The sequence below is a fragment of the Mycobacterium sp. 050128 genome, from assembly GCF_036409155.1.
Lineage (GTDB): Bacteria > Actinomycetota > Actinomycetes > Mycobacteriales > Mycobacteriaceae > Mycobacterium.
Genome location: NZ_JAZGLW010000001.1, coordinates 3426165 through 3483835, shown reverse-complemented (window position 1 = coordinate 3483835; position 57671 = coordinate 3426165). Strand labels below are relative to the sequence as shown.

General features: G+C 66.1%; 45 protein-coding genes, 3 tRNA genes and 3 pseudogenes (2 of these 51 cut by a window edge). 14 read left to right on the top strand and 37 right to left on the bottom strand.

Annotation, left to right across the window (positions count from 1 at the left end; genetic code table 11):
* From folC to SKC41_RS16660, 13 genes and pseudogenes are all read right to left on the bottom strand, one after another.
* Positions 1-1279: pseudogene (gene folC / locus SKC41_RS16720) on the bottom strand (bifunctional tetrahydrofolate synthase/dihydrofolate synthase) (it extends 166 nt beyond the left edge of the window).
* Between the two features lie 27 nt (positions 1280-1306).
* The gene (locus SKC41_RS16715) at positions 1307-3964 is read right to left on the bottom strand and encodes a valine--tRNA ligase (protein WP_330978583.1); all 2658 of its coding nucleotides are present in this window, start codon (positions 3962-3964) and stop codon (positions 1307-1309) included.
* An 84-nt stretch (positions 3965-4048) separates the two neighbouring features.
* The gene (locus SKC41_RS16710) at positions 4049-4678 is read right to left on the bottom strand and encodes a LysM peptidoglycan-binding domain-containing protein (protein ID WP_330978582.1); all 630 of its coding nucleotides are present in this window, start codon (positions 4676-4678) and stop codon (positions 4049-4051) included.
* A gap of 402 nt (positions 4679-5080) precedes the next feature.
* Positions 5081-6337 carry a saccharopine dehydrogenase family protein gene (locus SKC41_RS16705; RefSeq protein ID WP_330978581.1) on the bottom strand — a complete coding sequence of 419 codons (1257 nt, stop codon included), beginning with the start codon at positions 6335-6337 and terminating at the stop codon, positions 5081-5083.
* 111 nt (positions 6338-6448) lie between these two features.
* The gene (locus SKC41_RS16700) at positions 6449-6985 is read right to left on the bottom strand and encodes a transglycosylase family protein (protein ID WP_330978580.1); all 537 of its coding nucleotides are present in this window, start codon (positions 6983-6985) and stop codon (positions 6449-6451) included.
* Between the two features lie 1106 nt (positions 6986-8091).
* On the bottom strand, positions 8092-8676 hold the full coding sequence (gene mobA, locus SKC41_RS16695) for a molybdenum cofactor guanylyltransferase (RefSeq protein WP_330978931.1): 585 nt from the start codon (positions 8674-8676) through the stop codon (positions 8092-8094).
* 24 nt (positions 8677-8700) lie between these two features.
* Complete coding sequence (locus SKC41_RS16690) at positions 8701-9804, bottom strand: 2-oxoacid:ferredoxin oxidoreductase subunit beta (RefSeq protein WP_330978579.1); 1104 nt, start codon at positions 9802-9804, stop codon at positions 8701-8703.
* 72 nt (positions 9805-9876) lie between these two features.
* Positions 9877-11820, bottom strand: a complete 1944-nt coding sequence (locus SKC41_RS16685; protein WP_330978578.1) for a 2-oxoacid:acceptor oxidoreductase subunit alpha — start codon at positions 11818-11820, stop codon at positions 9877-9879.
* A 345-nt stretch (positions 11821-12165) separates the two neighbouring features.
* The gene (gene clpX / locus SKC41_RS16680) at positions 12166-13446 is read right to left on the bottom strand and encodes an ATP-dependent Clp protease ATP-binding subunit ClpX (protein ID WP_085220749.1); all 1281 of its coding nucleotides are present in this window, start codon (positions 13444-13446) and stop codon (positions 12166-12168) included.
* A gap of 434 nt (positions 13447-13880) precedes the next feature.
* On the bottom strand, positions 13881-14525 hold the full coding sequence (locus tag SKC41_RS16675) for an ATP-dependent Clp protease proteolytic subunit (RefSeq protein ID WP_330978577.1): 645 nt from the start codon (positions 14523-14525) through the stop codon (positions 13881-13883).
* Positions 14522-15112: an ATP-dependent Clp protease proteolytic subunit gene (locus SKC41_RS16670; RefSeq protein ID WP_330978930.1), complete on the bottom strand. Its 591-nt coding sequence runs from the start codon at positions 15110-15112 to the stop codon at positions 14522-14524. Before SKC41_RS16670 ends, SKC41_RS16675 begins: the two co-directional genes overlap by 4 nt.
* Positions 15113-15238: 126 nt before the next feature.
* Positions 15239-16630, bottom strand: coding sequence for a trigger factor (gene tig / locus SKC41_RS16665; RefSeq protein ID WP_330978576.1), 1392 nt, complete (start codon positions 16628-16630; stop codon positions 15239-15241).
* Positions 16631-16670: 40 nt separating this feature from the next.
* Positions 16671-16747 (bottom strand) — tRNA-Pro (locus SKC41_RS16660).
* 134 nt (positions 16748-16881) lie between these two features.
* On the opposite strand from SKC41_RS16660, the gene SKC41_RS16655 reads away from it, so the two are divergent.
* Positions 16882-16952 (top strand) — tRNA-Gly (locus SKC41_RS16655).
* Positions 16953-16983: 31 nt separating this feature from the next.
* Entirely contained in the window at positions 16984-18174 is a 1191-nt protein-coding gene (locus tag SKC41_RS16650; RefSeq protein ID WP_330978575.1) for a serine hydrolase domain-containing protein, read from the top strand.
* A gap of 49 nt (positions 18175-18223) precedes the next feature.
* On the opposite strand, the gene SKC41_RS16645 is transcribed toward SKC41_RS16650, so the two are convergent.
* The 3 genes from SKC41_RS16645 to SKC41_RS16635 all read right to left on the bottom strand — a co-directional run bounded on the left by SKC41_RS16645 (position 18224) and on the right by SKC41_RS16635 (position 20257).
* Positions 18224-19024 carry an Fpg/Nei family DNA glycosylase gene (locus tag SKC41_RS16645; protein WP_330978574.1) on the bottom strand — a complete coding sequence of 267 codons (801 nt, stop codon included), beginning with the start codon at positions 19022-19024 and terminating at the stop codon, positions 18224-18226.
* A 1-nt stretch (position 19025) separates the two neighbouring features.
* A complete protein-coding gene (locus SKC41_RS16640; RefSeq protein WP_330978573.1) occupies positions 19026-19505 on the bottom strand; it encodes a ribose-5-phosphate isomerase in 480 nt (159 codons plus the stop codon).
* Positions 19506-19633: 128 nt separating this feature from the next.
* The gene (locus SKC41_RS16635; RefSeq protein WP_330978572.1) at positions 19634-20257 is read right to left on the bottom strand and encodes a DsbA family protein; all 624 of its coding nucleotides are present in this window, start codon (positions 20255-20257) and stop codon (positions 19634-19636) included.
* A 120-nt stretch (positions 20258-20377) separates the two neighbouring features.
* Between SKC41_RS16635 and pepN the strand changes: the two genes are divergently transcribed.
* A complete protein-coding gene (gene pepN / locus SKC41_RS16630; protein WP_330978571.1) occupies positions 20378-22972 on the top strand; it encodes an aminopeptidase N in 2595 nt (864 codons plus the stop codon).
* A 147-nt stretch (positions 22973-23119) separates the two neighbouring features.
* Here the strand turns inward: pepN and SKC41_RS16625 are convergent, their stop codons facing one another.
* The 3 genes from SKC41_RS16625 to SKC41_RS16615 form a co-directional block, all read right to left on the bottom strand.
* Complete coding sequence (locus SKC41_RS16625; protein WP_330978570.1) at positions 23120-23587, bottom strand: DUF5130 domain-containing protein; 468 nt, start codon at positions 23585-23587, stop codon at positions 23120-23122.
* The gene (gene ctaJ, locus SKC41_RS16620; protein WP_330978929.1) at positions 23574-23798 is read right to left on the bottom strand and encodes an aa3-type cytochrome oxidase subunit CtaJ; all 225 of its coding nucleotides are present in this window, start codon (positions 23796-23798) and stop codon (positions 23574-23576) included. Before ctaJ ends, SKC41_RS16625 begins: the two co-directional genes overlap by 14 nt.
* A gap of 67 nt (positions 23799-23865) precedes the next feature.
* Positions 23866-24537, bottom strand: a complete 672-nt coding sequence (locus SKC41_RS16615) for an HNH endonuclease (RefSeq protein WP_330978569.1) — start codon at positions 24535-24537, stop codon at positions 23866-23868.
* Between the two features lie 142 nt (positions 24538-24679).
* On the opposite strand from SKC41_RS16615, the gene SKC41_RS16610 reads away from it, so the two are divergent.
* From SKC41_RS16610 to SKC41_RS16600, 3 genes are all read left to right on the top strand, one after another.
* Positions 24680-25075 carry a globin gene (locus tag SKC41_RS16610; protein WP_330978568.1) on the top strand — a complete coding sequence of 132 codons (396 nt, stop codon included), beginning with the start codon at positions 24680-24682 and terminating at the stop codon, positions 25073-25075.
* 25 nt (positions 25076-25100) lie between these two features.
* The gene (locus SKC41_RS16605; protein WP_330978567.1) at positions 25101-26666 is read left to right on the top strand and encodes a glycoside hydrolase family 13 protein; all 1566 of its coding nucleotides are present in this window, start codon (positions 25101-25103) and stop codon (positions 26664-26666) included.
* 75 nt (positions 26667-26741) lie between these two features.
* Complete coding sequence (locus SKC41_RS16600) at positions 26742-27758, top strand: pyridine nucleotide-disulfide oxidoreductase (RefSeq protein WP_330978928.1); 1017 nt, start codon at positions 26742-26744, stop codon at positions 27756-27758.
* A gap of 8 nt (positions 27759-27766) precedes the next feature.
* Here the strand turns inward: SKC41_RS16600 and SKC41_RS16595 are convergent, their stop codons facing one another.
* The 5 genes from SKC41_RS16595 to SKC41_RS16575 all read right to left on the bottom strand — a co-directional run bounded on the left by SKC41_RS16595 (position 27767) and on the right by SKC41_RS16575 (position 36002).
* Entirely contained in the window at positions 27767-28393 is a 627-nt protein-coding gene (locus tag SKC41_RS16595; RefSeq protein ID WP_330978927.1) for a hypothetical protein, read from the bottom strand.
* Between the two features lie 32 nt (positions 28394-28425).
* Positions 28426-28839 (bottom strand): acyl-CoA thioesterase, encoded by a 414-nt coding sequence (locus SKC41_RS16590; RefSeq protein WP_330978566.1) that lies wholly within the window; start codon positions 28837-28839, stop codon positions 28426-28428.
* Positions 28836-33662: an NAD-glutamate dehydrogenase gene (locus SKC41_RS16585; protein ID WP_330978565.1), complete on the bottom strand. Its 4827-nt coding sequence runs from the start codon at positions 33660-33662 to the stop codon at positions 28836-28838. Before SKC41_RS16585 ends, SKC41_RS16590 begins: the two co-directional genes overlap by 4 nt.
* 103 nt (positions 33663-33765) lie before the next feature.
* Positions 33766-35442 (bottom strand): energy-dependent translational throttle protein EttA, encoded by a 1677-nt coding sequence (gene ettA / locus SKC41_RS16580; protein ID WP_330978564.1) that lies wholly within the window; start codon positions 35440-35442, stop codon positions 33766-33768.
* A gap of 86 nt (positions 35443-35528) precedes the next feature.
* The gene (locus SKC41_RS16575) at positions 35529-36002 is read right to left on the bottom strand and encodes a single-stranded DNA-binding protein (protein ID WP_330978563.1); all 474 of its coding nucleotides are present in this window, start codon (positions 36000-36002) and stop codon (positions 35529-35531) included.
* Between the two features lie 215 nt (positions 36003-36217).
* Here SKC41_RS16575 and SKC41_RS16570 point away from each other — a divergent pair.
* Positions 36218-36358 (top strand): annotated as a pseudogene (locus SKC41_RS16570) (hypothetical protein); the annotation flags it as partial.
* Between the two features lie 35 nt (positions 36359-36393).
* On the opposite strand, the gene SKC41_RS16565 reads toward SKC41_RS16570, so the two are convergent.
* The 5 genes from SKC41_RS16565 to SKC41_RS16545 form a co-directional block, all read right to left on the bottom strand.
* Complete coding sequence (locus SKC41_RS16565; protein WP_330978562.1) at positions 36394-38421, bottom strand: cytochrome c oxidase assembly protein; 2028 nt, start codon at positions 38419-38421, stop codon at positions 36394-36396.
* A 37-nt stretch (positions 38422-38458) separates the two neighbouring features.
* Positions 38459-40813, bottom strand: coding sequence for a glycerol-3-phosphate 1-O-acyltransferase (locus SKC41_RS16560; protein ID WP_330978561.1), 2355 nt, complete (start codon positions 40811-40813; stop codon positions 38459-38461).
* Positions 40810-42585, bottom strand: a complete 1776-nt coding sequence (locus SKC41_RS16555) for an HAD-IB family hydrolase/lysophospholipid acyltransferase family protein (protein ID WP_330978560.1) — start codon at positions 42583-42585, stop codon at positions 40810-40812. Before SKC41_RS16555 ends, SKC41_RS16560 begins: the two co-directional genes overlap by 4 nt.
* On the bottom strand, positions 42582-44051 hold the full coding sequence (locus SKC41_RS16550; protein ID WP_330978559.1) for a wax ester/triacylglycerol synthase family O-acyltransferase: 1470 nt from the start codon (positions 44049-44051) through the stop codon (positions 42582-42584). The genes SKC41_RS16555 and SKC41_RS16550 overlap by 4 nt, the downstream gene beginning before the upstream one ends.
* 183 nt (positions 44052-44234) lie before the next feature.
* Entirely contained in the window at positions 44235-45482 is a 1248-nt protein-coding gene (locus tag SKC41_RS16545) for an alpha/beta hydrolase (protein ID WP_330978926.1), read from the bottom strand.
* A gap of 185 nt (positions 45483-45667) precedes the next feature.
* Here SKC41_RS16545 and SKC41_RS16540 point away from each other — a divergent pair.
* From SKC41_RS16540 to SKC41_RS16515, 6 genes and pseudogenes are all read left to right on the top strand, one after another.
* Positions 45668-45741: transfer RNA gene (locus SKC41_RS16540), tRNA-Arg, on the top strand.
* Positions 45742-45900: 159 nt separating this feature from the next.
* The gene (locus SKC41_RS16535) at positions 45901-46188 is read left to right on the top strand and encodes a hypothetical protein (RefSeq protein WP_330978558.1); all 288 of its coding nucleotides are present in this window, start codon (positions 45901-45903) and stop codon (positions 46186-46188) included.
* 344 nt (positions 46189-46532) lie between these two features.
* A pseudogene (locus SKC41_RS16530) lies at positions 46533-47132 on the top strand (PPE family protein); the annotation flags it as partial.
* A gap of 1503 nt (positions 47133-48635) precedes the next feature.
* The gene (locus SKC41_RS16525; protein ID WP_330978557.1) at positions 48636-49274 is read left to right on the top strand and encodes a hypothetical protein; all 639 of its coding nucleotides are present in this window, start codon (positions 48636-48638) and stop codon (positions 49272-49274) included.
* 64 nt (positions 49275-49338) lie between these two features.
* Entirely contained in the window at positions 49339-50031 is a 693-nt protein-coding gene (locus SKC41_RS16520; RefSeq protein ID WP_330978556.1) for a cutinase family protein, read from the top strand.
* Between the two features lie 57 nt (positions 50032-50088).
* Positions 50089-51204: an LmeA family phospholipid-binding protein gene (locus SKC41_RS16515; RefSeq protein WP_330978555.1), complete on the top strand. Its 1116-nt coding sequence runs from the start codon at positions 50089-50091 to the stop codon at positions 51202-51204.
* A gap of 41 nt (positions 51205-51245) precedes the next feature.
* Here SKC41_RS16515 and SKC41_RS16510 read toward each other — a convergent pair whose 3' ends face one another.
* Together SKC41_RS16510 and SKC41_RS16505 are read right to left on the bottom strand one after the other, a co-directional pair.
* The gene (locus tag SKC41_RS16510) at positions 51246-51515 is read right to left on the bottom strand and encodes a YdeI/OmpD-associated family protein (RefSeq protein ID WP_330978554.1); all 270 of its coding nucleotides are present in this window, start codon (positions 51513-51515) and stop codon (positions 51246-51248) included.
* Positions 51516-51534: 19 nt separating this feature from the next.
* Positions 51535-51774 carry a hypothetical protein gene (locus tag SKC41_RS16505; RefSeq protein WP_330978553.1) on the bottom strand — a complete coding sequence of 80 codons (240 nt, stop codon included), beginning with the start codon at positions 51772-51774 and terminating at the stop codon, positions 51535-51537.
* Positions 51775-51916: 142 nt separating this feature from the next.
* Here SKC41_RS16505 and SKC41_RS16500 point away from each other — a divergent pair, with 142 nt between their 5' ends.
* Complete coding sequence (locus SKC41_RS16500) at positions 51917-52687, top strand: enoyl-CoA hydratase (RefSeq protein WP_330978552.1); 771 nt, start codon at positions 51917-51919, stop codon at positions 52685-52687.
* A gap of 3 nt (positions 52688-52690) precedes the next feature.
* On the opposite strand, the gene SKC41_RS16495 is transcribed toward SKC41_RS16500, so the two are convergent.
* The 6 genes from SKC41_RS16495 to SKC41_RS16470 form a co-directional block, all read right to left on the bottom strand.
* A complete protein-coding gene (locus SKC41_RS16495) occupies positions 52691-53590 on the bottom strand; it encodes a bile acid:sodium symporter family protein (RefSeq protein ID WP_330978551.1) in 900 nt (299 codons plus the stop codon).
* 170 nt (positions 53591-53760) lie between these two features.
* The gene (locus tag SKC41_RS16490) at positions 53761-54186 is read right to left on the bottom strand and encodes a hypothetical protein (RefSeq protein WP_330978550.1); all 426 of its coding nucleotides are present in this window, start codon (positions 54184-54186) and stop codon (positions 53761-53763) included.
* Between the two features lie 327 nt (positions 54187-54513).
* Positions 54514-55329 (bottom strand): HpcH/HpaI aldolase/citrate lyase family protein, encoded by an 816-nt coding sequence (locus tag SKC41_RS16485; RefSeq protein ID WP_330978549.1) that lies wholly within the window; start codon positions 55327-55329, stop codon positions 54514-54516.
* On the bottom strand, positions 55326-55835 hold the full coding sequence (locus SKC41_RS16480) for a MaoC family dehydratase (protein ID WP_330978548.1): 510 nt from the start codon (positions 55833-55835) through the stop codon (positions 55326-55328). The genes SKC41_RS16485 and SKC41_RS16480 overlap by 4 nt, the downstream gene beginning before the upstream one ends.
* Positions 55832-56998, bottom strand: a complete 1167-nt coding sequence (locus tag SKC41_RS16475) for an acyl-CoA dehydrogenase family protein (RefSeq protein ID WP_330978547.1) — start codon at positions 56996-56998, stop codon at positions 55832-55834. The genes SKC41_RS16480 and SKC41_RS16475 overlap by 4 nt, the downstream gene beginning before the upstream one ends.
* Positions 56999-57004: 6 nt before the next feature.
* Positions 57005-57671, bottom strand: partial view of an acetyl/propionyl/methylcrotonyl-CoA carboxylase subunit alpha gene (locus SKC41_RS16470; protein WP_330978546.1) — the end only. Its footprint extends 1319 nt past the window's final position; 667 of the gene's 1986 nt are visible here — the last part of the coding sequence; its start codon lies beyond the right edge, outside the window; it ends in the stop codon at positions 57005-57007.

Below are 57671 nucleotides of genomic sequence, written 5' to 3'. Positions count from 1 at the left end.
AGCACCCGGTCGGGCCCGAATCGCTGCTGGGCGGCCAGCGACAGCGCCTCGACATCCAGTGCCCGCGGCGACCCGTTGTGGGTCACGACGACGGAATCGAACGCCGGCTCCAGCGCGGCCAGGATGCCGTCGACGTCCTTGTCGGCCATCACGCTGAGGACCCCGACCAGGTAGCGAAAGTCGAATTCGCTGTCCAGCGTCTGCGCGAGCGCGGCCGCGCCGGCGGGATTGTGCGCGGCGTCGATGAAAACCGTTGGCGCGCTGCGCATGCGTTCCAGCCGGCCCGGGCTGGTGACGGCCGCGAAACCGGCCCGCACCGCCTCGACGTCGAGCTGACGTTGCGCACCAGCGCCGAAGAAGGCCTCGACCGCCGCCAGCGCCACCACCGCGTTGTGCGCCTGGTGCTCGCCGTGCAGCGGCAGGTACATGTCGGAGTACACCCCGCCGAGGCCCTGCAGCTCCAGCACCTGGCCGCCGATTGCGATCTGACGGCCCAGCACCGCGAACTCCGAATCCTCACGCGCGACAGCTGCGTCGGCCGGAACAGACTGCGCCAGAATCACTTCCATCGCCTCCGGCACTTGGCGCGCGATGACCGCGACGGTGTCGGGCGCGCCTTCCGGGGCTCTGGTGATGATGCCCGCCTTCTCGCCGGCGATCCCCGCGATGTCCTCACCGAGGTATTCGACGTGGTCGATACCGATCGGAGTGATGACCGCGACGGGCGCGTTGATCACGTTGGTGGCATCCCAGCGACCGCCCATGCCGACCTCGACGACGGCGACCTCGACAGGCGTATCGGCGAAGGCCGCGAATGCCATCGCGGTCAACACCTCGAACTTGCTCATACGGGGGCCCTGCCCCCCGAAAACACCAGCCTGCGACTGCGCGTCGATCATCTGCACGAACGGCTCGATCTCCCGGTAGGTCGCCACGTATTGCGCTGGGCTGATTGGCTTTCCGTCGATCGCGATGCGTTCGATCGCCGACTGCAGGTGCGGGCTGGTGGTGCGGCCGGTGCGCCGGTGCAGCGCGGTCAGCAGTGCGTCGATGATACGCACCACCGACGTTTTACCGTTGGTGCCCGCGACGTGGATCGATGGGTAGCCGAGCTGCGGCGAGCCGAGCAGATCCATCAGGGCGCTGATACGGGTCAGACTCGGTTCGATTTTCGTCTCGGGCCAACGCTGGTCCAGCAGATGCTCGACCTGCAACATCGACGCGATCTCGTCGGGTGTCGGAGCCTCATCCGGCACCGGAGCAGAGCTGGTGGCCCCAGGTTCGTCGAGCCAGTCGGGCTCGTCTGTCATTGCATCCCGGCCAGCCTGGTGTTGATGCGCTCGGTTTCCTCCTGGGCGAGGCGTTGACGATCGCGGATCTTGGTGACGACCTGTTCCGGTGCCTTGGCCAGGAAGTCCTGGTTATCCAATTTGGCTGCGGTGGAAGCCAATTCCTTCTGCGCTGCGGCCAAGTCCTTCTCCAGGCGGCGGCGCTCGGCGGCGACGTCGATGGTGCTCGACGTGTCGAGTTCGACGACGACGGTGCCGGCGTTCAACCGAACTTCCACGGATGCCGACGGGTTGAACTCGGGGCCCGGCGCGGTGAGCCACGCCAGCGAGGTCACCGCGGACACCTGAGTGCTCAGATCGCTGTCCTCGACACCGGCCAGCCGGGCCGGCACTTTCTGCCGGTCCGCCAGACCCTGGTCGCTGCGGAACCGGCGAACCTCGGTAACCAGCCGCTGCATATCGCTGACACGCTGCACCGCAACAGGATCCAGGCTGATGCCGGACGGCTTCGGCCACTCGGCGATGACCAGGGACTCCTCTCCCGTCAACGCCTGCCACAGCTCCTCGGTAACAAACGGGATGACCGGGTGCAGCAACCGCAGCAGCGTGTCGAGGCCCGCGGCCAGCACCGCGGTGGTGTGGGTGAGCCCGTCGGCGAGCTGCACCTTCGCCACTTCGACATACCAGTCACAGAATTCGTCCCACGCGAAGTGATAGAGCGCCTCGCAGGCCCTGCTGAACTCGTAGCTGTCGAACGCCGAATCCACTTCGGCGCGAACCACTTCCAACCGCCCCAGGATCCACCGGTCGGCATCGGTCAGCTCGCCGACCGGCGGCAGTGTCTTTTCAGGGCGCCATGCCACGCCGTTGAGTAACGCGAAGCGGGTGGCGTTGAACAGCTTGGTGACGAAGTTGCGTGACGCCCGGACGGCATCCTCGCCGACGGACAGGTCGCCGCCGGGACTGGCGCCACGGGCGAGGGTGAACCGCAGCGCGTCGGCCCCGAACATCTCCAGCCAGTCCAGCGGGTCGATCACGTTGCCCTTGGACTTGCTCATTTTGCGGCCGAACTCGTCGCGGATCAGCCCGTGCAGGAAGACGTCGGTGAACGGTACCTGCGGGCCGCGGGCGCCGCCGAGGGTGATCGCGTCGTCGCCGCCGACGAAGGTGCCGAACATCATCATCCGCGCCACCCAGAAGAACAGGATGTCGTATCCGGTCACCAAAACACTTGTCGGATAGAACTTTTCCAGCTCGGGAGTCTGCGACGGCCAACCCAGGGTGGAGAACGGCCACAGCGCCGACGAGAACCAGGTGTCCAGCACGTCGGGGTCTTGCTCCCAGCCCTGTGGCGGGGTCTCGTCCGGTCCGACGCACACCTTTTCGCCGTCGGGTCCGTACCAGATCGGGATGCGGTGACCCCACCACAGCTGTCGCGAGATGCACCAATCGTGCATGTCGTCTACCCAGGCGAACCAGCGCGGCTCCAGGCTGGCCGGGTGAATCACGGTGTCCCCGTTTCGCACCGCGTCGCCGGCGGCCTTGGCCAGCGATTCCACCCTGACCCACCACTGCAGCGACAGCCGGGGCTCGATCGGTTCGCCACTGCGCTCCGAGTGCCCCACGCTGTGCAGGTAGGGCCGCTTCTCCGCGACCACCCGGCCCTGCGCCGCCAGCGCCTCACGAACCGCGACACGAGCTTCGAAGCGGTCCATGCCGTCGAATTGTGTTCCGGTTTCTACGATCCGGCCCTTGGTGTCGAGGATCGAGATCATCGGCAACTCGTGGCGCAGCCCGATCTCGAAGTCGTTCGGGTCGTGTGCGGGCGTGACTTTGACTGCGCCGGTACCGAATTCGGGGTCCACGTGCTCGTCGGCGACGATGATCAGCTGCCGATCGATGAACGGGTGCGGCAGCGTGGTGCCGACCAGGTGGCGGTAGCGCTCGTCGTCGGGATGCACCGCGACCGCCGTGTCGCCGAGCATCGTCTCGACCCGAGTGGTGGCGACCACGATGTGCGGTTGCGAGTCGTCGAGCGAGCCATACCGGAACGACACCAGTTCGCCCTCGACGTCGAGGTAGTTGACCTCGAGATCCGAGATCGCCGTTTCCAGCACCGGCGACCAGTTGACCAGTCGCTCGGCCTGATAGATAAGCCCCGCGTCGTAGAGCCGCTTGAAGATCGTGCGCACCGCGCGGGACAGGCCCTCGTCCATCGTGAACCGGTCGCGGTCCCAATCGACCCCGTCACCGAGGCGCCGCATCTGGCCGCCGATGGCGCCGCCGGACTCGTGCTTCCAATCCCAGACCTTGTCGACGAACAGCTCGCGACCGAAGTCCTCTTTGGTTTTGCCGTCGACCGCGAGCTGCTTTTCCACCACGCTCTGTGTCGCGATGCCGGCGTGATCCATCCCCGGCTGCCACAACACCTCGTATCCCTGCATGCGCTTGCGGCGGGTCAGGGCGTCCATCATCGTGTGTTCCAGCGCGTGGCCCATGTGCAGGCTGCCCGTGACGTTCGGCGGCGGCAGCACAATCGAGTACCCGGGCCTGGAACTAGTCGGGTCCGCCTTGAAGTAACCGGCTTCCACCCACTTCTGGTAGATCGCCGTCTCCTGCGCGCCGGGGTCCCACGACTTGGGCAGGTCGGCGGCGGAGCGGGGGCTGGCGGTCACCGGTCAATTCTAGGAACCGCGACGGGCGCGCGTGTAAGCGCCCGAACACGCGTGTGCTCGGTCACTCTCGGCGCCGCCGCCCGATCAGGGAATCGTGAGCACCTGGCCGGGGTGGATCAGGTCTGGGTCGGTGACGCCGCTCGCGTCCGCGATCACCTGATATTTGCTGCCGTCACCGTAAAACCGCTTCGCGATGGCCCACATCGTGTCGCCGGAGACGACGGTGTACGTGCGCGGCGTGGGCTCGGGAGCGGCGTCCGGCGCGGGGTCCGGGGTGCCGCCGACGGGCCCGGACATCGGCTCCGGGGCGGCCTCGGCGACGGGTGCGGTGTCGGGCATCACATCCGCGGGCTCGGCGGCCGGCGCCGGAGGTGGCGGACCGTCGGTCTCGGTGTGACTGGACCATGCCGGTCCGTCCGCGGCGTAGAGCACCAGGTTGCAGTCGTCCTGAAGCACGAGCCGGACGTCCTTCTTGCCCTTGGTGTCGGTGTGCCAAACCGGCTTGTCCGACGTGTAGAGCACGAAATTGCCGTCCCGCTGCACCTCGGCGCGCTGCACGTCTTGGCCGTTGGTCGCCGTCGCCCACAGCGCTTCGCCGCGCGCGGCCAGCACGAGGTTGCCGTCGTCTTGCAGCGTCAGGGTGTAGGCCCCATTGTTGGAGGCGAGCGATTGCCCCCGCTGCAACTGTTGTCCTTCAGTAAGCGTGTCTGACATGGCTTTTCCCTCTCGTCATCTAGTCCGGCGTAATGGCGCCGGACGCGTCTGCCGGTGCCCGGTGAGTGGGCGCGCACTGAAAATCGGTCGGAGCTGGCATACCTCCCTCGACGCAATCGAAACCATCAGAAATCGAGGACAAGCCTCCAAACGTGATGTGGCGCTTAGCTACTTCGTGCCGCCGAGCAGGCCACCGAGGATGTCGCCGAGTCCGCCGCCCTTGCCGCGTCGACTTCGCCTTCGTCGGCGCCGAGCCTGCTTGCTAGGTCGGCTGTGGGAATCTGCGCGTAGATCATCGAGACCGGCCATCGGGATCTCCACCTCGATGCACGGATGTTCAGGCAAGTCGTCTACGACATTAGTCCGATACAGTGCCGATCGAAAGCCGTTGTGACAGCAGGTTTAATCCAGCCGCTCGGTCCGCAGCGACACGCCGGCAGCGGGCAGCCGGGTCAGCAAAACGTCACCCATCGCGGCCGCCGGAGTGAGCACACCGCGCAGGTCCGTGAGCTTGTCCCGGTCCAGCGCGAGGGCCAGGCCGCACTCCCCCAGCAACACCGCCGTCGCCTTGTAGCCGGGGTCTCCCCGCTGCTCCATTCGCGCCACATAGCGCGCACCACTAATTGTGGTGGTGTACGTCTCGAGCCGGTAGAAGCCGCGGTCGCGCGCTTTTGCACTCGGACCGGTGCCGGGTTTGGGTGTGATGCGGTCCACCAGCGCGCCCGGCAGCAGCCGGAAGTAGCGACTGCCCAGTCCAAACGAGGCGTTGCCGATCCCGGCCATGATGGCCGACGCCACCGGCGCCAGCGGCGACGAGCCCAGGCTCATGTGTTCGGTGTAGCGGAAGCGCCGGCCGTATGCCCAATCCAGTAATGCGTTGCTACGACGCACGATTCGGGTGTTGATCGCCGACATCAGAAATCCGGCTGTCCAGACTCCGGTCAGCTCCGGCGCGATGTAGCGACCGCGCCGCCAGGGCAGATCGGGCTGCCGACCGAGTTCGGGTTCGGCGCCCCGATCAGTGCTCAGCGTGTACGGGTCGACGAGCAGGCTGCGGACACCCGAGTCGCTGGACGCGGCTCGCAGCACGCCCATGAGCGACGCGACCGTCCCGCCGGAGAACCCACCCATCAATGCGCGCATCACGAAGTTGGTGTCGCCAAGCTCGCCGGTGCCGTCGTCTTGTGCCGTCCGGTACAGCGCGTACACCGTCAGATCCGAAGGGACGGAATCGAATCCGCAGCAATGCACGATGCGGGCACCGTTGTCGGCGGCTTGCTTGTGATACAGGTCGATGGCCTCGCGGATGAACATCGGCTCGCCGGTCAGATCCGCGTAGTCGGTACCCGCCGCGGCGCAAGCGGCCACCAACGGCATTCCGTATCGGGCGTAGGGCCCGACCGTGGTGACGACGACCTGGGTGCGGGCGGCCATCTCGTCCAGGGTCGCGGGCGACGCCGCGTCGGCGTTCAGCACCGGCCAGGACTGCGCGGCCTCCCCGAGGCTGTCGCGGACGGCGCGCAAGCGATCCGCCGACCTGCCGGCCAGGGCGATGCGCGCACCGGCTCCGGCGCGTGCCAGGTATTCGGCAGTGAGCTTCCCGACGAAGCCGGTCGCCCCGTACAACACGATGTCGAATTCACGCCCCGATGCGGTCATCGTCGCGACGGTACCGGATCGACATCGGCTGCTCCGTGGCCGTGCGTACCCGCCGCTTGCTCAACAGAAAATGCCGGGCACAACGGCCCGGCATTTTCTGTCATCTTGAGGTCAGCCGCGACGGCCGCAGACCGGCCACGCGCCGATCCCCTGCGAGTGCAGGACGTTCTCGGCCACCCGGATCTGCTCTTCGCGGCTCGCGCCGGCCGGGGAACCCGACCCGCCGTTGGCACGCCAGGTGCTCGAGGTGAACTGCAGGCCACCGGCGAAGCCGTTGCCGGTGCTGATCCCCCAGTTGCCACCCGACTCGCACTGCGCGATGGCATCCCAGTTCACGCTGTACGCCTTGATCGGCGCCGGAGCGTCCGGTGCCGGAGGCGGCGGGGCGTCAAAGCCCACCGGGGCGGGCGGCGGCGGAGGAGCGTCCGGCGCCGGAGGCGGCGGGACGTTCGGGTCGAAGCCCACGGGGGCGGGCGGTGGGGCGTCCGGTGCCGGAGGCGGCGGAACGTCGAAGCCCACCGGCGCGGCGGGCGCCGGGGCGTCAGGAGCCGGCGGCGGGGGCACATCCGCGCTCGCGCTGGCGGACGGAAGCGTCACCAGCGAACCTGTGATGGCGGCGAGGATGAGCGTCTTACGGACGTTGTTCAAAGCGTTCCTTTCGCGAGCGCGCGCGCCAAAGCAAACCCACGGATGGGTTTAGGTGGTTCGTGATGTGGAAATAGGTGCTCTGGACCGTGCCGTCTCGTTTCGGCACGACAGCGAGGGCATGATCTGCCCAGCAGGCGCAAAGCTGCCGGCTGCCGGGCGGCGATGGCCGTCCGCAGCCCCGCTCACACACGGGTATGTGGATTAAATTTTGTTTAACCCCTTTCGGGCTAAAAGGCACCGTATGGGACCGCGCAGCATTCGTCATATCCGACACGCCGATATCTCGGAACAATAACGAGCAGATTACGAAGTGATCCGAGAATTATTGTTGCAGGTCAGCCGCGCCTTTTCTTTGCAAACGCCCAGGTCAAGATCATGGCGTAATCGTGACTCGAATCACGCACATTTTGTGAGCTGGGCCACGCATTTGCCAGACGGCTGAGCCGCTAGCCGGTTCGCTCGCCAGACCATCCGATCGAGGGCGATGGCGTGGCGCCACAACAATGATCTTGATCGGTTCAGCTCGAGTCGAAGTACCCCCAAATATGTGTCTCTAGCAGCCCAAACATGCTCTTCCACAACGCCGTTCGTCGACGCAGGAGCAGGGCGCCGGAGCGACGGACGTAAGGATCGCGTAAACGCGTCTCGACAATCGTTTCAGCCGAGTTACGAAGTGCATCAAGGCTTTAACGAGACATACGCATGGAGGAGCCGCAGCCCCAGCCGATGTGACGCGCCCTGGCGCCAGGGACCAGACCGTACGGTGCGCACCGCCCCGCATTTGCACAAAAGCAATTTGCTGGAGAATTTCACATGGCTACTTCCCCGGCCCGCATCACCGCGCCGGCGGCGACCGGCCTCCTCGACGCGCCAAGCAGTCCTCGAAAACTGCTGTGCCGCAATGTGATCCGCTCCACCTGGCGCGCCCCGATCCCGGTCAACACGGCAATAACTCCACAAACCGGACGATATTTGCCGGCATTCGAATCACAACGAGGATGAACAAACGATTAACTGACCGAGCATTTAAGCGATGCGTTTATCTCGATAAATTGAGATAAAACCGAACAATTAATCTCACGAATGGCGAAACACGCCGGGCCCTATCAGGCGCCAGGGAGCACCAGGGCGCGGAACTCGGCGTCGGTGTTGACGTTCGTCAACGCACGCGAATCCGGCAGCACGATCTGCTGGGCGTCCGACGCGTCGATCAGGGCGCTCATCCTGCGCTCACCGGCGGCCACCAGCGCATCGATGCGGTCGGCCAGAGCGGTGCGGTACACAGCGGCCAGGAAGTGACTGCGGCCGTCCCACGGCACGATCACTTCGGCGTCGGTCTTGCTGGCCAACGCCATCAGGTCGTCGATCAATTCCGGTGTCAGCAGCGGCATGTCGACCGCGCAGACGAAAGCGAATTGGGCACCGGCCTCCGCGGCGGCGCGCAGTCCTCGCCCGGTCGCAGCCAGCGGCCCCAGTCCCTGAATCTCGTCACGGATGACGTGCGCCGCCGCTAGCCTGGGCAACGGTTGGCCCGGGGCGGCGACGACGAATGCCGGCTCGCAACGCTGCGCCACGACACCGACGACATACTCGGCCATCGTGGCGGCTCCGCCGGGACCCGGCAGGGTGGCCTTGTCGCGGCCCATGCGCCGCGATTCGCCTCCGGCGAGTACCACTGCGGCCAATGACATTGCATCGGACACGAGCGCAGCCCCTTAGTCGACGGTCCAGGTGTCACGCCCGCGCAGCAGAGACTGCAGCGCGGCCGCGTCGTACGGAGTTGCGGCTCGGGCCGCGGCGACCTGAGCACGGGCCGCGTCGTCGTAGGTGGGCCGGGAGACATCCCGGAAGATGCCCAGCACGGTGTGATCGAGGTTCTGATCCGACAGCCGCGATAGCGCGAACGCGTAGGCCGGGTCGTCGGTGTGGGCGTCGTGCTTGACGATCTCCTCGACGGCCACGTCGGCGGTCTTGGCGGCTTCGAGGCTGAAGCCCGACTTCACCACGCAGTATTCGCCGTTGGCGCCGAACACAATTGGCTCACCGTGACGCACGTTGATCACCCGGTCCTCGGCACCCTCTTTGCGCAGCGCGTCGAACGAACCGTCGTTGAAGATCGGGCAGTCCTGCAGGATCTCGACCACTGAGGCACCGCGGTGCTCGGCGGCACCGCGCAACACCTCGGTCAGCCCGGCGCGGTCGGAGTCCAGCGCGCGACCGACGAACGTCGCCTCGGCGCCCAGCGCCAGCGACACCGGGTTGAACGGATGATCCAGGGAACCCATCGGCGTCGACTTGGTGATCTTGCCGACCTCGGACGTCGGCGAGTACTGGCCCTTGGTCAGCCCGTAGATCCGGTTGTTGAACAGCAGGATCGTGATGTTGACATTGCGGCGCAGCGCGTGGATCAGGTGGTTGCCGCCGATCGACAGCGCGTCGCCGTCGCCGGTGACCACCCAGACCGACAGGTCCTCGCGAGAAAGCGCCAGGCCGGTCGCGATCGCCGGCGCGCGGCCGTGGATCGAGTGGAACCCGTAGGTCTCAAGGTAGTAGGGAAAGCGGCTGGAGCAGCCGATTCCGCTGATGAACACGATGTTTTCGCGGCGCAGGCCGAGGTCCGGCAGGAAGTTGCGGATCGTGTTGAGGATGACGTAGTCACCGCAGCCCGGGCACCAGCGGACCTCTTGGTCACTGGTGAAGTCCTTGCCCTTCTGCGGCTGGTCTTCAGCAGACAAAGTGGGCACACCGTCGTTCTTCTTCAACCTCGGAGTCAAGCCCAGGTCCGTGCCCGCCAGGTCGCCGCTGATCGCGTTAGTCACGAGCGCCGCTCCTCCTCATCGCTTCGTCCCCCGCAAGCGGGCGGTGCCCCCACTGCATCGTCGCGTCGCGCGTCATGCGTTAGCTCCCACCGTTGCTGCCGCCATTCTGGCGACCATCGCTTTGTCTTGCTCGATCTCGGCCAGTGATCCTGCCAGTGCTCCGCGGATGACCCGTACGACCTCGTCGGCGAGGAAGGCAACGCCGTGCACCTTGGTGACCGACTGCACGTCGACCAGGTACTTGGCGCGCAGCAGCATCGCCAGCTGACCCAGGTTCATCTCCGGTGCCACCACCCTCGGGTACCGACGCAGCACGTCGCCGAGGTTGGCGGGGAACGGATTGAGATAACGCAGGTGGGCGTGGGCGACCTTGATGCCCTTGCGCCGCGCGCGCCGGCAGGCTTCACCGATCGGACCGTACGAGCTGCCCCAGCCGATCAGCAACAGCTCGGCGTCACCGGTCGGGTCGTCGACCTCCAGGTCGGGCACCGAGATGCCGTCGATCTTGGCCTGGCGCAGCCGAACCATCAGGTCGTGGTTGACCGGCTCGTAAGAGATTGCGCCCGAACCGTTTGCGGCCTCCAGGCCGCCGATCCGGTGTTCCAGACCCGGCGTGCCCGGAACGGCGAACTGGCGGGCCAGCGTCTCCGGGTCCCGCGCGTAAGGCTGGAAGGGCTCGTCGGGCTTGGCGAAGGTATGCGTGATCGGCTTCAGCGTCGAGACGTCCGGGATCTTCCACGGCTCCGAGCCGTTGGCGATGGCGCCGTCGGACAGCAGGATCACCGGCGTGTGGTAGGACACCGCGATGCGCACCGCCTCCAGCGCGGTCTCAAAGCAGTCGGACGGCGACCGCGGCGCCAGCACCGCCACCGGCGACTCCCCGTTGCGGCCGTATAGCGCCTGCAGCAGGTCGGCCTGCTCGGTCTTGGTGGGCAGACCGGTCGACGGTCCACCTCGCTGCACGTCGATGACCAGCAGCGGCAGTTCGGTCATCACGGCCAGGCCGAGCGCCTCGGACTTGAGCGAGATGCCCGGCCCGGAGGTGCTGGTCACTCCCAACGCGCCGCCGTAGGAAGCACCGATCGCGGCGCAGATACCGCCGATCTCGTCCTCGGCCTGGAAGGTGATGACGTTGAAGTTTTTGTGCTTAGACAGCTCGTGCAGGATGTCCGACGCCGGAGTGATCGGGTAGCTGCCGAGCATGACCTGAATGCCGGACAGCTGGCCGGCCGCGACGATGCCGTAGGCCAGCGCGGTGTTGCCGGAGATCTGGCGGTATTCACCGGTGGGCAAGGTCGCCCGGGACACCTCATACGTGGTGCCGAAGGCCTCGGTGGTTTCACCGTAGTTCCAGCCCGCCTTGAGCGCAAGCACGTTGGCCTCGGCGACGTCGGGCTTACGGACGAACTTCTCCCTGATGAAGTTCTCGCTGGTCTGGATCGGTCGCCCGTACATCCATGACAGCAGGCCGAGGGCGAACATGTTCTTGGCGCGCTGCCCGTCTTTCTTGGTCGCGCCGATCGTCTCGACGGCGCCGAGCGTCAACGTGGTCATCGCGACGGAGTGCACCACGTAGTCGGACAGCTCGTCGGTCTCCAGTGGATTTGCTACGTAACCGACCTTGGTCAGGTTGCGCTTGGTGAATTCGTCGGAGTTCGCGATCACCATTCCGCCGCGCGGCAGGTCGCCGATGTTGGCCTTCAACGCGGCCGGGTTCATCGCGACGAGCACGTCGGGCCGGTCGCCGGCGGTCAGGATGTCATAGTCGGCGATTTGAATCTGGAATGACGAGACACCGGGCAATGTGCCTGCGGGGGCTCGGATCTCGGCGGGATAGTTCGGCTGGGTCGCGAGGTCGTTGCCGAAGAGCGCGGCCTCGGAGGTGAACCGGTCACCGGTCAGCTGCATACCGTCGCCGGAGTCACCGGCGAATCGGATGACGACCTGTTCCAGGCGTTGACGGTCCGCGGACCCGCCATGAGAATCTGACCCGGCTCCACTGCCGTTCAAATCCACGTCTCCGCCTTCCATTTGTTAACCGGACAGGCACTCTGCCGAAGCTTCAGGTTACGCGCCGTCAAAGGGAGTCCCACCCTCACACGATTGTATGAGACTGGCAGTACCAATTATTGCACTGGTTTTCGGGTCGGAAGGACGTCCTGGGCTACGCGTACTTACCAATATCTTAAGCAAAACACGTAGTCAGCGAGGGCTACCGACGAGTACGACACAAAACTGTGGTTTTGGTCACGTCGATATCGAACCGTAATCGGCCGTTGTCCGGAGCGTTGTTCTTCGGACGCCAATCCAGGCGTCCCACCGGAATTGGCCGGGACTACCCGACCACAACAGCCGTGTTGGCTAGGCGCTCTTGTCGCGGCGCTCGGTGCGCGACGGCTTGCGCGGCACGATCGTCGGCAAGACGTTGTCCTGCACGGTCTCCTTGGTGACCACCACTTTGGCGACGTCGTCGCGGCTCGGGATGTCGTACATCACCGGCAGCAGGACTTCCTCCATGATGGCGCGCAAGCCGCGGGCGCCGGTGCCGCGGTGGATCGCCTGGTCGGCGATCGCCTCGAGCGCGTCGTCGCTGAATTCCAGCTCCACGCCGTCCATCTCGAAGAGCCGCGTGTACTGCTTGACCAACGCGTTCTTGGGCTCCGAGAGGATCTTGACCAGCGACTCCATGTCGAGGTTGGTGACCGAGGCGACGACCGGGAGCCGGCCGATGAACTCGGGGATCAGACCGAACTTGATCAGGTCCTCGGGCATCACGTCGGCGAAGTGATCGGTGGTGTCGATCTCGGCCTTGGAGCGAACCTCGGCGCCGAAGCCCAGGCCGCGCTTGCCGACGCGCTCGTAGATGATCTTCTCCAGGCCGGCGAACGCACCCGCGACGATGAACAGCACGTTGGTGGTGTCGATCTGGATGAACTCCTGGTGCGGGTGCTTGCGGCCGCCCTGCGGGGGAACCGACGCCTGCGTGCCCTCCAGAATTTTCAGCAGGGCCTGCTGCACGCCCTCGCCGGAGACATCGCGAGTGATCGACGGGTTCTCGCTCTTGCGGGCGATCTTGTCCACTTCGTCGATGTAGATGATGCCGGTCTCGGCACGCTTGACGTCGTAGTCGGCGGCCTGGATCAGCTTGAGCAGAATGTTCTCGACGTCCTCGCCGACGTAACCGGCTTCGGTCAGCGCGGTGGCGTCCGCGATGGCGAACGGCACGTTGAGCATCTTGGCCAGCGTCTGGGCCAGGTAGGTCTTGCCGCAGCCGGTGGGACCGAGCATCAAGATGTTGGATTTGGTCAGCTCGACCGGCTCGCACCGGGAGTCACGACCCTTTTCGCCGGCCTGAATCCGCTTGTAGTGGTTGTAGACCGCGACGGCCAGCGTGCGCTTGGCGGTGTCCTGCCCGATCACGTAGCCCTCGAGGAACTCGCGGATCTCAGCGGGCTTGGGGAGCTCGTCGAGCTTGACGTCGTCGGCGTCAGCCAGCTCCTCTTCGATGATCTCGTTACAAAGATCGATGCACTCATCGCAGATGTAGACCCCCGGGCCCGCAATGAGTTTCTTGACCTGCTTCTGACTCTTTCCGCAGAACGAGCACTTCAGCAGATCACCGCCGTCTCCGATGCGCGCCATGGTGCCTCAGTGCCTACTTCCTGTTGCCGTACGTCTTTTAACGTGCCGCATGTATTCCCCCGACGCTACCCGTTGGATCGGGCCCGCCGCGACCATTAGCGCCGAATCGCGTCGGTGGTATTCATGCCTGTCCGAAAACATATAGCCCGACAACCCCCGTCACTGCCGCAGACGCGCTTTCCGTGTCTTTGGCGTGTCGCGGTCGTTACCCCACCGAGGCTGATACACCAAACGGGCTGGTTGCCAGGCCACCACCATACAGTGGCCAGGTGGGATTGGCCGGGGGAATTTTCAGGGCGGCCGAATCGGTCCTGATCAGCGACGGCGGCCTGGACACCGAGCGGTAAGCACACGGTCACGACCTGTCCGACCCGCGTCGTCGAGGGCGAGGCGCTGGACATAGAAGCCATCGCGGCGCCGACGGGACTTTCGCGTTAGGCGGTCTGCGCCGAAAGCTTGCGGTACTCGAGAACGGTGTCGATGATCCCGTAGTCCTTCGCGTCTTGGGCGGTCAGGATCTTGTCCCGGTCGGTGTCCTTGCGGATGACCGAGGGCTCCTTGTTGGTGTGCCGGGCCAGCGTGGTCTCCATCAAGGTGCGCATCCGCTCGATCTCGGCGGCCTGGATCTCCAGGTCGGAGAACTGCCCCTGGATCACACCCTGCAGCGACGGCTGGTGGATCAGCACCCGCGCGTTGGGCAGCGCCATCCGCTTACCCGGCGTGCCGGCGGCCAGCAGCACCGCCGCGGCCGAGGCGGCCTGACCCAGGCACACCGTCTGGATGTCGGCGCGCACGTACTGCATGGTGTCGTAAATCGCCATCAGCGAGGTGAATCCGCCACCGGGCGAGTTGATGTACATGGTGATGTCGCGGTCGGGGTCCAACGACTCCAACACCAGCAGCTGCGCCATGATGTCGTTCGCCGAGGCGTCGTCGACCTGCACGCCGAGGAAGATGATGCGTTCCTCGAACAGCTTGTTGTACGGGTTGGACTCCTTGACGCCGAAGCTCGAGTGCTCGATGAACGACGGCAGAATGTAGCGCGCCTGGGGCTGGGTTTCGGGGTGCTGGGGACTCATCGGGCTTCTCCATTGGTGATGTGGGCAGCGCGGGTGATGATGTGGTCGACGAAGCCGTATTCCAGGGCCTCCGGCGCGGTGAACCACCGGTCGCGATCGGAGTCGGCCTCGATGCGTTCGATCGACTGGCCGGTGAACTCGGCGTTGAGCCGGAACATCTCCTTCTTGATGACGTGGAACTGCTCGGCCTGGATGGCGATGTCGGCCGCGCTACCGGTCACCCCGCCTAGCGGCTGGTGCATCAGGATGCGGGCGTGCGGCAGCGCGTAGCGCTTGCCCTTGGTCCCCGCCGCCAACAGGAACTCACCCATCGAGGCGGCCATGCCCATCGCGTAAGTGGCAATGTCGCACGGCGCCAGCACCATCGTGTCGTAGATCGCCATCCCCGCACTGATCGAACCACCCGGGGAGTTGATGTAGAGGTTGATGTCCTTGTCGCCATCCTCGGCGGCGAGCAGCAGAATCTGCGCGCACAACCGGTTGGCGACCTCGTCGTTCACCTCCGAACCCAGGAAGATGATGCGCTCCGAGAGCAAGCGCTCATAGACCGAGTCCGTGAGGTTGAGACCCACCGAATTCGAACGCATATCAGTCACGACTGGGTTACCTGCTTTCTTTGCGATCCGTACTCACGACACTAACCAACCAAGCGCACCGTTTCGCGGCCACGCACCCCTGAAGCGGGCGCGTTCGCTCACAGCGTCACGGTCGGGTCATTCCTCGCTGGACTCTTCGGCCGCGTCGTCGGCGTCCTCTGCGTCCTGCGCATCGGCGTCGTTCTTGGTGCGGTCCGGGAAGAACTCGCTCGTGTCGATGGGGTTGCCGTCGGTGTCGGTGACCGTCGCCTTGGAGACCACCGCGGCGATCGCCAGACCACGCCGCACATCCGCGAACATGGCCGGCAGCTGGTTGTTTTCCTGAAGGTAGGAGAACAGCTGTTGCGGCTCGATGCCGTACTGCCGCGATGTGGCCACCAGTCGCTCGGTCAGGTCATCCTGGCCGACCTGGACTTCCAATTCATCGGCCAGCGCGTCGAACAACAGCTGGCGCTGGACGTCCTTCTCTACCGCGGTACGCGTCTCGGTTTCGAACTCCTCGCGCGTCTTGCCCTGTTCGGCAAGCACCTCGGCGAACTTGGCTTCGTCATGGTTGACGCTGTCGATGGCGCCGTGCATGGCGCTGTCGAACTGCTCGGCGACGATGCCCTCCGGCAGTGGCACGTCGACCTGCTCGAGCAGGGCGTCCATCGTGGCTTCCTGGATCTTGCCCGCCTGCTCGGCGCGCTTGAGGTTGGCCACCTGGTCGCGCAGGTTGCTGCGTAACTCGTCGATCGTGTCGAATTCGCTTGCCAATTGCGCGAATTCGTCATCGGGCTCGGGCAGTTCGCGTTGCTTGATCGTCTTGACGGTCACGGTCACCTGCGCGTCCTTGCCGGCATGTTCGCCGGTGGCCAGCTTGGCGGTGAATTCCTTGGACTCGTCGACGGACAGGCCGACGATCGCGTCGTCGAGGCCCTCGATCAGCCGGCCGGAGCCAACCTCATGCGACATGCCCTGGGCGGCGGCGCCCGGAATCTCCTCGCCCTCGATCGTCGCCGACAGGTCGATCGAGACGAAGTCGCCCTCGGCCGCCGGACGATCCACACCGGTCAGGGTGCCGAACCGGGCCCGCAGCGACTGCAGCTCGGCGTCGACGTCGTCGTCGCTGACCGCGATGGGATCCACCGACACCTTCAGCGCACTGAGGTCCGGGAGGGTGATCTTGGGACGGACATCGACCTCGGCGGTGAATGCGAGGTCCCCGCCGTACTCCTTCTTGGTCACCTCGATTTCGGGCCGGCCGATCGGATGCACCTCGGTCTCGGTGACCGCTTGTCCATATCGAGTGGGCAGCGCCTCGTTGACGACCTGGTCGAGCATCTCCTCGCGGCCGAAGCGCGCCTCCAGCAACTTCATCGGCACCTTGCCGGGCCGGAACCCGGGCAGCCGGACCTGCCTGGCCAGCTCCTTGTAAGCGCGCTGGAAGTCGGGCTCGAGTTCGGTGAACGGCACCTCCACGTTGATGCGCACCCGGGTGGGGCTCAACTGCTCGACGCTGCTCTTCACGGGTGTGCTCCTCGTTCCTTGTATTCGGTGGTGCGGCGCGTGGTCGGGGTGACAGGATTTGAACCTGCGGCCTTCCGCTCCCAAAGCGGATGCGCTACCAAGCTGCGCTACACCCCGCGCTGACCTCGCGATCCTACGGCGCGACGGCGTCGGCCCACCAACGGCCTCGCAGACCTAACAAAGCGGTCACAGGGCCGCGTCGATTAGATTTGATGTTCGCCGCCAGATACAGTCACGCTCGACTAACACATGCGGGCGTAGCTCAATGGTAGAGCCCTAGTCTTCCAAACTAGCTACGCGGGTTCGATTCCCGTCGCCCGCTCCGGGTAAGTAGTGCTCCACAGAAAGACGCCATGAGCGACCTGAAACTGGACGTGGACATCAAGGGCTCATGCGCGCCGGACTTCGCCGGTGTCCGCGATGCGTTCGAGCGCAACTTTGCGGAGCGTCTGGAGCAAGGCGCGGCCGTCGCCGTCTGGGTCGACGGCGACCTCGTCGTCAACCTCTGGGGCGGCTGGGCCGACGCGGCCGGCACCCGGCCCTGGGAGCAAGACACGCTGACCACCGTGCTGTCCGGCACCAAGGGACTGTCGGCCACCTGCATGCACCAGCTCATCGACCGCGGTGAACTGGACCTGTACGCGCCGGTGGCACGGTATTGGCCCGAGTTCGGCCAGGCAGGCAAGCAGGACATCACGCTGGCCATGGTGATGAGCCACCGATCCGGCGTCATCGGACCGCAGGCGCCGATGAGCTGGCAGCAGGTCACCGACTGGGACTACGCCTGTGAACAGATCGCCGCCGCCGAACCGTGGTGGGAGCCGGGCACCGCGCAGGGCTACCACATGACGACCTTCGGTTTCATCTGCGGTGAGGTCTTCCGCCGCACGACCGGCCGCACGATCGGTCATTACCTGCGCACCGAGATCGCCGAGCCGCTGGGTGCCGACATCCACATCGGCCTGTCCGACGCCGAGCAACGGCGTTGCGCCGAGCGGGTGAACAAGCCGCATATGCGCGACCTGCTCACCCATATCCCCAGCGACCCGACCAGCCTCGCCGACCACCCCAAGGCGGGGCTGGCCGTCGCCATGGGCTTCGCGCCCGACGACGAGGTCAGCTCCTACGACCTCGAGCTGTGGCGCCGGCTCGAATTCCCGGGCACCAACGGCCAGGTGTCGGCCTTGGGATTGGCCACGTTCTACAACGCGCTCGCCCAGGAGAAGCTGCTCAGCCGCGAACACATGGATCTGATCCGGGTGCCGCAGGGCGGCTTGGAGAACGACCTGGTGCTCGGCCCCCGCGTCGCCGACCACGGCTGGGGCCTGGGCTACATGCTCAACCAGCGGTGCGTCAACGGACCCAACCCGCGCATCTTCGGTCACGGCGGGCTGGGCGGCTCGTTCGGGTTCGTCGACTTGGAGCACGGCATCGGCTACGCGTATGTGGCGAATCGCTTCGACGCCACCAAGGCCAACGCGGACCCACGCAGCCTCGCCCTGTCCAACGAGGTGTACGCCGTGCTGGGCGTCGACGCCTGCTGAATCACCCGCGATAACCGCGCCCTGCCGAACGGATCCCGGCAGGGCGCAGTCATTTTTGGCAGTTCGGGCACCAGAACACGTTGCGGCCCTCGAGGACTGCCGTGCTGATCGGCCCGCCGCACACGCGGCACGCCTCACCGGCGCGCCGGTACACATACGTGCGGGGCCGGTCGGGTGCATAGGACGGCGGGCCGTGATCGTGAACGGGGCGCACCACGACGATCTTGCCGCCCCGCAAGCCGACCTTCATCAGCGCGACCAGATCGGTCCATGCGGCGTCGAACTCCGCTTCGCTGACCCCTCGACCGGGCCGGTACGGATCGATGCGATGACGGAACAGCAACTCGCTTCGATACACATTGCCCACCCCGGCGATGACGCCCTGGTCCATCAACAATGCGCCAATAGGCCTGCGGGACTTCGTGATTCGGTTCCACGCCCACTCCGGGTCGGCGTCGCTGCGCAACGGATCGGGACCCAGCTTCGCGACCACGTCGCTGACCCGAGCCTCGTCGATCACCTCGCACACCGTCGGGCCGCGCAGGTCGGTTCCGTACTCGGCGCCAACCATCCGCATCCGCACCTGTCCGACGGGTTCGGGAAGCTCGTCGGCGCGTTCCCACTCGGTGAAGGTGCCGTAGAGACCCAGATGCACGTGCACGATCGGGCCGCCGGCGTAGTGGTGGAACAGATGCTTGCCCCAGGCGTTGGACTTGCGCAGCACGTGGCCGTCGACCGCGGCGGCCGCGTCGGCGAAGCGGCCCTGGGGGCTGGACACTGCGACGGGCGCGCCGCCGAAGCGGCGTTGGTGCAACCGCGCCAAGCGGTGCAGCGTATGCCCTTCGGGCACCTTACGCCTGCGCGCCGGGCACCGGCGGGGCCTGGTGAGTGCGCTCGTACTCGTCGAGAATGTCGATACGCCGTTGGTGGCGTTCGGCTTTCGACCACGGCGTGGTGAGGAAGGCGTCGACGAACGTCAGCGCCTCGGTCACGGTGTGCATCCGGCCGCCGATGCCGATCAGCTGTGCGTTGTTGTGCTGACGCGCCAGCGAGGCTGTCTCGACGCTCCACGCCAGCGCGCACCGAGCGCCCGGCACCTTATTGGCCGCGATCTGCTCACCGTTGCCCGATCCCCCGATCACGATGCCCAGACTCTCAGAGTCGGCCACCGTGCGACTCGCGGCGTCGATGCAAAACGCGGGGTAGTCGTCCTCGGCGTCGTAGGTGAAGGCGCCGCAGTCGATCGGCTCGTGGCCGGTCTTTTTGAGGTGGTCGATGATCGCTTGCTTGAGCTCGAATCCAGCGTGGTCTGAACCCAGGTAGACGCGCATGACCGTCATTGTGCACGAGGAGGCCCGAGGCAATCCCGCCACCGTCGGCCGAGAGTGAACCGCGCGACGCCTATCCGGCGTGTCGCGTCGTGAAATTCACACTCGGCACCCGCGGGATTAACCGGTTGTCAGTCGAATTCGGGCTTTTCGTGACGCGACCGCTTGAGTTCGAAGAAGTGCGGGTAGCCGGCGAAGGTCACCGAGGCGTCCCACAGCTTGCCGGCTTCCTCACCGCGCGGGATCCGCGACAGCACCGGCCCGAAGAATGCGACGTCGTTGACGTGGATGGTGGGCGTTCCGACGTCGTCGCCGACCGCGTCCATGCCGGCGTGGTGGCTCTTGCGCAGCGCCTCGTCGTAGGCATCGCTGTCGGCGGCGGCGGCCAACTCGGCCGGCAGGCCGACCTCGTCCAGCGCCAGCTTGATGACGTCTCCGAGTTCCTTGTTGCCCTTGTTGTGAATCTGGGTGCCCATCGCGGTGTAGAGCGGGGCCAGCACCTCGGCGCCGTGAGCCTGCTCGGCGGCGATCGCCACCCGCACCGGACCCCAGGCCCGCTTCATGTTCTCGCGGTACTGCTCGGGCAGGTCTTCGCGGTTCTCGTTGAGCACTGCCAGGCTCATGACGTGGAAGTTCACTTCGATGTCGCGGACCTTTTCGACTTCGAGGATCCAGCGCGACGTGATCCAAGCCCATGGGCACAGCGGGTCGAACCAGAAGTCGGCCTTGTTTTTCGCGGGAGCCTTCTCGGACATTGGGCAGTCCTCTCGGGAAGAGATCGGGGAACGGTTAGAACACCGTTGTGCACAACCGTAGTCGCCGCGCGCGTGTTCCCGTTTCGCACTGTGAGCCCGCGACGCCACTAAGTTGGACGAGTGGCCCTTCCTAACCTCACCCGCGACCAAGCCGTCGAACGTGCGGCTCTGATCACCGTCGACAGCTACCAGATCAGCCTCGATGTCACCGACGGCTCCGGTGGTTCGGGCGGGCCCGGCGAACGAACATTCCGCTCCACCACCACCGTGGTGTTCGACGCACTCGCCGGCGCCGACACGGTCATCGACCTGTCGGCCGAGACCGTTCGCAGCGCCACCCTCAACGGGCGCGACGTGGACGTCTCCGGATATGACGAGTCGACCGGCATCCCGTTGCGGGGACTGGCCGACCGCAACGTCGTCGTCGTCGACGCGGACTGCCGCTACTCCAACACCGGGGAGGGACTGCATCGCTTCGTTGACCCTGTCGACAACGAGACCTACCTGTACTCGCAGTTCGAAACCGCGGACGCCAAGCGCATGTTCGCCTGCTTCGACCAACCCGACCTCAAGGCGACATTCGACCTGCGGGTCGCCGCGCCCGCACACTGGAAGGTGATCTCCAACGGCGCCACCACCTCGGTCGAGGGCGGCGTGCACAGTTTTGCGGTCACACCGCGGATGAGCACCTACCTGGTGGCCTTGATCGCGGGGCCGTATGCCCAGTGGACGGACTCCTACCGCGACGAGCACGGCGAGATCCCGCTGGGCATCTACTGCCGCACCTCACTAGCGCAGCACATGGACGCCGAGCGCTTGTTCACCGAAACGAAACAGGGATTTGGCTTCTACCACAAGAACTTTGGGGTGCCGTACGCGTTCGGCAAGTACGACCAGCTGTTTGTCCCCGAATTCAATGCCGGCGCAATGGAAAACGCCGGGGCGGTGACGTTCCTCGAGGACTACGTATTCCGCAGCAAGGTCACCCGCGCTTCCTACGAGCGGCGCGCCGAGACGGTGCTGCACGAGATGGCGCACATGTGGTTCGGCGATTTGGTCACCATGACCTGGTGGGACGACCTGTGGCTCAACGAATCCTTCGCCACCTTCGCGTCGGTGCTGTGTCAGGCCGAATCGACCGAATACACCTCGGCGTGGACGACGTTCGCGACCGTCGAGAAGTCGTGGGCCTACCGTCAGGACCAGTTGCCGTCGACGCACCCCATCGCCGCCGACATCCCCGACCTGCATGCGGTCGAGGTGAACTTCGACGGCATCACCTACGCCAAGGGCGCCTCGGTGCTCAAGCAGCTGGTCGCCTACGTCGGGCTGGAGCACTTCCTGGCCGGGCTGCGTGACTACTTCCGCACGCATGCCTTCGGCAACGCCACCTTCAGCGATCTGCTGTCCGCGCTGGAGCAGGCGTCGGGACGCGACCTGTCGAATTGGGGCCAACAATGGCTGAAGACCACGGGGCTGAACACGTTGCGCCCGGAATTCGACACCGACGCCGACGGCAAGTTCACCCGGTTCGCGGTGACCCAAAGCGGCGCCGCTCCGGGTGCCGGTGAGACCCGGGTGCATCGGCTGGCGGTCGGGATCTACGACGACGACGGCTCAGGCAAGCTGGTGCGGGTGCACCGCGAAGAGCTCGATGTCGACGGTCCGGAGACGGAAGTCCCTGGGCTGGTTGGTGTTTCGTCCGGCAAGCTGATTCTGGTCAACGATGACGACCTGACCTATTGCTCGTTGCGTCTGGATCCGCAGTCGTTGCGGACCGCGCTGGAGCGCATCGCCGACATCGCGGAGGCGCTGCCCCGCTCGCTGGTGTGGTCGGCGGCGTGGGAGATGACCCGCGACGCCGAACTGCGAGCCCGCGACTTCGTCGCCCTCGTCTCCGATGGTGTGCAGGCCGAGACGGAAGTCGGTGTGGCACAACGGCTGCTGATGCAGGCACAGACGGCGCTGGGCTCCTACGCCGAGCCGGGCTGGGCCCGCGAGCACGGGTGGCCGCAATTCGCCGATCGGGTGCTGGCGCTGGCGCGGGCTGCCGAACCGGGATCGGATCACCAGCTCGCCTTCGTCAACACGCTGTGCTCGTCGGTGCTGTCCGACCGGCACATCGCGGCGCTGGCCGATCTGCTCGATCGGGATCCGTCCGATCTGGGCTTGGCGGGCCTCGAGATCGACACCGACCTGCGCTGGCGAATCGTGACCGCGTTGGCCACCGCCGGCGACATCGACGCGGACGGCATCGAGACGCCGTTCATCGACGCCGAGGTGCAGCGCGACCCGACCGCGACCGGCAAGCGCCACGGCGCCCAGGCTGCCGCGGCGCGTCCCCAGCTCGCGGTCAAGGAGCAGGCGTTCATGACGGTGGTCGAGGACGACACCGTGGCCAACACGTCGGCGCGCTCGATCGTCGGGGGATTCGGGGCGCCCGGCCAGGGTGAGTTGCTCAAGCCGTTCACCGCGCGCTATTTCGAGGCCATTCCCGGAGTCTGGGCGCGGCGCTCCAGCGAGGTCGCGCAGACCGTGGTGATCGGGCTGTACCCGTCTTGGAACATCAGCGAGGAGGGCATCGCCGCCGCCGACGAGTTCCTGTCCGCGCCCGACTCCGAGGTGCCTCCGGCCCTGCGCCGCCTGGTGCTGGAGGGCCAGGCCGGGGTCAAGCGGGCCTTGCGGGCCCGCACCTTCGACGCGGGTCAGCAGTAACCGCGAGCGCTATCGCCGTCTGCCAAGGCCGGCGCGACGACCGCCGGGCTGACGCCGAGGCCACTGAGTACGAGCAGCAGAGCGAACGTCAGCGCGACAACGCCACGCCCCGTGGTCGCGCCCCGGGACGTGACGTGGCTCATGGCCCTAAGCCGGCGTGATACCGGCGCTGAGCACGCGGATCGCGCTGACCAGCCCGTCGACCAGATGCCCCTGCTCGAACGCCGCCGAGGCCGCGGCCACGCCCAGCGGGGCGGCCGACTCGGCGCCGCGTCCGCGGACCTCGGAGCCGTAGACCACCTCGATGACCGCTTGGTCGGGCGAGACGGCCAGCAGCACCGCGTTGTTCGGCGTCGGCACGCCGGCCAGGATCTCGCGCGCCCGGGCCGCGGTGTCGCTGCCCAGATCGCCGAGGTAGACGGCGAACCGCGTCATCGACTGGCGCGAGCCGTATTTCAGGGCGTCGTCGATGGCGACCAGGTCCGTGATCGGGAAGGGGTAGTGCACCGACAGCTCACCGGGCTCGGTGACGCCGGAAACCCGTCCGCTGGTGGTGACCGCGAAGCCGACGGGCAGTGCCGCCGGTGCTTTCGTCGCTACCTCACCATGTGCCACTGGCGCCACCTCCGACCGAGAACTCCGATGCGTGATGTCCGTGTGAGTGGCCGACGAATTCGTCGGTGGCAGCCCACAGAATCGGCGGATGCGTCCACGGCTCGGACATCTTGTAGGTCGCCGGGTGCGGCCCCTTGCGCGACCAGATCAGCGCCGCCAGCACGATCACCAGCAACGCCGGGATTCCAACCACGTACAGGTGAATCTCCATAGCGCTCACGACGGAAACCGTATCCCACGCAGTGATCCCACGGCGCGCTTGGACACAAGATTGGCCGTCAGGCCGCGCCCTCGCCGAGGTAACGGACCCACGACGGATCCATTTCCTTGACCGTGGACAGCAGTCGCCAATGCTGCCCGGTCGGCGGCAGCGGAGCCCGGCGCAGTGCCCAACCGAGTTCGGCGAGCAGCTTGTCGCCCTTGCGGTGGTTGCAGGTCGAGCAGCAGGCGACGCAGTTCTCCCACGAGTGGCCGCCGCCGCGGCTACGCGGCACGACGTGGTCGACGGTGTCGGCCTTCCCTCCGCAATAGGCGCAGCAGAAGCGGTCGCGGTGCATCAGCGCGGCGCGGGTCATCGGCACCCGGGCCCGGTAGGGAACCCGGACGTAGGTCCGCAGCTGGATCACCGACGGCACCAGGATCGACTCGCTCGCCGAGTGGATGACCGGGCCGGATGGGTCGTGGTGCACCACGTCGGCCTTGCCGCAGATCACCATCACGATCGCGCGCCGCATCGGCAGCGCGGTCAGCGGTTCGTAGGTGGAATTCAGCAGCAGAACCCGGCGGCGACTCCAGATCGAAGCGCTTTCGTGCCGGTTGGGCGGATGGGTATCGGCGCCCGGGGCTGGGCGGTGGGAAACGCTATGCAGGGACGACGCGGTTGTGGGTCCGGTCAGCCCTGCCGCGGCCCCTGAACTTCGGTGGCTGCGGCGTCTCTTGCCCTGCGCCATAAATCCTCCGCGGATAGTCCACCATGATTCGTCGCCAATCGCACGCCTAATTGTTGCTGCACGCCGTGTCGAACCGGTGAACAGCAGGGCGACTCCGCCCGTTTGACTGCGCCGGCATGCCGATGCACCACAATGGGGGGTGATGGATCAGGTACAACAGTCCTTCTACGATGCCGTCGGCGGTGCCGAGACCTTCAAAACGATCGTGGCGCGCTTTTACGCCCAGGTCCCCGAGGACGAAATCCTGCGCGAGCTGTATCCGCTGGACGACCTGCAGGGCGCCGAAGAGCGGCTGCGCATGTTCCTCGAGCAGTACTGGGGCGGTCCGCGCACCTACTCCGACCAGCGCGGGCACCCGCGGCTGCGGATGCGTCACGTGCCGTTTCGGATCACCCCGATCGAGCGCGATGCGTGGTTGCGCTGCATGCACACCGCCGTGGCGTCGATCGACGCACAGACGCTCGACGACGAGCATCGCCGAGAGCTGCTGAACTATCTGGAAATGGCTGCACACTCACTCGTCAATTCGCCTTTGTAGATACCTCGCAACCGAACGGAGCAATATGAGCCCCGCAGCATGGTGGTCAAACGCGGTCTTTTACCAGGTCTATCCACGGTCCTTCGCCGACAGCAACGGCGACGGCGTCGGCGACATCGACGGCATCGTTGCCCATCTCGATCACCTGGTGCGGCTCGGCATCGACGCGATCTGGCTCAGTCCGGTCACCGTCTCGCCGATGGCCGACCACGGCTACGACGTCGCCGATCCGCGTGACATCGACCCGCTGTTCGGCGGGATGCCCGCGATCGAACGACTGATCACCGCGGCCCACCAGCGCAACATCAAGATCACCATGGACGTGGTGCCCAACCACACCAGCTCCCAGCACGCGTGGTTCCAGGCCGCGCTGGCCGCCGGCCCCGGCACCGACGCCCGGGAGCGTTACTACTTCCGCGACGGCCAGGGGCCCGACGGGGCGCTGCCGCCGAACAACTGGACGTCGGTCTTCGGCGGGTCGGCCTGGGAGCGAGTGGTCGAGCCCGACGGCAATCCCGGCCAGTACTACTTGCACCTGTTCGACACCCACCAGCCGGACCTGAACTGGGACAACCCTGAGGTCTTCGACGACTTCGAGGCGTCGCTACGGTTCTGGCTGGAGCGTGGGGTGGACGGCTTCCGCATCGACGTAGCGCACGGGATGGCCAAGCCGGCCGGCCTGCCCGACGCGAAGGAAGCCGTCAAGGTCTTGTCGCACAGCGATGATGACCCGCGGTTCAACAACGCGGCCGTGCACGACATCCATCGCAAGATCCGCAAGATCGTCGACGAGTACGACGGTGCGGTGACCATCGGCGAAGTATGGGTGCTCGACAACATGCTCTGGGCCGAGTACCTGCGGCCCGACGAACTGCATCTCGGCTTCAACTTCCGGCTGACCAAGGTCGCCTTCGACGCGCACCAAGTTCACGACGCCGTCGAGAACTCGCTGAAGGCCACCGCCATCTATGACTCCGTTCCGACCTGGACGCTGTCCAACCACGACATTGACCGTGAGGTCACCCGCTACGGCGGTGGCGAAATCGGGCTGCGCCGGGCGCGGGCGATGGCGATGGTGATGCTCGCCCTGCCCGGCACGGTGTTCATCTACAACGGCGAGGAACTCGGACTGCCCGACGTGCTGGACCTACCCGAAGAGGTGCTGCAGGATCCGACCTGGGAACGGTCCGGGCACACCGAGCGGGGTCGCGACAAGGTCCGGGTTCCGCTGCCGTGGTCGGGCGACACTCCCCCGTTCGGGTTCTCCAGCTCGCCCGACACCTGGTTGCCGATGCCGGCCGACTGGGCGTCGCTGACGGTCGAGAAGCAGGACGCCGATCCCGACTCGACGTTGGCGTTCTTCCGCACGGTGCTCAAATTGCGCAGGGAGCGCGCCGAATTCGACGGCCTCGAGCTGGAGTGGCTGACCGCAACCGACGATGCGCTGGCATTCCGGCGGCCCGGGGGCCTGGTGTGCGCGCTGAACACCGGACAGCGTCCGATGCCGCTGCCCGCCGGCGAACTCATTTTCGCCAGTGCGCCGTTGGTCGACGGTCAGTTGCCGACCGACGCGGCGGCCTGGTTGGTCTAGCGTCCCACCGGGGACCGATTCGCGCCGCGGCCCGCGCTGGCCTATATGTGTTACATGGCAGCGTACGCGTGGGCAGTGATCGGGGCCGGTCCTGCCGGAATTGCGGCGGTGGGAAGGCTTTTAGATCAGGGCATCGCGGCGGAGAAGATCGCCTGGATCGATCCCGCTTTTGCGGCAGGCGATCTCGGCCAGAAGTGGCGGGCGGTGTCGAGTAATACGATCGCCGAAACCTTCCTGCACTTCCTGAATGGCTCTGCGGCATTTAGGTTCTCGGAGGCACCGCCGCTCGCGCTGCAGGATGTCGAGCCGGGCGAGACGTGCGCCCTCGACCTGGTGGCCGATCCGTTGGTGTGGATAACTGCGCACCTGCGGGAGCGGGTACACGTCTTTCAGACAACGGCGACCGCGCTTTTTCTGGCCAATAGGCAATGGAGAATTGAAACCGAACAACAACAAATCGTCTCGGAAAATGTGATCCTCGCCGTCGGCGCGGTGCCCAAAAAGCTTGCTTATCCTGGCCTCGAGGAGATTGCCGTGGAGGTCGCGCTGGATCCCGGCCGGCTGGCCGGGCAGTCGCTCGACGGCGCGACGGTGGCCGTCTTCGGCTCGTCGCACTCGTCGATGATCGTGCTGCCGAATCTGCTAGGCCACCCCGTCAAAAGGGTGATCAACTTCTACCAGAGCCCGCTGAAATATGCTGTGTACTTCGATGATTGGATCCTGTTCGACGACACCGGCCTGAAAGGCCGGGCGGCCGCGTGGGCACGGGAGAACATCGATGGCGGCTATCCGGAACGGCTGGACAGGTGCTGGGTTTCGGGCCCGGAATTCGACGACAAACTCGCGCAGTGCGATCGCGTGGTCTATACCGTCGGTTTCGAGCGCAGAAAGTTGCCCGAGACGCCGCAGTGGGGCCCGCTGGATTACAACAGGCGAAACGGAATCCTTGCCCCGGGGCTCTTCGGGCTGGGCATCGCGTTTCCGGAATATGCCGAAGATCCCTACGGATTCGGGCAATACCGGGTGGGGCTCAAGAAGTTTATGGTTTACCTGGATGCCGTCTTGCCGTTGTGGTTGTCATACCCGACCTGAGCCAACGCTCAGCGCAGCACTATCGCCGCCGCACCGCGCCGGCGGTACACCGATCCGAAGCGGGCGTCCAGACGCAACCAGGCCGGAAGGGTGCGAACCCGGATGATTTCGCTCGCGTCGATTGAATCCCTTGACTGCGGCAGGAAACCCATTGCGGTCAAAGCGAACACACAACGCATCGGTAGCCCGACGCTGGTGTCGGCCGAGCTGACCCGGATCACCTCCTGGTCGAGCAGCGAGGCCGGCGGGCCGTGCGAGCTGCTGTGCTCCTTGGCCAGCCGCGCGCCTTCTTGCGCCAGATCCAGCATCACCTGGGCCGGCACGTCGTCGAGGTGGGTGAAGCCGGACTCCGGCGGAAGTGCACTGCGCCACGACGAGTCCATCGCGAAACCCGGGTCGACGTAGCCGGTGTCGTCCATTGCCGATAGCCCGCGGGCCAACCCGTCCGCGGCGACCGTCATGTCGTCGGGGCTCACCCGGCCCAGCACTACCCGGCTGGCGAGCACGTCGAAACCCGTTGCCGTCCAAGCTGTTAGCAAACCGGATGAGCGAGCCCGCAGCCGAACGACCGCGGCATCGTCGAGGTGCAGCGCACGATCGACGAACGCAGCCAGGTCGGCGCGATGGGCCGCCATCGAGGCCGGACCCAGCCACAATCCGCGATCAGCTAACGCAGCCACCGTTGCAAGTACCCCCGATGCTGTGGCCCCAGGCGCACCAGCCGCTGCTCCTGGATGTGAACTGCGGCCAGCTGCGACTCGGCGATGACGGCCGGTTTGGACTGCGGATCGGCGCCGACCGAACGCACCTCGTAACCGAGCGTGAAGTCGACAGTCCGCAGCTGCTTGGTCCAAATGGTCACCTGCAAAGGCGAATCAACCAACTTCAGCTGTGCCTTGTAGGTGACCCGTACGTCGGCGATCAGCAGCCCAATCTCCAAGATGTCGACCTCGAAAGCCGGTTTGAGGAACGGAACCCGCGCCTCTTCCAGCAACGTGACCATCGTGGCGTGGTTGACGTGCTGATACATGTCGATGTCCGACCAGCGCACCGGCACCTGGGCGACGAATCCGACGGTCACCCCGAAGTCCCCCGTCCGCTGGTGCGGGTCATGCGGCGGATCTGTCGCGCGGCCACCGACAGCGTCGCGAGATCCTTGGCGCCGCTCGCATAGATTTCGGTGAGTGTTCGCCTTGCCCGCTCCACTCGGGACGCGCTGATGTGCTCCCACTCCGCGATCTTCTCTTCCCCACTTTCGTCCGGCTCTCCCACCGCCAGCACGTCGAGACATAGCGACCGCAGCGACGCGTAGATGTCGTCGCGGATTGCCAAGCGCGCCAAGGAATGCCAGCGGTCGTACCGGGGCAGCGCGGATATCGCGGTCAGCAGGCCGTCGGTGCCCAGCCGGTCCATCAGCGCGAAATACGTGTCCGCGACGTCGGCGGTTTCGGTCTCGGTGATGTCGGCGATGTCGATGATGTCGAGCAGGCTGAAGCGGTACAGACCGGCCGCCACCAGGTAGGCCAGCTCTTTCGGCGCACCCTGGGCGGCGAACGCTGCGGCTTCCTGTTCGACGATGGCCTTGTCGTCACCGCGCAGCCACTCCGACATCCGGGGGGTCAGCGTTTTGACCTTGGCGGCGAAGCGGTTGATCTCGGCGCCGACGGCCAGCGGCTGCGGACGGTAGTTGAGCAGCCAGCGTCCGGCGCGGTCGATCAGACGTCGGGTATCCAGGGTCATCTGGTCCGACAGCGCGACCGGGATATCGGCCGCGCGGATACCGCGCCAGATCTCGTCGATCCCGAAGATGGCGTCGGTGGCGACCCAGGTGCGTATCGCGTCGGTGTGCCCGACGCCGACGTCCTGGGTGAGCCGGTAGGCGTAGCTGATGCCGGCGGCATCCACCATGTCGTTGATCAGCATCGTCGTAACGATTTCGCGGCGCAGCTGATGAGTGCGGATCTCCGGGGTGAACCGCTCCCGCAATGGCGTTGGGAAATAACGGGGTAACCTCGACGCGAAGACGTCCTGCTCCGGCAGTTCGGTGGTCAGCATTTCCGCTTTCAGGAGCAGCTTGACGTGGGCCATCAGCGTGCAGAGCTCGGGTGAGGTCAGCCCGAGGCCGGCTTCGGTGCGCCGCGCGATTTCCTTCTCGGACGGCAGCGCTTCCAGTTCACGGTCGACGCCGTTTTCTTCGAGGAACTTGATCTGCAATGCGTGCACCGGCAGCAGGCTGGGCGCGTTCGCGCGGCTGGTGCCCATCAGGTCGTTCTGGTCCTCGTTGTCGGCGAGCACCAGCTTCGCGACCTCGTCGGTCATCGATTCCAGCAGCGCGCTGCGCTCGTCGGCGTTGACCTTGCCGGCGGTGACCAGCGAGTCGATCAGGATCTTGATGTTGACCTCGTGGTCGGAGCAGTCCACGCCGGCAGAGTTGTCCATCGCGTCGGTGTTGACCCGCCCACCCGCGAGGTCGAATTCGACGCGGCCCAGGGCCGTGACACCGAGGTTGCCTCCCTCACCGATCACCTTGGCGCGCAACTGGTTTCCGTTGACGCGCACCGGGTCGTTGGCCCGGTCGCCGACGTCGGCGTCGGACTCGGATTCGGCTTTGACGTAGGTGCCGATGCCACCGTTGAACAGTAGGTCCACCGGCGCGAGCAGGATTGCCTTCATCAGGTTGGGCGGGGCCATCTCGGTGACCTCGTCGTCGATGCCGAGGGCCAGACGCACCTGCGGGCTGATCGGGATCGACTTCTGCTCGCGGCTGTACACCCCGCCGCCCTCGCTGATCAGCGACTTGTCGTAGTCCTCCCAGCTGGACCGCGGCAGGTCGAACATCCGCTGACGCTCCGGCCACGTCCTCGCCGCGTCGGGGTCGGGGTCCAAGAAGATGTGCCGGTGATCGAACGCGGCGACCAGCCTGATGTGCTTGCTCAGCAGCATGCCGTTGCCGAACACGTCGCCGCTCATGTCGCCGACGCCCACCACCGTGAAGTCCTCGGTCTGGGTGTCGACGCCCATCTCGCGGAAGTGTCGTTTGACGGCTTCCCAGGCGCCCTTGGCAGTGATTCCCATGGCCTTGTGGTCGTAGCCGACCGATCCGCCGGAGGCGAAGGCATCGCCCAGCCAGAACCCGTAGGAGTGGGCGACGTCGTTGGCGATGTCGGAGAAGGTCGCGGTGCCCTTGTCCGCGGCGACCACCAGGTAAGCGTCGTCACCGTCGCGGCGCGTCACTTGCGGTGGGGGGCTTACCTTTCCGGTTGAGTGGTCGACATTGTCGGTGACATCCAGCAACCCGGAGATGAAGAGCTGATAGCAGGCGACGCCCTCGGCGCGGGTCGCGTCGCGGTCGGCTGCGGCGTCGCCGGTGGGCAGCGGGGGGCGCTTGAGGACGAAACCGCCCTTGGCCCCGACCGGAACGATGACCGCGTTCTTCACCGCCTGCGCCTTGACCAGACCCAGGATCTCGGTGCGGAAGTCGTCGCGCCGGTCCGACCAGCGCAGCCCGCCGCGGGCCACCGGGCCGAACCGCAGGTGCACGCCCTCGACGCGCGGTGAGTAGATGAAGATCTCGTATTTGGGCCGCGGCAGCGGGAGCTCGTCGACCAGCTGGGCGTCCAGCTTGATCGCCAGCACGTTGCGGACCCTGGCCGAACCCTCCTGCGTCACAAAGTAATTCGTACGCAGCGTGGCCTGCACCAGTGACGCGAAGGCACGCAGGATGCGGTCGGTGTCCAGGCTGACCAACGCGTCGATGTCCGCGGCGACGGCGGCGGCGGCCGCTTGCGCATCGCGGCTCGTCGCCGATCCGCTGGGGTCGAACAACGCCTCAAACAGCCGCACCAGCGATCGCGCGGTCGAGGGATGCTCGTTGAGCACCGATTCGATGTAAGACTGGCTGTAGGGAAAGTTGGCTTGCCGCAAGTACTTTGCGTAGGCACGCAACAGCACGACCTGCTGCCAGCTCAGCCCGGCGCGCATCACCAGCTCGTTGAACCGGTCGACTTCGACCCGGCCGTGCCAAATCGCGGTGACGGCCTCGGCGAATCGTTCCGCCGTCGCGTCGCGGTCTGCTTGCGTCCGCGCCACTTGGATGGTCTGGTGCGGCGAGATCCGGAACTGATAGATCCACACCGGCAATCCGTCCGGTCGGATGACCGTGAACGGGCGTTCCTCGAGCACGACGACGCCCATGCTCTGCAGCATCGGCAGCAGCTGGCTCAGCGAGGCGCTGTGCCCGCCCAGGAACCAGGTCAGCTGCGCGGTTTCCTCGCCGCGATCGGTGAACACCAGCTTGACCGAATCGTCGGTCAGCTCGTTGATGATGTTGATATGGCCGATCGCATCGGCGGGGGTCACCGCCGACTTGTATGTCTCGGAGAAAGCATCGGCGTAGTGTTCGGCGTCGGCGTGCGTGATCGTTCCCGTGGGTGCGGCGGCGACGAGCCGGTCGGACCAGGTGCGCGCGGCCTCGCTGACCAGCGCCTGGATTCGCATCCGGTTCTTTTCGGAGACGTCGACCGGGCCCGCATCTTCGGGCAGTCGCACCATGAAATGCATTAGCGCCCAAGGCGATTCACTGACTCGCGCGGTGAATTCCAGTCGCGTCCCGCCGAATTCGCGGACCAGGATGTCCTCGATCTGCAACCGCACGGCGGTCGTGTAGCGATCGCGGGGCACATAGACCAGGCAGGAGACGAAGTAGCGCAGTCGGTCGTCCCGCACGAACAACAACGCTCTGCGCTGGGAGCCCAGATCCACCACGGCTTTGGCCATCGTGAAAAGCCGTTCGCCGCTGAGGGTGAACAACTCCGAACGCGGGACGGTCTGGATCACGTCGAGGATCAACTGAGCCGGGTGCACGGGGTCGCTGTCGGCCATCGCCAGCGCCTCGCGGACCCGGCGCGAGATCGACGGGATCTCCAGCACGTCGGCGTTCATCGCCGCGACGGTGAACAACCCGACGAAGCGGTGCTCGATCACGCCGCCGTCGGCGTACTCGCGCACCCCGATGGCATAGGGATAGGCGCCGTAGCGCAGGTAGCTGCCGACGGTGGCCTGCGCCAGCACCAGCAGTTTGTCGTCGTCGGTCAGTCGCGGGCGAGAACCCCTCCGGCTGCGCAGCACGCCGAGCTCGCTGGTCCCGTCGCCGGAGACCAAACCGTCGTGCACCCGGCATCGCTGGTAGCCCAGCAGCAGGAAGTTCCCCTCACCCAGCCAGCGCAGCAGCGCCGCGACATCCTCACGGTCGGGGGCCGTGAAACGCCCGCCGGGGTTGTTTTCGACGTCTGCGGCCAGGTTGCTCAGGGCGGCGATGATCGCTGCGGCGTCGGTGGCCACCTGTTGGACGTCGCTGAGGACCTTGGGCAGCACCCTCTCGACCTCGGCGAGCGCCTTGGTATCGACGGACGGCACGAACTGGATGTGGATCCACGCCTCGCCGACGTATTGCGGGGTGCCGGGCGCCTTGGGTTCGATGCTGACCAAGTCCCCCGCCAGGTTGCGCTGCACGTCGAACACCGGGGTCATCAGGGCGGAGTAGGAGACACCGAGCCGGTGCAGCAGCACCGTGACGGAGTCCATCAGCATGCCGCCGTGGTCGGTGACGACCTGCAGCGCGGGCCCGAAGCCCGCGGGATCGTCGGGCGGGTAGACCGCGACGCAGCTCTCGCCGGGCGGCCGGTGCCGGCCCAGCCGGTAGTGCGCGCTCAGCAACTTCGGCGTGAGGATGGTGGCCGGGATGGTCAGGTCGATGACGCCGGTTTCGAGGGTTCCGGGTTCTTTGTCGTGGGGGCCGCGATAGGTCTCGATGTAGGCCTTGGAGATCCAGTCGGGAACGTCCGACATCGTGGAGAACGCGGTCCACGGGGTAGTTTCCTGCTTCGGTCCCGAACCGATCGTCATGCCGTTAGCTCCCTACTCAGGACGGATGGCATTACGCTCAGTCACCCCACATCTCGGCGACCGACCCGGGCGCGTCGTTGCGGGGCTGCTGGCAAAGGTGACACTAGTCCCGAGTCAGCTTGCGGTGTGTCACCCGGTGCGGCCTGGCGGCGTCGGCTCCGAGCCGTTCTACTTTGTTTTCCTCGTATGCACCGAAGTTGCCTTCGAACCAGAACCACTTGGCCTCGTTGTCCTCGTCGCCCTCCCAAGCCAGGATGTGCGTGCAGGTGCGGTCGAGGAACCAGCGGTCGTGCGAAATCACCACCGCGCAGCCGGGGAATTGTTCGAGGGCATTCTCCAGCGAACCCAACGTTTCGACGTCGAGGTCGTTGGTCGGCTCGTCGAGCAGGATCAGGTTTCCGCCCTGCTTCAGCGTCAGCGCGAGGTTGAGCCGGTTGCGCTCACCACCGGACAGCACACCCGCCGGCTTCTGCTGATCGGGGCCCTTGAATCCGAACGCCGACACGTACGCCCGCGACGGTACTTCGGTCTGGCCGACGACAATGTGGTCCAGCCCGTCGGAGACGACTTGCCAGACGGTCTTCTTCGGATCGATGCCGGCCCGGCTCTGGTCGACGTAGCTGAGCTTGACGGTCTCGCCGACCTTGACCGTGCCGCTGTCCGGCTCCTCGAGACCGACGATCGTTTTGAACAGCGTGGTCTTACCGACACCGTTGGGCCCGATGACGCCGACGATGCCGTTGCGGGGCAAGGTGAATGACAGATCCTTGATCAGGGTGCGTCCGTCGTAGCCCTTGTCCAGGTGGTCGACCTCGACCACCACATTGCCCAGCCGCGGCCCGACCGGGATCTGGATCTCCTCGAAATCGAGCTTGCGCGTCTTTTCCGCCTCGGCGGCCATTTCTTCGTAGCGCTGCAGGCGGGCCTTGCTCTTGGCCTGGCGCGCCTTCGCCCCGGAGCGCACCCACGCCAGTTCCTCTTGCAGCCGCTTCTGCAGTTTGACGTCCTTGCGCCCTTGCACCGAAAGCCGCTCGGCCTTCTTCTCCAGGTACGTCGAGTAGTTGCCCTCGTACGGATAGGCGCGGCCGCGGTCGAGTTCCAGGATCCATTCGGCGACGTTGTCCAGGAAGTAGCGGTCGTGGGTGACGGCCAGGATCGCACCAGGGTAGGCGGCGAGATGCGCTTCGAGCCACTGCACGCTCTCGGCGTCCAGGTGGTTGGTCGGCTCGTCGAGCAGCAGCAGGTCGGGCTTGGACAGCAGCAGTTTGCACAGCGCCACCCGGCGGCGCTCACCACCGGAGAGGTTGGTCACCGGCTCGTCGGGCGGCGGGCAGCGCAGCGCGTCCATCGCCTGCTCCAGCTGCGAGTCGAGGTCCCACGCGTCGGCATGGTCCAGGTCCTCTTGCAGCCGGCCCATCTCCTCCATCAGCTCGTCGGAGTAGTCGGTGGCCATCAGCTCGGCGACCTCGTTGAAGCGGTCGAGCTTGACCTTGATTTCGCCCAAGCCCTCTTCCACGTTGCCGCGAACGGTCTTCTCCTCGTTCAACGGCGGCTCCTGTTGCAGGATGCCGACCGTGGCATCGTTGGCCAGGAACGCGTCGCCGTTGTTCGGCTTGTCCAGTCCGGCCATGATCCGCAAGACGCTCGACTTACCGGCGCCGTTAGGCCCGACGACACCGATCTTGGCGCCCGGGAAGAAGCTCAGCGTGACGTCGTCCAGGATGACCTTGTCGCCGTGCGCCTTGCGGACCTTTTTCATCGTGTAGATGAACTCAGCCATGCCGCGGTTTTGCCTTTCTGGTGTTCGAGAATGATCTCGCGGACCATCCTAGGCATCACCGGACGGTGCCGACCCGACGCCGTCGGCTATGCCGACAGAGACAGCGGTTCAGACTCCTCGGCGCGGTCGTCGGAATCGACGGCCTCATCCCCGGTTGCCGACTCTGCAGAGTGGGCAGGCGCGGGTTCCGCGTCGGGACCGGCGTAGCCGGGCTTTTCGATGCGCACGATCGCGCGCGAGCAATCCGGGCCGACCGATGTCGCGCGCATCTCGAGCGACGAACGGCGATTACCGTCGCGGTCCTCGTACTCGCTGGTGTACACGTGGCCCACCACGATCACCGGCGCGCCCTTGCCCAGCGCGGCCCCGACCCCGGTGACCAGCTTTCCCCAGCAATTGACGGTGATGAACAGCGAGTTTCCCGGCTCCCAACTCCCCTCACCGGTGCGCCGACGGGAATTGCTGGCCACCCGGAACTTGATGAGTTCCTGGCCGCCGACGTTGCGGCGCTGCAGATCGTTGACGATGTGACCGACGACGGTCAGCTGGGTTTCGAACATGGCTGGATTTCCTTTCGCAGGTGTCTTAGGTGTTGCTCGTGCTTGCCGCTCATTGAGCGCGCAGACACCGACGAGTCACCGGCGATCCGTCAGGTTCTCCCGCCGCTCCGGGCCACACCTGTGCAGAAGGTCGCGACTGGGGATAAGGGTGCGAGGCGCCGCACGGGGGCGCGGATGCGCCGAGATTTGTCACACCTGGCTGCGATGGTGACGTTATGTCTGCGACCACTTCGCCTTCTGCGGCAGTGAGCCCTGCTGAGCGCGTGGAGGTGTTGTTCGAGGAGTTAGCGGAGTTGGCGGGTCAGCGCAACGCGATCGATGGGCGCATCGTGGAGATCGTCGCCGAGCTCGCCCGCTACTCGCCCACCACGGGCCGAAAATCGCCGTGACGTTACGCTCGCGGTTCGCGCGGCGACGCCGGCTTGGGCCCCCGGGCCAGTTCGGCCAACATGGCGTTGTAGGCGCTCAGATCGGCGTCGTCGTTGCGGTCAGCGGCTCGGTCCAGACGCCGCGCGGTGCGCGCGTCGCTGCGGGCCCACTGCACCAGCAACGCGAGCATCACGATCACGAGCGGCACTTCGCCTGCCGCCCAAGCGATTCCGCCGCCCAAGCGCTGATCCCCCAGCAGATCGGTATGCCAACTCAAGCCCAGCGATCGGTAATAGGCCTCCCCCAGCACGGTCGGGGTGCCCATCAGCTCCACGCCGAAGAACGCATGCATGGGCAGCGACGCGAACACCACGCCCACCTTGGCCAGCGGCGGGATCGGCCGCGGCGTCGGGTCCACGCCGATCACCACCCAATAGAAGAGGTAGCCGCTGACCAGGAAATGCAAGTTCATCGCCAGGTGCCCGGCATGGCTGCCCACCGCGTCGTTGAAGATGCTGCCGAAGTACAGGCCGTAGAAGCCCGCGATGAACAACACAGTGGCCACGATCGGATTGGTCAGGACGCGGGAGAGCCGGCTGTGCAGCGCGGCCAACAGCCATTCGCGCATGGCCGGCGGATCGTCGCGGCCGGCGGCGGGTAGTGCCCGCAGCGCGAGGCTGACCGGCGCTCCGAGCACCAGCAGGATCGGCACCAGCATCGACAGCCCCATGTGCGCGGCCATGTGCATGCTGAACATGGCCGGCATGTAGCGGCCGACCCCGGACGACGTCACGAACAACAGGGTCAGACAGCCCAGCAGCCAGGCCAGGATCCGGCCGGAGGGCCAGTGGTCGCCGCGGCGGCGCAGCCGCAGCACACCGGCGATATACAGCGCGGCCAAAACGATTGCCGCCGTGCCGAAGATGAGATCGAAACGCCAGTCCAGCAGGATGCGCGCCACCGTCGGCGGGCCGTCGAAGTCGTAACCGATTTCGGCCTCGGGGATGGACGGCAGCCGGATCGGCGGTGGCGGCGGCGGGGTGCGGCCCAACCCGACGGCGATGCCGAACGTCACGCCGAACAGGACCGCCTCGACGAGCGCGAGCCGGATCAGCGCGCTGCGCGAAGTGGGATCACGTTGCAGCGCAACGACTCCGGTGCGGCGCTGGCGCCAGCCCAGCACGCCCAGTGCACACAGCGCCACGAACTTGGCCAGCACCAGCCGCCCGTAGGTGGTGGTCAGCAGGTCCGCCGGCAACACCCGCACCAGGGCGTTGATCACACCGCTGAGTGCCATCGCGACCCAGCACCACAACGCGATCGCCGAGAACCGCCGCGCCGCAAGGGCGAGGTGGTCGCCGCCGCGCAGCGCGTGCGCCAGCAGGGCCAGCAGCCCACCGGCCCACAGGCTGGCGCCGACGAGGTGGATCAGCAGGCTGTTGGTGGCCAGGTCATGTGAGCCGCCGGCCGACGAGTGGCCGGTCAGCCCCAGCGGGATCAACGTGATCAACGAACCGGCCAGCAGCAGCGGCGTCCACGACCAGCGCAGCACCGCCAGGCTGGCCAGTGTGACGCCGGCGGCCAGGAACGCCGTCCAGCGCCACGAGGAGGCGGTGTTGACCAGGCTCGCCAACGACCAGAGCCGCACCGGATCGAGCATCTCGGCCAACCGGTGACCGGATACATCGGAAATCGTCAGCGGGATCAGCAGTGCGGCACACACCGCCCACACGCCGGACGCGACCGTCCCGAGCCGCAGCGCCCGGTAGCCGCCGGCGTCGAGCACGCCGGAGGTTTGCGGCGGCACCAGAAACGCCGCGAAGAGAAACGACCCCACGGCCAGCACCGCGGCGATCTCGCCCGCCGCCCGGACAAACGGCAGGCCCAGGGTGGTCGCCGGGCCCGGATCGGGCAGTCCGGTGGCCGTCAGCGCATCGGCCAGCGACAACGCCCCGATGCCGGCGGCCGTGCAGCCGGCCAGCACCGCGACGCCGGTAAGCAGCGGCCACACCAGCTCTCTGGCCTTGGCTGTGGACTGGCCAACCGTCATACATCCAGGGTATGGGCGGGCACCGGCAAAGCCCGCGCTACCCGGCCGGGCGCGCGGTGCGCTCCTCGCGTGCCTGGAATTCGCGGGCCACGAATTGGTTGCGGGCGATGTGCTCGACGTAGCCGAAGTCCCGCACGATCGCCCGCAATTCGCGCCGGAAGGCGATCCGGCGTTCGGCCAGGTCCGGGGCGGCCCCGATCAGATCCTGATCGGCGACGACCTGGCGCGCGGTGGCAAACAGCAGTGTGGACACCGACTCGCTGCTGCGCACCCGGGTCTGCGCGACGTACTGCTGGCCGACCCCGAGCGCGGACTCGGTGAGTTCTTTTTGCCCGACGTCGGCGGGCGCATCGCGCAAGACGTCGGCGACGATCTCGTAGGCCTCGAAGAACACCCGCAGCATCGCGTCGGACATCAACGGCCGCTTGGCGAACAGCAGCGCATCGATCGCGGCGCCGCCGGCTGCGACGTGGCCCTCCCAGTCGTCATGCCATGCCATCTCTTCGGCGATGTTGTCGCGGAAGGCCGTCGAATCGGCGAAGTAGAAGTCGAATTTGAGCAGATCGCGCAGCCGCATCGCCTGAGACCAGAAGGCTTCCATGCGGTCGCCTTCGGTGTGCCGGGCATGCGCCAGGGCGAGTTCGACGATCGAGGTCTCCAGGAAGGCGTGGATGACCGAGTTCCGGTAGAACGCCGCGGCGTGCTCCTTCTCGGGCGCGATCAGCCACACCGGTTCGCGGCCACTGTCGACGCGGGTGATCGGGTGCCCGTTGGACAATGCGTCGACCGCCGCACGCACACCGTCGCGGGTGCGCAGCCGCAACGCACTGTTCGACACCGGGGTGTTCTTGCGGTCCAAGTAATCCAACGAGTCCTGCAAGGTGTGGTGGAGTTGGTCTAGCGTCAGCGCCGCACCGCGGGTGGTGAGCAGCAATGCGCACACCAAACCCGTCGCCGTCACCGGCGTCGCGCGCAGGATCCGCCACGCAACTTCGAACGACATCTTCTGCAGCGCAAGACGTTTGGCGTCGTCGTCTTGGGCCAGCGGGCCATGCGGCGGGCCGAGGTACTGGCGCATCGAGACCGCCTCGGGGAAGCGGACGTAGATCTTGCCGTAGTTGCGCTCGCCCTGCGCCTTGATGAAGTTGTACAGCCACAGCACGCCCTCGGGCGTCTTCTCCCCGCCACGGGCGTAGGCCGCGTATTCGGCGGTCTCGTGCAGCTGGTCGAAGCCGATCGAAACCGGTTGCAGCAGAATATCTTCGCTGCGGCCGTCCAGATACGCGTTGGCCACATAGGACATCAGGCCGAGCTTGGGAGGCAGCATCTTGCCGGTGCGCGACCGAGTGCCCTCGATGGACCAGCTGAGGTTGAACCGCTTCTCGACGATGTAGCCGACGTATTCGCGCAGAACGTATTTGTAGAGCGGATTGTCGGCGATGTCACGGCGGATGAAGATGACGCCGGAGCGGCGCAACAGCGGGCCCATCAATCCGAACGACAGGTTGATACCGGCGAACACGTGCACCGGCGGCAACCGGTTCTCCTGCATCGCGACCGGCACCACCGCACCGTCGATGTAGGACCGGTGCGAGAACAGCAGCACCGCCGGATGGAGTTCCAGCCCGGTGCGCATCGCGGCGATCTGAAACGCGTCGTAGTCGATCTCGGGTTCGAATCCGCGGCAAATCGCCCTGGCCAGAACGGAAACCAGGTCGACCGACACCCGGCTCCATCCGGTGGCCAACTCGTCGAGCATCTTGCCGGCTTCCTCGACAGTGGCACCCGGAATCTTCTTCAGTCCCGCCCGAAACCGGGTGGACGCCAAGATCTCCGGCTTCACCAGCCGCGGAGACTTGTACTGCGGTCCGAGGATTCGGTATTCGGCCCGCTCCAACGCTAAAATGGCTCGGCGCGTGACGAATTGGGCGAAATCTCGTTCATCTTCGCCGACGGTGGTATCGCGCCACTGCTGCCGGAGTTCGGACACCGTGGCCGCTTCGCCCGTCACCACCCGGGCACGGTGGCGATCCTTGTGCAGGATCTGGCGCTGCCGACGCTGGTTGGGGTGATAGGGATCCCAGCCGGGAAGCAACCCGGCCAGCTTCGCGGCCCTACCGCGATCGGGAGCCGGGAGCCAAAACACCCGCACCGGAACGACCGAACGGTCTTCGACGGACTTCAGCTGGTCGACAAGCAGATTCAGCGCTGTCGGCGGCGCGCCGCCGGGCGGCAGCTTGAGCACGTCGAACTTCACATCCGGATTCCGGGCTCGCTGCCGACCCAGCCATTCCATCACCAGCTGCGTTTCGATACCGGACTCCATGGACGCCAACACCAGCGAATCTTGCGCGGTCAGGACTGCGCTGGTGTCTGCGGCCGGTAGGGTCACGTGCGCCCTTTGGGCCGAGACGTAGACTCGGCGCCACCGGCCTGGTCCGCACCGGGCTGCGCCGTCTCACCGTCTTTGAGCGCGACCTCCGATTCATTCGGATTCGGCTGCGCTGGTTGTGAATTGGCTGCGGGCTTGGCCGACTTGGCCGCAGACTTTCGGGGTGCGGCCTTCTTGGCAGGCGCTTTCTTCGCCGGTGCCTTGGTTGCTTTCGTCGCGGTGGCCTTGGCAGCCGGCTTGGCCGGCGCCTTTTTTGTCGCCTTCTTCTCGGCGTATAAATCGGCGTCGGGCAGTTCGTCTTCGGGCCAGTTGGCCAAGGTGTCCAGATAAAGCTGACGCACCTCGGTGATGTGGTCGGGCAGCGTCTCGACTGTCCAGTCCGTCACGGAGATCGGCGGGAACACCGCGACGTCGACCGTGCCCGGATTGATCGTGGTGGAGTTGCGGGCGGCAACGATCTCCGCGTTGCGAATCACGATGGGCACGATCGGAATTCCCGCTGCCATCGCGATGCGGAACGGCCCCTTCTTGAACGGCCCTACCTCGGTGGTGTCGATCCGGGTACCTTCCGGCGCGATCAGGATCGACAGGCCCTTCTTGGCGCGCTCCTCGACCTCGGCCATCGTCTCCATCGCGGCGATCGGGTCATCGCGGTCGATGAACACACCATCGGTGAGCTTGCCGAGGGTGCCCACCAACGGGTCCTTCTGCAACTCTTTTTTGGCGATAGCGACCCAGTTGTCGCGCACCAACGCGCCGGCGATGACGGGGTCAACCTGGTTGCGGTGGTTGAAGATAAACACCGCGGGCCGCTGTGCGGTCAGATTTTCTTTGCCGATGACGTTCAGGCTGACACCGCTGGCACCCAACAACGTCTGGGGGAACATCGAGGTGAAGAAATTCACCCCACGCCGCCGGCTCAGCGTCAGCAGCCCGACACCGAGTGCGCCGGCCGCGACCGGGAGCATCGAGCTGATGCCGGCCAGCGTGCGCACTTGCGGCCGGATGCCCACGGTGCCCCGGCTGTTGAATTCCAGGACCGGCCAGCCCCGCCGCTTGGCGACGGCGGCCATCTTGCCCTCGGGGTTGGTTGGCCGTGGATTGCCGACCAGGTACATCAACGCGACGTCCTCGTCGCCGTCGGCGTAGAAGTAACTGTCCTTCAGGTCGATGCCGTTCTCGGCCGCAAACCGTTGTACCGCATCGGCTTTGCCCGGTCCCCACAAAATCGGCTCGACGACCTCGCCGGTCAGCATCCCGTCGTCGTTGACCGCGAACTTGTTGGTGAGTGTGTTGGCGATCCCGAGGAACCGGGCTACCGGATTGACCTGGATGGTCAGCGCCGACGAGCTGAGCACCACGGTGTGGCCGCGAGCGACGTGGGCGCGCACCAGTTCACGCATCTCCGGATAAATCCGCGACTCGATCCGTTGGGCGAAGAGTCGCTCGCCGATCTCCTCCAGGTCGCTCAACATCCGGCCACGCAGCGCCTCGGATGCCTTACTGATCAGATCTTCGAACTCGAGACGGCCGAGCCGGTGGTTCAGGCCGGCCTGAACCATGCTGAGCAGCTCCCCCACACCCATGTCGCGCCGGCGCAAGCGTTCCTGGGTGAGGATGACCGCGGTGAACCCGGCGACCAGCGTTCCGTCCATGTCGAAGAACGCACCGATTTTGGGGCCGGGGGCGCTGGCGCGGATTTCGGCGACCGAGCCGGGCAGTCGTAAATCCTTTGGGGGCGTTGGTATCCCGCGATCTTTGGCGGCGCTCATGAGCCCGACACCGATTGGGCCACCGCATCGGGTTGCGCAGAAAACGATGCCGGCACCGCGTGCGGCGCCGGGTCACCGGCCAGCGCGAGAATCTCGTCGAAGCCCTCCAACAGGCACTGAGCGAACAAGGCTTCCTTTCGTACCGATGCTCTGTCGTAGCGCACCGTGATGGTGCACCACCCCCCACGCGAAATTAGCACCACCATCATCGCCACACCGGGAAGCGGGCCGATACCGTACTGCCGCAATACCTTTGCACCGGCGATGTAGGTGTCACCCGGATAAACGGGGACGTTGCTGGCTTGCACGTCGGCGCCCACCACCGAGCCGGTGATCCCCTCCAGCACCGCCGTCGGGAGCACGCTGAGCACCGGCGCCATCGAGCCGATGATGTTCATCGCCGGTTCGTCTCGCCGCTGCGTCATCTGGGCGCGGATCTTGCGCATCCGGGCGACCGGGTCTCCAGCACCCACCGGCGCCGACAGATTGACGCCGGTGAATCGATTGCCACCGGCCGTGTCAGCGTCGGCCCGCAGGCTGACCGGCACCGCCATCGGCAGCGAGCCGATCGGTACACCCAGTGCTTGGTGGTAGCGCTGCAAGGCCCCGCACAGTCCGGCCAGATAGGCGTCGTTGATCGATCCCCCGCCGGCTTTCGCGGCCCTGTGCAGATCCGCGAGCGGGATGTCGATCGCTTCGGAACGGGTGGCCAGACTGCGCCGGCGCAGCAGCGGCGAGGGCTCGGCGGCCCGATTGACCACCCGGATGCCGGAGATGGCGTAGTTCACGATCCCCGACACCGTCGATACCGGTTCCATTAGCACCCGCCCGGCCGCCGACACCGCTCCGGAGACCGCGCCCACGACACCGCCGACCACAGCGAACGGCAAGTGGTTGAAGCCCTCTCGCATCAGGTCGTTGGGCGACAGATCCTGCGGGACCGGCAGCGGCGGCGTCGGCCGGGCCGGTGGATCACGCTCGAGGTCATAGATCTCGGCGAACATCTCGACACCGCCGACACCGTCGGTGACGGCGTGACTGACGTGCAGCAACGTTGCGGCCTTGCCGTCGGGCAGACCCTCGACCAGGGTGGCGGTCCACAGCGGCCGCGAGATGTCCAGCGGTGACTGCAGGATCAGCTCGGCGAGATCGAATACTTCGCGCAACGTGCCGGGTTCGGACACCCGTACCCGCCGGACGTGGAAGTCCAGGTTGAAGTCGGGGTCCACCACCCAGCGCGGATTGGCCGTCGGCAACGTCGGCACGACGACTTTCTGCCGCAGCCGCAACACCTTTCGCGACGCGTTCTCGAATCGGGTGCGGAACCGCTCCCAGTCCGGCGTGGTGTCGAGGAGTTCGAGCGCCATGATGCCCGACCGGGTCCGCGGGTTCGCTTCGCCCCGATGCAGCAGATAGTCGACCGGCCCGAGCTCGTCGGACAATCCGAGGCCCTCGGGCTCAGCCATGATCGCCGGATCGACGCGCCAACCTTGTCACCGCCGTCAAGCCTCCTGCCTCAGCTCCGCCAACCGGATAGCTCCACCAACGCTAGTCGCGTTGACCCGCTGGTGAAAGGCACGATTCAGTAGCTGCGGCGCCGCAGCGAACCGGCGGATGAAACGTTGTGGCAGGCAGTTGATCCGCGCGACTCAGCTGGCCGACGTCGCCGGCAGCGGCCACGAATCGAGCAGTGCAGTGGCCCGGCGCCCGTAGACGATGCCCAGGAAGTCCGCGACGGCCTTGGCGGCCAGCCGCGAGCGGGCCGTGGACAAGATGTCGAATGCGTGGTGGGCGTTGGCGAGTTCGGCGTACGCGACGAGCGGGGCTCCGGCGTCGCGCATCGCAGCGCAGAAGGTGCGGGCCTGCGTGCAGGGAACCAGCTCGTCCCTCTCGCCGTGCAGCACGAAGAACGGGGGCGCTTCGTCGTGCACATAGTTGATCGGCGACGCCGCGGCGAATCGCTCAGGCGTCTCGGCGTATCGAGCGCGCATGACGAACTGCTCGAGGAACGGCAGCATCAGTTCGTGCATGACCTCGGCGTTGGTGAAGTCGTAGACGCCGTAGTAGGGCACCGCCGCCTGGACCGTGGTGTCGGCGTGCTCGAACCCGGGCTGAAACCGTGGGTCGTTGGGAGTCAGCGCGGCCAACGAGGCCAGGTGGCCGCCGGCTGAACCGCCGGTGATCGCGATGAAGCTGGGGTCGCCGCCGTAGTCGGCGATGTTCTCGCGGACCCAGGCGATCGCCCGCTTCACGTCGATCAGGTGCGCCGGAAACGTCGAACGCGGGCTCTTGCTGTAGTCGATCGACACGCAGATCCAGCCGAGTTCGACCATCCGGCTCATCAGCGTGTAGGCCTGGCCGCGTTTGCCGTTCACGGCCCACGCCCCGCCGGGAACCTGGATCAGCACCGGCGCGCGACGGCCCGGCGCCAGGTCGTGACGGCGCCAGATGTCCAGCAGGTTGTCACGACCGCCCGGGCCATACGAAATGTCCGATGTCTGAGCCGCATAGCGCGCGTGGGGTCCCGGCCGGTGCAACAGCCCGCCGCGCGGCGCGCACTCGGATTCTTCGCAGGCCGGATGGCTGACCAGGTCGGGGTAGTCCGACCCGAAGGACGCTTCGAGGGCAGCGGTCAGCGTCTGCTCGGCACGCTGCCCGGCCCAGGAGGCGCCGACCCGTCCGATGGAGGGGGCCGAGATCCGGGACAACGCGTGCCCGGTCACCACATGTGGGGGAAACTCCGTGGTCAACCAGCCGGCGAACCAGCCCAGCGCAAACGGCGATCCACGCAGCAGCAGACCTGCGGCCTTTGAGGCACCTCTGGCATCAGCTACCAGGCGAAACGCTTGGGAACCCGCCCTCGCGTACCGCGCAGTCATACTCATGGCCACGCCCATTGCAATGGTCTCCTCGACCTTGTGCACACGCCTCGTTGCGGTTAACAGCTGCTTACCAGCTGATGTTGTACGTGTGTCGAGGTTCAATACACTAACTGATTTCATTAGCGGTGCAAGGCTTTTCGCGCGTGTCGCGTCGGCGAGTCGGGGGGTTGTCGTTTGTTGGATAGACTGACCTGCGCATTGCCTCCGTAGCTCAGGTGGATAGAGCAAGGGCCTTCTAATCCCTAGGTCGCACGTTCGAGTCGTGCCGGGGGCGCTCACATCGACACTTTTTGCCCCGATTCGCACCCGTCCGAAGGGCACCTGGCAACGAATCGCTTGGGTGCGCCCGTTCGGGCGGCGCACCTGTATTGCGACCGCTACCCCCAACGTCTGCCAGTTCACGCTGGTCAAGACGTCGACAAGGACTCAGTCGATGACTCCCAATGCTTTTGCCCACGAGGTCGAACTCCTCGGCGACATCTACGTACTACATGAGGTCGGCTCCAAACGGATTCACCTCATCGGCTCCCCTGAAGAAATTGAGCAGGCCCTCAGTCTCCCGCCGACCCGGGGCGCGGTACGCAGCAGACTTCTCGAGGTGTTCGAAACTGCTGACCAGCTGAGGGAAGCCGCAACCGATCTGGAAAATCAAGCACCCCTACCGGACGGACCGGCAATCGCGAACCTGCTCCGCAGAGTCGCGCAGAGCCTGGTCGAGTGACGCCCGGTCGTTTGCTGCCGGCCGACGGGTGCTCGGCCGGGGTCGTTGAGAATCGCATAAGCACCCATTAAGTCTGGCCTTTCCGCCCGCCGTGCGCCGATGGTCGGTGATGCGCCGGCACGCATGGTGACGCGGACGTGAAGTCGGCGGGGTCCGCCGAGCAGTGCGGTCCTGAAAGATCCAGCGGCCGAGTTGGTTTCACGTAGCTACACGATGGTTACCGACGAATTTAATCGTTAATCGTGCCGTTACTTGGGGTTTGTATGAGCCGCTTTAAATCGCATCATTCCCGAGTACGCTCCTGCTGACAAATCAGCGCGCTTTACCCCTCAAAGCGAAATGACATGCCGGATTTTGCTCTTTTGCCGCCGGAGATCAACTCCGGCCTGATGTATGCCGGGCCGGGCGCCGGGCCGATGCTGGCCGCAGCGGCGGGCTGGGACGTGGTGGCCGGGCAATTGGAGTCCACCGCCGGCGGCTGGTCTTCGGCGGTCTCGGGTCTAACCCTGACCTGGTTTGGCCCGTCGTCGATGCGGATGGCCGCGGCAGCCGCCCCTTACGTGGCTTGGCTATACGCCACAGCCGCCCAGGCCGCGCAGACCTCTGCGCAGGCGTATGCGGCGGTGGCTTCCTATGAAGCCGCGTACGCGATGACGGTGCCCCCGCCGGTGATCGCGGCCAACCGTACGCTGCTGATGGCGCTGATCGCGACCAACTTCTTCGGGCAGAACACCCCGGCGATCGCGGCCTGCGAGGCCCAGTACCTGGAGATGTGGGCCCAGGACGCCGCCGCGATGTACGGCTACGCCGCCGGCTCCGAGGCCGCCAGCGCTTTGACCGCATTCGACGAGCCGCCACAGACCACTAAGTCCGACGGTCCGCTAGACCAGGCCCGCGCGCAGGCGCAAGACGCCGGCAAGACCGCCACCAACCGCACCCAATCCCTGATGCGGTCGATGCAGCCGACCAGAGAAAAACCCACCACCACCATCGACCCTGGCTCGGCCTACGCCGGCGGTGAAAACGGCGCCACGGTCGGCGTCAACGGCGGCACCCTCACCGTCGGCCCGGGCTCCACCGGCTACCTTCCCCCGGGCTCGATCATCACTGTCGGCCCTAACACCACCGGCACCGTCAGCTACGGGGACTTACCCCCCTTCTTCGTCAGCGTCCCCGAGGGCACCTACGCTCTGCCCGAGAATTTCGGCAGCGTGAACTTCAGCGTCGCGACCGGCTCCGTCACCGTCGGCCCGGGCTCCACGGTGACAGTCGGACCCGGGGGCACCCTCACCGGCGGCGTTCAAGGCGCCACCGTCAGCGTTTTCGAAGGCACCATCACCCCGGTCGCGCCGGTCACGCCGGCAACGACGGCGACGCCGGCAGCGGCGGCCCCGGCGGCGACAACAACATCAACGGCCCCGGCGACGACGGCGTCCTCGTCGACGGCGGGCACATCTACGTCCGGATCGACGTCAGGAACGACGTCGGGGACGACTTCCGGGACCACGTCGGCGCCCGCGGAGCAGGTTCCGGGGGTTCAGCCGCAGTCGACTCCGGGGGTCCAGGCACAGCCGGCTTCGGTGGCGCAGGCGGTACCCGGGCTGGCCGCGCCGCAAGCCGCGCCGGGGATAACTGCGCCGCTGGCGCCTCTCGGGGGCGCCGGAGGCGGCGTGGTGCCGGCGGTGCCGGCGGCCCCCGTGGGGGATCCGATGCAGTTCGTGACGGACGTGCACCAGCCCGCGGGGGCCGCGCCGGACTTGGCGCTCGGGGACCACGTCGGCTCGCAGCCGTTCGTGCATACGGACCGGGTTGTACTGACTTCGGGTGCGACGCTATTGGGTGCCGGTGGTGGCGGCGGCCTCACCGCATTCGTCAACACGAAACCCACATTTTATCGCGGCGAAACTGTTGTAACAAAATTACAGCATGAAGCATTAGTGCGCGATGCGTCACTTCGATTCGCGAAAAGCTTGGATATAGTCCAGGTCGGGATTGGTTCGTTGTCGGCTTTAGAACTATCTGCGGGACTTGACAAATTAGTGTCGTCCAATGAGGCTGCCAGAAGTCTCTTCGGGCAGGTGCAAGCCGGCGCGACCGCGTCCACCGCCCATCAGGCGCTCGAGCTCCTCACCGGCACAGGGCAATCGACTGCTGCCACGCTTGACCAGATCACCGCGGCCGCGTTCCGCGCGGCACCTCAAATGGCCGACCTGGACAGCCTGATGACGGAAATGAAGTTCATAATGCCTCGCGACGTTCTGCTCAAAGCTCAATACGCCGTGATCGCCACGCTTTTCGCGGCCCATGTTTCCGAAGCCGAAACAGCGACCAGTAACTGGAGCCAGGCCTCGAGTGCGGCCGTCGCGGACTTTGTCGAGGCGGTACGAAGCGACTTCGGTTTGGACCCAATGGCGCCTGGCTAAAATTCTCAAGGATAGGATTCACACATGCACATGGATCAGGCTGTACTCACTTCGCTTGCGACGTTGCTAGGTGCCGGCGTTGGTGGTTTGACGACGTTCATGTCTTCGAAAGCCGCATTTCACCGAGGCGAAACCCTTGAGACCAAAAGGCAGCACGACTCGTTGATGCGCGATGTATCGGTTCGCTTCGTGAAAAATCTGGATATCGTGCAGGGCGAGGTTAGTTCTTCGAAGTTCAAGGGATTATCTGCGGAATTCGATGAGCTGGTGTCGTCCAATCAAGAGGTCAGGCACCTCGTCGAACAGGGGACCGGCGGCGCGGCCACGGCAACAGCTTCCCCCGCGCTCGAGCTGCTATCGCGCGCAACGGAACCGACTCCTGCCATGGCCGAGCAAATTGCAGCCCCGACGTTCCGCGCGGCACTCGTCGCGACGCCTTCAATGGTTGACTTGAACAGCGTTATGGCGGAAATGAAGTTGATAATGCCCAACGACATTCTGCAAAAAGCTAAGTACGCCGCGGTTCTCACGCTTTTCGCGGCCCTTATCTCCGAGGTCGGCGCACCGTCGAATAACTGGAACCAGGCCGCGAGCGCTGCCGTCAGTGACTTTGTAGAGGCCGTACGAACCGAATTCGGCTTGGACCCCATCGCGTTGGCCTAAGCCCTCGCAGGGACTTGGGCAAGGGCGTCGCTGGGGCACGTCCGCGATATGTCAGCATGAGGACGTGAACGCACGCCGGCTCGCTGCTGCGCTGGGTGCCGCAGCGGTGACGACCTGGGCCACGCTGCTGAACGCACCCCTGGTCATCGCCCCCGCCTCCGCTGCCCCCTGCCCCGACATCGAAGTAACCTTCGCGCGCGCCACCAACGAGGCACCCGGCGTCGGCGTGGTCGGCCAGCAGTTCATCGATGCACTGCGCACGCAGGTGGGCGGCCGGTCCCTTGGGGTGTATGCCGTCAACTACCCCGCGAGCGAGGATTTCGCTCCGTCCGCATCCGCCGGCGGCAGCGATGTACACGCTCACGTTCAGTCGATGGTCGCGACCTGTCCCAGCACCAAGCTCGTGCTCGGCGGATATTCCCTGGGCGCCATGGCAATCGATGAGGCCACCATCGCCCGAGCACCGATCGCCGGCTTGATCCCCGACATACTCACGGCCGATCAAGCCGACCACGTTGCGGCGCTCGCTCTGTTCGGTAATCCGTCGGACCGCTACCTCGGGGCACCGGTCAGCGAGGTCAGCCCGTGGTACGGCGCCAAAGCCATTGACCTGTGCGCTGCCGGCGATCCGGTGTGCACGCCGGGCGGGGCGCTGGCGCTGCCCTCACACGACGAGCTCTTCTCGCCGGTGCACCTGTCTTACGCGCAGTCCGGAATGCCCAGTCAGGCCGCGACTTTCGTGGCGAGCCATCTCTGACACCGCGCTGACTACGCGCCTTTCCCTTCGTGCCGCCGATGAGGCACAATCGCGCTGGTGACGACTCCGCGAGGACCCTCGGGCGGTGAACCGCCGGAACGGGCTCGTCCGCCCATGCCGGGCGGGCCCGCCAGTCGACCGGCACCCCAACGGCCTCAGGTTCCCGGGCCGCCCTCGGAATCAGAAACTCGCCGCATCCCCCTGCGCGACGTTCGGCCGCCGCAGCCACCAGGTCGGCCGCCGCAGGGGCAGCCACCGGGTCGGCCGCCGCAGGGGCGGCCGCCGCAACAGCCGGGGCTTCCGCCGAATATCCGGGCGCAGCAACCCGCGCCGCCGCCACCTCAGCCCGCCGCGTCGCCCCAGCAGGAAGCGGCCACCACCCGGCTGCCCTCGTTCTCGCAGCCAGAAGACACACCGCCGGCCAAGAAGCGGGGGTTGCTGCGCAGGCGGAAGTGGTCCATCGCCGTGATCCTCGGCGTCGTGGTCGCCGTCGTGGTGGCCGCCCTGGTCGGCGGCGAGTTGTATGCCCGACACGAGGCAAGCAGCAGGGTGGCGAACGCGGTGCAATGCGAGGTCCAGGACAGCGCGGCCGTCTCCTTTGCCACGGCGCCGCCGGTCCTGTGGCAGTTCCTGACCAAGCACTACCCCGACATCGCCGTCCAGACCGCCGGTAACCAGGTCCGCAGCGTCAAGGGCATGAAGGTCAGCATCGACATCCGCAACATTCGGCTGAACCAGGCCAACAACTCCGCGGGCACGATCGAGTCGTTGAAGGGCACCATCACCTGGTCAACAGATGGCATCAAGCAGTCGATCCAGGACGCCATCCCGACGATTGGCAGTCTTGTCACCGGGGAAGTGACCACCAACCCCGGCGAAAGCACCGTATCGCTGAAAGGCCTGCTGGACAGCGCCACGGTCAAGCCGCAGATCGTCAACAACGGGTTATCGCTACAGGTGGTCAGCCTGACCGCGCTGGGCTCCACGATGTCGACGGACAGCGTGCAGAAAAGCCTGGACGAGCTCACTTCGAAAGCCAACAACTATCCATTGGGCATACACGCCGACAGCGTCAAGGTGACCGATAGCGGTGTCGAGGCGACCTTCTCGACCAACAACGCCACCATTCCGGCCGGCGGCGGCAGCCAGGACAGCTGTTTTGCCAACTTCTGACGTCGACAGGCAAAACCGTTGGCGGACAGCCAGTTTCAGTATTACGGCCGGCCGGTACGTTCGCGGTGCTTGCATCCTGGCCAGCAACAGGGCCGGCGCTGGCCTTCTTCCAGCTCCTCCTGCGTCCGGCGAATGCGGCGCTCCCGGGTCGCCTGTTGCTTGGCGTCCTCGACCCAGCAGATGAACTCGTTGCGCGCCAGGGGCGTGATGTCCTGCCACGCCGCCAACGCAGATGAGTTCTTGGTCAATGCCTCGCGCAAATCCGCGGGCAGCGTGTGCACCACCCCACCGGGCACCTGGTTGCCGCTCACCCGGCCAGATTAGCCACGATCACGACCCAGGCGCGTACTGCCACACCAGGCCGTGGTTTCCGTTCATCATCCGGTCGCACTGCATCATGTGGCCGTCCGCGTCGCGCATCGTCGCGTACCGCAGGGAACACGGCTGGTCCTGCAGCGGCGGGTTGGCCTGTGCGACACCGAGTCCCAGCGCGGTCAAGCCCAGCGCTATCGCCGAGAAGACCGCCCAGCGGATCGCCTCCGATTTGGTGCTGATGATCGTGGTGCTCATGGATGCCCCCTCGTCATGGTGCCGTCACTGGTGTTTTCAGGATCGGCAGCGGGGCTTGCGGCATCCTCTACGAATTCTTGAAGCGGCGGCCCCAAGTACCCTTTAGCTCGCCAATGACGTCGCCGACCGTGGAGGTGCCCCGATGGCCCAGTCCGATTCCGTCCTGTTCAGCGTGGACAATCGCGTCGCACTGATCACCGTCAACGACCCCGATCGGCGCAATGCGCAGACGGGCGAGAGCTCGGCCCAGCTGCGCGCCGCGGTCGAGCGGGCCGAGGCCGATCCGCAGGTGCACGCCGTCGTGGTCACCGGGGCGGGCAAGGCGTTTTGCGCCGGCGCGGACCTGAGCGCCCTGGGGGCCGCGGGCGCCGGAGCAGCGGCATCGGGACTGCAGCAGCTCTATGACGGCTTCATGGCCCTGAGTGGTTGCACGCTACCGACCATCGCCGCGGTGAACGGCCCCGCGGTCGGTGCGGGCCTGAATCTGGCCCTGGCCGCCGACGTGCGCATCGCCGGGCCCGGCGCACTGTTCGATCCCCGATTCCAGAAGCTGGGGTTGCACCCCGGCGGCGGTGCGACCTGGATGCTGCAGCGGGCGGTGGGCCCGCAAGTCGCTCGCGCGGCCCTGCTGTTCGGCATGCGCTTCGACGCCGAATCCGCCGTGCGGCACGGGCTGGCGCTCAGCGTCGCCGACGATCCCGTCGCCGCGGCATTGACGCTTGCCGCCGGACCCGCGTCCGCTCCACGCCACGTGGTGCTCGCGACCAAGGCCAGCATGCGGGCCACCGCTAGCCCGGGATCGCTGGACACCGACGACCACGAATTCGCGATGCGCACCGAACTGGGGCCCCAGGTGTCGTCGATCCAGTCACCGGAGTTCGCCGAGCGGCTGGCCGCGGCCCAGCGCAGGTAAGGCTTAAGCGGCGGGTCCGCTCGCGACGGTCTCGGGCTGCGCCTTCACGCGAAACGCGGGGTCGAGCAGCCGTATCGCCCCGATGAACGTCAGGGCCATCAGCGGCGAGAGAGCGCCGTAAATCGCGACCGGAGTTGCCATTTCGACACTGTTGAGCAGTTGCGGGCTGAGCGCCACGCCGAGGGCCACCACGGTGTTGTGCAGACCGATCTCCAGGCTGATGGCAATTGCCTGCGGTGGACCCAGACGCATCAACCGCGGGACCAGATAGCCGACCGTCAGGCTGACCGCGCAGAAGGACACGACCGCCCCGCTCACCACGCCGAAGTTGTGCAACAGCGTCGTCTCGCCTTGGGCGATCGCCCCGCCGATGGCGGCGATCAGCAGCAGTACCGCGACGACCTTGACGGGCGTTTTCAATCGACGGGCCAGCTCGGGGAAGCGGTGGCGTATCGCAATACCGATCGCGGTGGGGATGAGCACCAGTGCGAACACCGTGACGAACTTGTCCAGCTGTAGCGGGATGAAGCGACCTTCGCCGAGGAACCAGGTCATCGACGCGGCCAGGATGGCCGGCAGGGCCACGATCGACAGCGCGGCGTTGATCGCGGCCAGGGTCAGGTTGAGCGCCAGGTCCCCGTTGAACAGGTGACTGACGATATTCGCCATCGTCCCGCCCGGCGTGGCGGCCATCAGCATCAGGCCGACCGCCAGATGCGGCTCCAGATGGAAGGCTTCGGCGATCAGCAGGCACAGACTCGGCAACAGGAGGGACTGGCAGATCAGCGCCACCGCCAGCGGTCGCCGCATCGTGGCGGCCCGCTTGAAGTCATCCACGGTCAGGGTCAGCCCGAGGGCGAGCATGACCACCGCGATGACCAACGGAAAGTACTGGTTGCCCATGACGCTCCACGGTGTCGTCGCGCCGCTTGATCGGCACGATTAGTTAGCTTGCCTTATGCAGCAGTCATTTGCGCGGCGGGCATCCACCTGGCCGACGGTAAGCAACCGTCGCGATAGCTCAATACCCCTGAAATCCCAAGGGATTCAGGGGTATTGAGAGCAAGAATGCGTCAGGACGCCGACTTGATCGCAATCTGGTCGACCTGCGTGAATCCCGGCGGGTTGCCGCAAGCTCCCGTGATGTAGGTGTGTGCGGCCGTGCCGGTCAGCGTGTTGGGATCCCACACCGTGTGAGTGGTCGTCCCGTAGAGGGTGTAACCACCGCCCACGCAACTGACGTTGCTCATCGTGTCCATGACCCATTGACCATCGACCAACGTTGCCTGGCTAGCCCCCACCCCGGCCTTGATCCAGAGGCATCCATTCCCGCAGGAGTTGATCGTCCAGCTGTTGTCTATGCTGTGGCCGCCCGGCGTCGTCACGGTCTCGGTGTAGCTGCCACTCATCGTCGGTGTGTCAGCCCACGCTGTGCCGGCTGAGCCGACAGCTAATCCGGCGCAGACAACCGTTGCGGCGAAGCCCCGCGCGATGGTCATGATTTGGTTCCTTCCGTGGAGCTAGTCAGTGCAATGAGCAACTGTTCTGGTGGATCAAAGATTACGACAAAATTGCGACCTGGGCGTTCGCGAATGTTTCCGCTTTTTTGCGATCTCGTTAAGACGCGAAACACCGGTTCCGCGATATCGCAACGGGCGTGATTTCACCGTGTAGCCCGCGTCGACGAGAAGCGAGACACCGGCGACGTAGCGGCCGGACTCGACACGAGCATCCGCCGACCTATCCGCCGCTACCGCCGTTCCACCAGCCGAATTTCAACTGCGGCCCGTTTTGGCGCCCGGTACCGCCGCACCCGTGCGTGCCGGCTAGGCGGGTTCTCCGGCTCGCCGCACCAGGGCCGCCGCGTGCTTGAGCACCGGCGAGTCGACCATCTGCCCTTCGAAAGCGAACACCCCACGCTCGCCGCGTGCCGCGGCCAAGACCCGGCGCGCCCAGTCCAGCTTCTCCTCAGTGGGTCGAAAGGCGTTGCGCACCACTGGAATCTGGGTCGGGTGAATACACACGGTTCCCGCGAAGCCCAGCGCCACGGCGTCTTCGGCCTCGGCGCGTAGGCCGTCGAGGTCGCCGATGTCCAGGTGCACCGCGTCGAGCACGGCCAGACCGAACGCCGACGCCGTCAGCAACGCCGTCGACCGCACGTGACGGGCGACATCGCGGTAGGTGCCGTCGGGCGTGCGGCTGGAGCTGCCGCCCAGCGCAGCGACCAGATCCTCGGCGCCCCACATCAGCGCCACCGTGCCCGGTGCCGCGGCGATTTCGGTCGCGAACACCGCGCCGCGTGGGGTCTCTAGCAGCGCGATCACCTCGAGCGGGGCCAGCGCCGTCACCTGCGCCGCCGATTCGGTTTTGGACAGCATCACCGTCGTATACGGCGTCGCTTTCAGGGCCTCGAGATCGCGGGAGTATTCCTCGGTGTCGGCCGCGTTGATCCGCACCACGGTGCGCTCGGGGTCCAGCGGAGTGTCCTGCAAGGCCTTGCGGGCGGCGGGTTTGTCCGCCTGGGCCACGCCGTCCTCGAGGTCGAGGATCACGACGTCGGCCGCGGCGGCGGCCTTCGCGAAGCGCTCGGGCCGGTCGGCCGGGCAGAACAGCCACCCGGGGCCGGCGGCGGCCAGGTTCATCGGGGCTCCTCGTCCGCTGGTCGCTTTTGCACCAGGGTCTTGCGGACAGCGCGCGCGACCACGTCGCCGTCCTGATTACGCCCGGTGTGTTCGAGGCTCACGATGCCCTCTCCCGGGCGGCTCTTCGACTCGCGCTTGTCGGTGCACACGGTCTCCGCGTACAGCGTGTCGCCGTGGAAGAGCGGCTTGGGGAACGACACCTCCGAGAAGCCGAGGTTGGCCACGATGGTGCCCAGCGTCAGCTGCGTGACGGACAGGCCGACCAGTGTCGACAGGGTGAACATCGAGTTCACCAGCCGCTCACCGCGAAAGCCCGGTTGTTCGGCGGCCCATGCCGCGTCGAGGTGCAGCGGCTGGGTGTTCATGGTCAGCGTGGTGAACAGCACATTGTCGGCCTCGGTGACGGTACGGCCGGGGCGGTGCAGATAGGTGGTATCGATCTCGAATTCCTCAAACCACAAGCCGCGCTGGACAACCGACTTGCCCACCTGGTCCGGCAAGCTCATGACAGCCCCAGCGATCGCGCGATGAGCATCAGTTGCACCTCGGTGGTGCCCTCACCGATCTCGAGGATCTTGCTGTCGCGGTAGTGACGCGCCACGGGGTACTCGTTCATGAAGCCGTATCCGCCGTGAATCTGGGTGGCGTCGCGGGCGTTGTCCATCGCCGCCTCCGACGCGATCATCTTCGCGATCGCCGCCTCCTTCTTGAATGGCTTGCCCGCCAACATCTTTGCAGCCGCATCGTAGTAGGCCGTGCGCGCGACGTGAGCACGCGCCTCCATCCGGGCGATTTTGAAGCTGATCGCCTGATAGGAGCCGATCGGCTGGCCGAATGACTGCCGCTCCTTGGAGTACTTGACGCTCTCGTCGACGCAGCCCTGCGCCGCACCCGTTGCCAGTGCGGCGATCGCGATTCTGCCTTCGTCGAGGATCGACAGGAAGCCGGCATATCCCCGGCCGCGGGCGCCCAGCAGATTCTCTTCCGGAACGCGGGCGTCCGCGAAACTCAACGGGTGGGTGTCCGACGCGTTCCAGCCGACTTTGCTGTAGAACGGCTCGACGGTGAATCCCGGTGTGCCGTTGGGCACGATGATCGTCGAGATCTCCTTCTTGTCATCGGCGAGTGTGCCGGTGACCGCGGTGACGGTGACCAGGGAGGTGATGTCGGTACCCGAATTCGTGATGAACTGCTTGGAGCCGTTGATCACCCACTCACCGTCGTCGAGTTTGGCCGTGGTGCGGGTGCCGCCGGCGTCGGAACCCGCGCCGGGCTCGGTCAGCCCGAAACCAGCCAACGCGCGGCCGGCCACCAGGTCCGGTAGCCACTTCTGCTTCTGTTCGTCGGTGCCGAATCGGAAGATCGGCATCGCCCCGAGGCCCACCCCGGCCTCCAGCGTGATCGCCACGGACTGGTCGACCTTGCCGAGCTCCTCGAGGGCCAGCGACAACGCGAAGTAGTCGCCGCCCATGCCGCCGTACTCTTCGGGGAACGGCAGCCCGAACAGCCCCATCTCCCCCATCTTGGCGACGACCTCGTACGGAAAGCTGTGCTCCTCATCATGTTTGGCCGACACGGGAGCGACCACGGTCCGCGCGAAATCGGCGACGGTGGCGCGAAGGTCTTCGTACTCCTTGGGTAACGTCCCCGCGGTAATCGTTGTGGTCATGATGCGCTAATCCTTTTTCTCTTCGGAGTCTGGGACCAGGCGGGCCAGCACCTGGTCAACCGTCACCTGATCGCCGACCGACACCAGCAGCTCGACACGCCCCGAAATCGGCGCGGCCAGAGAGTGTTCCATCTTCATAGCCTCGACGACCACGACCACGTCGCCTTCGGACACCTCGGCGCCGGAGTCGACCTGCACGGCGATCACACTGCCGGGCATCGGACTGAGAACCTCGGCCTGCCTGGCGTCGGACGCGCGGTGAATCGTGGCTTCCTCCGCCTCGCGCAGGTGCCAGGTGCCGCGCTCGTCGGCGATCCACAGATGGCGGTTGGCCTCGGCCCACCGGTACTCGCGGCGCAGCCCATCCAGCGTCGTACTCATGCTGCGACGCTCGACTTCTACACTCGCCGAACAGGTTTCACCGTCGCCGACCTGTACCGTGGCCGCACTCGGCAGACCGGACACCGAGACCGTCTCGGTGCGCAGCGGCGTGCGCATCGCGGTGCGCACCGGCGCGGCGTCGGCGCCGACGCGCCAACCCGAGGGCTGCGCCCACACATTGCCTCGCGCGCGACGGGCCAGCGTCCACTGGCGGTACAGCCCACCGGCCGCGAGCACGTCGTCGGGCGCCGGCAGCGGTGCGAAGTCCGGCAGTCGCTCCTCGAGTAGTGCG

Excerpts from the sequence above, each read along its gene's own strand:
- SKC41_RS16710 (WP_330978582.1), bottom strand. The coding sequence starts at position 4,678 with ATGTCAGACACGCTTACTGAAGGACAACAGTTGCAGCGGGGGCAATCG.
- SKC41_RS16705 (WP_330978581.1), bottom strand. The coding sequence starts at position 6,337 with ATGACCGCATCGGGGCGTGAATTCGACATCGTGTTGTACGGGGCGACC.
- mobA (WP_330978931.1), bottom strand. The coding sequence starts at position 8,676 with ATGTCATTGGCCGCAGTGGTACTCGCCGGAGGCGAATCGCGGCGCATG.
- clpX (WP_085220749.1), bottom strand. The coding sequence starts at position 13,446 with ATGGCGCGCATCGGAGACGGCGGTGATCTGCTGAAGTGCTCGTTCTGC.
- SKC41_RS16675 (WP_330978577.1), bottom strand. The coding sequence starts at position 14,525 with ATGAGTCCCCAGCACCCCGAAACCCAGCCCCAGGCGCGCTACATTCTG.
- SKC41_RS16670 (WP_330978930.1), bottom strand. The coding sequence starts at position 15,112 with ATGCGTTCGAATTCGGTGGGTCTCAACCTCACGGACTCGGTCTATGAG.
- SKC41_RS16650 (WP_330978575.1), top strand. The coding sequence starts at position 16,984 with ATGAGCGACCTGAAACTGGACGTGGACATCAAGGGCTCATGCGCGCCG.
- SKC41_RS16640 (WP_330978573.1), bottom strand. The coding sequence starts at position 19,505 with ATGCGCGTCTACCTGGGTTCAGACCACGCTGGATTCGAGCTCAAGCAA.
- SKC41_RS16635 (WP_330978572.1), bottom strand. The coding sequence starts at position 20,257 with ATGTCCGAGAAGGCTCCCGCGAAAAACAAGGCCGACTTCTGGTTCGAC.
- ctaJ (WP_330978929.1), bottom strand. The coding sequence starts at position 23,798 with ATGGAGATTCACCTGTACGTGGTTGGAATCCCGGCGTTGCTGGTGATC.
- SKC41_RS16615 (WP_330978569.1), bottom strand. The coding sequence starts at position 24,537 with ATGGCGCAGGGCAAGAGACGCCGCAGCCACCGAAGTTCAGGGGCCGCG.
- SKC41_RS16610 (WP_330978568.1), top strand. The coding sequence starts at position 24,680 with ATGGATCAGGTACAACAGTCCTTCTACGATGCCGTCGGCGGTGCCGAG.
- SKC41_RS16605 (WP_330978567.1), top strand. The coding sequence starts at position 25,101 with ATGAGCCCCGCAGCATGGTGGTCAAACGCGGTCTTTTACCAGGTCTAT.
- SKC41_RS16595 (WP_330978927.1), bottom strand. The coding sequence starts at position 28,393 with ATGGCGGCCCATCGCGCCGACCTGGCTGCGTTCGTCGATCGTGCGCTG.
- SKC41_RS16585 (WP_330978565.1), bottom strand. The coding sequence starts at position 33,662 with ATGACGATCGGTTCGGGACCGAAGCAGGAAACTACCCCGTGGACCGCG.
- ettA (WP_330978564.1), bottom strand. The coding sequence starts at position 35,442 with ATGGCTGAGTTCATCTACACGATGAAAAAGGTCCGCAAGGCGCACGGC.
- SKC41_RS16575 (WP_330978563.1), bottom strand. The coding sequence starts at position 36,002 with ATGTTCGAAACCCAGCTGACCGTCGTCGGTCACATCGTCAACGATCTG.
- SKC41_RS16565 (WP_330978562.1), bottom strand. The coding sequence starts at position 38,421 with ATGACGGTTGGCCAGTCCACAGCCAAGGCCAGAGAGCTGGTGTGGCCG.
- SKC41_RS16555 (WP_330978560.1), bottom strand. The coding sequence starts at position 42,585 with ATGAGCGCCGCCAAAGATCGCGGGATACCAACGCCCCCAAAGGATTTA.
- SKC41_RS16550 (WP_330978559.1), bottom strand. The coding sequence starts at position 44,051 with ATGGCTGAGCCCGAGGGCCTCGGATTGTCCGACGAGCTCGGGCCGGTC.
- SKC41_RS16545 (WP_330978926.1), bottom strand. The coding sequence starts at position 45,482 with ATGGGCGTGGCCATGAGTATGACTGCGCGGTACGCGAGGGCGGGTTCC.
- SKC41_RS16535 (WP_330978558.1), top strand. The coding sequence starts at position 45,901 with ATGACTCCCAATGCTTTTGCCCACGAGGTCGAACTCCTCGGCGACATC.
- SKC41_RS16525 (WP_330978557.1), top strand. The coding sequence starts at position 48,636 with ATGCACATGGATCAGGCTGTACTCACTTCGCTTGCGACGTTGCTAGGT.
- SKC41_RS16505 (WP_330978553.1), bottom strand. The coding sequence starts at position 51,774 with ATGAGCACCACGATCATCAGCACCAAATCGGAGGCGATCCGCTGGGCG.
- SKC41_RS16500 (WP_330978552.1), top strand. The coding sequence starts at position 51,917 with ATGGCCCAGTCCGATTCCGTCCTGTTCAGCGTGGACAATCGCGTCGCA.
- SKC41_RS16495 (WP_330978551.1), bottom strand. The coding sequence starts at position 53,590 with ATGGGCAACCAGTACTTTCCGTTGGTCATCGCGGTGGTCATGCTCGCC.
- SKC41_RS16490 (WP_330978550.1), bottom strand. The coding sequence starts at position 54,186 with ATGACCATCGCGCGGGGCTTCGCCGCAACGGTTGTCTGCGCCGGATTA.
- SKC41_RS16485 (WP_330978549.1), bottom strand. The coding sequence starts at position 55,329 with ATGAACCTGGCCGCCGCCGGCCCCGGGTGGCTGTTCTGCCCGGCCGAC.
- SKC41_RS16480 (WP_330978548.1), bottom strand. The coding sequence starts at position 55,835 with ATGAGCTTGCCGGACCAGGTGGGCAAGTCGGTTGTCCAGCGCGGCTTG.
- SKC41_RS16475 (WP_330978547.1), bottom strand. The coding sequence starts at position 56,998 with ATGACCACAACGATTACCGCGGGGACGTTACCCAAGGAGTACGAAGAC.